General features: G+C 43.1%; 48 protein-coding genes and 1 other RNA gene (1 of these 49 cut by a window edge). 40 read left to right on the forward strand and 9 right to left on the reverse strand.

All coding sequences use genetic code 11. From position 1 onward, the window contains the following. The 5 genes from HQQ94_RS09405 to HQQ94_RS09425 all read right to left on the reverse strand — a co-directional run. Nucleotides 1-356, reverse strand: partial view of an ABC transporter substrate-binding protein gene (locus tag HQQ94_RS09405; protein WP_173294169.1) — the start only. 1,282 nt of this gene lie to the left of the window's left edge; 356 of the gene's 1,638 nt are visible here — the first part of the coding sequence; its start codon is at nucleotides 354-356; its stop codon lies off the left edge, out of view. A 305-nt stretch (nucleotides 357-661) separates the two neighbouring features. Beyond that, nucleotides 662-838 (reverse strand): hypothetical protein, encoded by a 177-nt coding sequence (locus HQQ94_RS09410; protein ID WP_173294170.1) that lies wholly within the window; start codon nucleotides 836-838, stop codon nucleotides 662-664. Nucleotides 839-1,047: 209 nt separating this feature from the next. After that, complete coding sequence (locus tag HQQ94_RS09415) at nucleotides 1,048-2,070, reverse strand: transposase (protein ID WP_173294171.1); 1,023 nt, start codon at nucleotides 2,068-2,070, stop codon at nucleotides 1,048-1,050. A gap of 358 nt (nucleotides 2,071-2,428) precedes the next feature. Then, nucleotides 2,429-2,863, reverse strand: coding sequence for a nitronate monooxygenase (locus HQQ94_RS09420; protein ID WP_309247281.1), 435 nt, complete (start codon nucleotides 2,861-2,863; stop codon nucleotides 2,429-2,431). Nucleotides 2,864-3,150: 287 nt separating this feature from the next. Then, nucleotides 3,151-4,047 carry an EamA family transporter gene (locus HQQ94_RS09425; protein ID WP_173294172.1) on the reverse strand — a complete coding sequence of 299 codons (897 nt, stop codon included), beginning with the start codon at nucleotides 4,045-4,047 and terminating at the stop codon, nucleotides 3,151-3,153. A 140-nt stretch (nucleotides 4,048-4,187) separates the two neighbouring features. Between HQQ94_RS09425 and HQQ94_RS09430 the strand changes: the two genes are divergently transcribed. Next, nucleotides 4,188-5,600 (forward strand): PLP-dependent aminotransferase family protein, encoded by a 1,413-nt coding sequence (locus HQQ94_RS09430; protein ID WP_173294173.1) that lies wholly within the window; start codon nucleotides 4,188-4,190, stop codon nucleotides 5,598-5,600. A gap of 62 nt (nucleotides 5,601-5,662) precedes the next feature. Here HQQ94_RS09430 and HQQ94_RS09435 read toward each other — a convergent pair whose 3' ends face one another. Further along, on the reverse strand, nucleotides 5,663-6,229 hold the full coding sequence (locus HQQ94_RS09435) for a GNAT family N-acetyltransferase (protein ID WP_173294174.1): 567 nt from the start codon (nucleotides 6,227-6,229) through the stop codon (nucleotides 5,663-5,665). 328 nt (nucleotides 6,230-6,557) lie between these two features. Beyond that, nucleotides 6,558-7,628 (reverse strand): phage shock protein operon transcriptional activator, encoded by a 1,071-nt coding sequence (pspF, locus tag HQQ94_RS09440; RefSeq protein ID WP_173294175.1) that lies wholly within the window; start codon nucleotides 7,626-7,628, stop codon nucleotides 6,558-6,560. A gap of 177 nt (nucleotides 7,629-7,805) precedes the next feature. Between pspF and pspA the strand changes: the two genes are divergently transcribed. The 21 genes from pspA to HQQ94_RS09545 all read left to right on the forward strand — a co-directional run bounded on the left by pspA (nucleotide 7,806) and on the right by HQQ94_RS09545 (nucleotide 31,078). Continuing rightward, nucleotides 7,806-8,489, forward strand: a complete 684-nt coding sequence (gene pspA, locus HQQ94_RS09445; protein ID WP_173294176.1) for a phage shock protein PspA — start codon at nucleotides 7,806-7,808, stop codon at nucleotides 8,487-8,489. Between the two features lie 20 nt (nucleotides 8,490-8,509). Next, entirely contained in the window at nucleotides 8,510-8,743 is a 234-nt protein-coding gene (gene pspB, locus HQQ94_RS09450) for an envelope stress response membrane protein PspB (protein WP_173294177.1), read from the forward strand. Between the two features lie 68 nt (nucleotides 8,744-8,811). Next, the gene (pspC, locus tag HQQ94_RS09455; RefSeq protein ID WP_173294178.1) at nucleotides 8,812-9,210 is read left to right on the forward strand and encodes an envelope stress response membrane protein PspC; all 399 of its coding nucleotides are present in this window, start codon (nucleotides 8,812-8,814) and stop codon (nucleotides 9,208-9,210) included. A gap of 49 nt (nucleotides 9,211-9,259) precedes the next feature. Continuing rightward, the gene (locus HQQ94_RS09460) at nucleotides 9,260-10,714 is read left to right on the forward strand and encodes a YcjX family protein (protein WP_173294179.1); all 1,455 of its coding nucleotides are present in this window, start codon (nucleotides 9,260-9,262) and stop codon (nucleotides 10,712-10,714) included. 25 nt (nucleotides 10,715-10,739) lie between these two features. Next, complete coding sequence (locus tag HQQ94_RS09465) at nucleotides 10,740-11,837, forward strand: TIGR01620 family protein (RefSeq protein ID WP_173294180.1); 1,098 nt, start codon at nucleotides 10,740-10,742, stop codon at nucleotides 11,835-11,837. Nucleotides 11,838-11,949: 112 nt separating this feature from the next. After that, nucleotides 11,950-13,128: a PLP-dependent aspartate aminotransferase family protein gene (locus HQQ94_RS09470; protein ID WP_173294181.1), complete on the forward strand. Its 1,179-nt coding sequence runs from the start codon at nucleotides 11,950-11,952 to the stop codon at nucleotides 13,126-13,128. 686 nt (nucleotides 13,129-13,814) lie between these two features. Further along, nucleotides 13,815-14,366 (forward strand): RNA polymerase sigma factor, encoded by a 552-nt coding sequence (locus tag HQQ94_RS09475; protein ID WP_173294182.1) that lies wholly within the window; start codon nucleotides 13,815-13,817, stop codon nucleotides 14,364-14,366. A gap of 122 nt (nucleotides 14,367-14,488) precedes the next feature. After that, nucleotides 14,489-14,956 carry a hypothetical protein gene (locus HQQ94_RS09480; RefSeq protein ID WP_173294183.1) on the forward strand — a complete coding sequence of 156 codons (468 nt, stop codon included), beginning with the start codon at nucleotides 14,489-14,491 and terminating at the stop codon, nucleotides 14,954-14,956. A 165-nt stretch (nucleotides 14,957-15,121) separates the two neighbouring features. Further along, nucleotides 15,122-15,688: a UpxY family transcription antiterminator gene (locus tag HQQ94_RS09485; RefSeq protein WP_173294184.1), complete on the forward strand. Its 567-nt coding sequence runs from the start codon at nucleotides 15,122-15,124 to the stop codon at nucleotides 15,686-15,688. Next, nucleotides 15,681-17,810: an ATP-binding protein gene (locus HQQ94_RS09490; RefSeq protein WP_254304034.1), complete on the forward strand. Its 2,130-nt coding sequence runs from the start codon at nucleotides 15,681-15,683 to the stop codon at nucleotides 17,808-17,810. Before HQQ94_RS09485 ends, HQQ94_RS09490 begins: the two co-directional genes overlap by 8 nt. 31 nt (nucleotides 17,811-17,841) lie before the next feature. Next, entirely contained in the window at nucleotides 17,842-18,456 is a 615-nt protein-coding gene (locus tag HQQ94_RS09495; protein WP_173294185.1) for a Pvc16 family protein, read from the forward strand. Between the two features lie 91 nt (nucleotides 18,457-18,547). Next, nucleotides 18,548-21,679, forward strand: a complete 3,132-nt coding sequence (locus HQQ94_RS09500) for a hypothetical protein (RefSeq protein WP_173294186.1) — start codon at nucleotides 18,548-18,550, stop codon at nucleotides 21,677-21,679. Nucleotides 21,680-22,033: 354 nt separating this feature from the next. Continuing rightward, nucleotides 22,034-22,435, forward strand: coding sequence for a hypothetical protein (locus HQQ94_RS09505; protein WP_173294187.1), 402 nt, complete (start codon nucleotides 22,034-22,036; stop codon nucleotides 22,433-22,435). Nucleotides 22,436-22,547: 112 nt separating this feature from the next. Beyond that, the gene (locus tag HQQ94_RS09510; RefSeq protein ID WP_173294188.1) at nucleotides 22,548-22,946 is read left to right on the forward strand and encodes a hypothetical protein; all 399 of its coding nucleotides are present in this window, start codon (nucleotides 22,548-22,550) and stop codon (nucleotides 22,944-22,946) included. Nucleotides 22,947-23,102: 156 nt separating this feature from the next. After that, complete coding sequence (locus tag HQQ94_RS09515) at nucleotides 23,103-23,432, forward strand: hypothetical protein (RefSeq protein ID WP_173294189.1); 330 nt, start codon at nucleotides 23,103-23,105, stop codon at nucleotides 23,430-23,432. A gap of 383 nt (nucleotides 23,433-23,815) precedes the next feature. Further along, the gene (locus HQQ94_RS09520; protein ID WP_173294191.1) at nucleotides 23,816-24,454 is read left to right on the forward strand and encodes a hypothetical protein; all 639 of its coding nucleotides are present in this window, start codon (nucleotides 23,816-23,818) and stop codon (nucleotides 24,452-24,454) included. Between the two features lie 88 nt (nucleotides 24,455-24,542). Next, a complete protein-coding gene (locus HQQ94_RS09525; protein WP_173294192.1) occupies nucleotides 24,543-27,095 on the forward strand; it encodes a GNAT family N-acetyltransferase in 2,553 nt (850 codons plus the stop codon). A 148-nt stretch (nucleotides 27,096-27,243) separates the two neighbouring features. Then, complete coding sequence (locus tag HQQ94_RS09530; RefSeq protein ID WP_173294194.1) at nucleotides 27,244-27,534, forward strand: hypothetical protein; 291 nt, start codon at nucleotides 27,244-27,246, stop codon at nucleotides 27,532-27,534. Between the two features lie 753 nt (nucleotides 27,535-28,287). Beyond that, nucleotides 28,288-28,479 carry a hypothetical protein gene (locus HQQ94_RS09535; RefSeq protein ID WP_173294196.1) on the forward strand — a complete coding sequence of 64 codons (192 nt, stop codon included), beginning with the start codon at nucleotides 28,288-28,290 and terminating at the stop codon, nucleotides 28,477-28,479. Nucleotides 28,480-28,547: 68 nt separating this feature from the next. Beyond that, a complete protein-coding gene (locus HQQ94_RS09540; protein ID WP_173294198.1) occupies nucleotides 28,548-29,642 on the forward strand; it encodes a hypothetical protein in 1,095 nt (364 codons plus the stop codon). A gap of 368 nt (nucleotides 29,643-30,010) precedes the next feature. After that, nucleotides 30,011-31,078, forward strand: a complete 1,068-nt coding sequence (locus tag HQQ94_RS09545) for a transposase (protein ID WP_173294200.1) — start codon at nucleotides 30,011-30,013, stop codon at nucleotides 31,076-31,078. Nucleotides 31,079-31,657: 579 nt separating this feature from the next. On the opposite strand, the gene HQQ94_RS09550 is transcribed toward HQQ94_RS09545, so the two are convergent. Then, on the reverse strand, nucleotides 31,658-32,020 hold the full coding sequence (locus tag HQQ94_RS09550) for a hypothetical protein (protein WP_173294202.1): 363 nt from the start codon (nucleotides 32,018-32,020) through the stop codon (nucleotides 31,658-31,660). A gap of 83 nt (nucleotides 32,021-32,103) precedes the next feature. Here HQQ94_RS09550 and HQQ94_RS09555 point away from each other — a divergent pair, with 83 nt between their 5' ends. From HQQ94_RS09555 to ffs, 18 genes are all read left to right on the forward strand, one after another. Then, nucleotides 32,104-32,544 (forward strand): hypothetical protein, encoded by a 441-nt coding sequence (locus tag HQQ94_RS09555; RefSeq protein WP_173294203.1) that lies wholly within the window; start codon nucleotides 32,104-32,106, stop codon nucleotides 32,542-32,544. A gap of 261 nt (nucleotides 32,545-32,805) precedes the next feature. Next, a complete protein-coding gene (locus tag HQQ94_RS09560) occupies nucleotides 32,806-34,593 on the forward strand; it encodes a phage tail sheath C-terminal domain-containing protein (RefSeq protein WP_173294204.1) in 1,788 nt (595 codons plus the stop codon). A gap of 119 nt (nucleotides 34,594-34,712) precedes the next feature. Further along, nucleotides 34,713-35,165: a phage tail protein gene (locus HQQ94_RS09565; RefSeq protein ID WP_173294205.1), complete on the forward strand. Its 453-nt coding sequence runs from the start codon at nucleotides 34,713-34,715 to the stop codon at nucleotides 35,163-35,165. An 88-nt stretch (nucleotides 35,166-35,253) separates the two neighbouring features. Then, a complete protein-coding gene (locus HQQ94_RS09570) occupies nucleotides 35,254-35,718 on the forward strand; it encodes a phage tail protein (protein ID WP_173294206.1) in 465 nt (154 codons plus the stop codon). Between the two features lie 11 nt (nucleotides 35,719-35,729). Continuing rightward, nucleotides 35,730-35,978, forward strand: coding sequence for a hypothetical protein (locus HQQ94_RS09575; RefSeq protein ID WP_173294207.1), 249 nt, complete (start codon nucleotides 35,730-35,732; stop codon nucleotides 35,976-35,978). Between the two features lie 3 nt (nucleotides 35,979-35,981). Next, complete coding sequence (locus HQQ94_RS09580) at nucleotides 35,982-36,737, forward strand: hypothetical protein (RefSeq protein WP_173294208.1); 756 nt, start codon at nucleotides 35,982-35,984, stop codon at nucleotides 36,735-36,737. 31 nt (nucleotides 36,738-36,768) lie between these two features. Then, entirely contained in the window at nucleotides 36,769-38,481 is a 1,713-nt protein-coding gene (locus tag HQQ94_RS22980; RefSeq protein WP_173294209.1) for a phage baseplate assembly protein V, read from the forward strand. Then, nucleotides 38,478-38,876: a GPW/gp25 family protein gene (locus HQQ94_RS09590; RefSeq protein WP_173294210.1), complete on the forward strand. Its 399-nt coding sequence runs from the start codon at nucleotides 38,478-38,480 to the stop codon at nucleotides 38,874-38,876. Before HQQ94_RS22980 ends, HQQ94_RS09590 begins: the two co-directional genes overlap by 4 nt. A gap of 236 nt (nucleotides 38,877-39,112) precedes the next feature. Further along, nucleotides 39,113-42,313, forward strand: coding sequence for a hypothetical protein (locus HQQ94_RS09595; protein ID WP_173294211.1), 3,201 nt, complete (start codon nucleotides 39,113-39,115; stop codon nucleotides 42,311-42,313). A 191-nt stretch (nucleotides 42,314-42,504) separates the two neighbouring features. Then, nucleotides 42,505-45,651 (forward strand): hypothetical protein, encoded by a 3,147-nt coding sequence (locus HQQ94_RS09600; RefSeq protein ID WP_173294212.1) that lies wholly within the window; start codon nucleotides 42,505-42,507, stop codon nucleotides 45,649-45,651. Between the two features lie 9 nt (nucleotides 45,652-45,660). Then, nucleotides 45,661-50,328 carry a hypothetical protein gene (locus HQQ94_RS09605; RefSeq protein ID WP_173294213.1) on the forward strand — a complete coding sequence of 1,556 codons (4,668 nt, stop codon included), beginning with the start codon at nucleotides 45,661-45,663 and terminating at the stop codon, nucleotides 50,326-50,328. 72 nt (nucleotides 50,329-50,400) lie between these two features. Further along, nucleotides 50,401-53,820, forward strand: coding sequence for a contractile injection system tape measure protein (locus tag HQQ94_RS09610; protein ID WP_173294214.1), 3,420 nt, complete (start codon nucleotides 50,401-50,403; stop codon nucleotides 53,818-53,820). Between the two features lie 50 nt (nucleotides 53,821-53,870). After that, the gene (locus HQQ94_RS09615; protein WP_173294215.1) at nucleotides 53,871-54,539 is read left to right on the forward strand and encodes a hypothetical protein; all 669 of its coding nucleotides are present in this window, start codon (nucleotides 53,871-53,873) and stop codon (nucleotides 54,537-54,539) included. A gap of 73 nt (nucleotides 54,540-54,612) precedes the next feature. Continuing rightward, nucleotides 54,613-55,014 (forward strand): 3TM-type holin, encoded by a 402-nt coding sequence (locus HQQ94_RS09620; protein ID WP_173294216.1) that lies wholly within the window; start codon nucleotides 54,613-54,615, stop codon nucleotides 55,012-55,014. Nucleotides 55,015-55,242: 228 nt separating this feature from the next. Beyond that, nucleotides 55,243-55,686 (forward strand): hypothetical protein, encoded by a 444-nt coding sequence (locus HQQ94_RS09625; protein ID WP_173294217.1) that lies wholly within the window; start codon nucleotides 55,243-55,245, stop codon nucleotides 55,684-55,686. Between the two features lie 275 nt (nucleotides 55,687-55,961). After that, complete coding sequence (locus HQQ94_RS09630; protein WP_254304035.1) at nucleotides 55,962-56,513, forward strand: pesticin C-terminus-like muramidase; 552 nt, start codon at nucleotides 55,962-55,964, stop codon at nucleotides 56,511-56,513. A gap of 195 nt (nucleotides 56,514-56,708) precedes the next feature. Then, nucleotides 56,709-57,023, forward strand: a complete 315-nt coding sequence (locus HQQ94_RS09635) for a ComEA family DNA-binding protein (protein WP_173294219.1) — start codon at nucleotides 56,709-56,711, stop codon at nucleotides 57,021-57,023. 166 nt (nucleotides 57,024-57,189) lie between these two features. Beyond that, an RNA gene (ffs, locus tag HQQ94_RS09640) (signal recognition particle sRNA small type) lies at nucleotides 57,190-57,286 on the forward strand. Between the two features lie 47 nt (nucleotides 57,287-57,333). Here the strand turns inward: ffs and HQQ94_RS09645 are convergent. Continuing rightward, nucleotides 57,334-57,618 (reverse strand): late competence development ComFB family protein, encoded by a 285-nt coding sequence (locus tag HQQ94_RS09645; protein ID WP_173294220.1) that lies wholly within the window; start codon nucleotides 57,616-57,618, stop codon nucleotides 57,334-57,336. Nucleotides 57,619-57,671: the final 53 nt, after the last annotated feature.

The raw sequence follows: 57,671 nt of genomic DNA on the forward strand, positions 1-57,671 counted from the left end.
TCATCAGCATTGAACTGCCGTGTGGGAGTAAAATCCTTGGATTGATGAAAATTAACTTCTTTACGCAAGGTGAAAGTATAAATGAGTTCATCGTCACTGATGTGCCACTGAGTGGCTAAAGAAGGTATGATCTGGCCCGATTTGGCGTCATAATTGACTAGGCGATTGTAGAGCTGCTGTGAGGTTGCATCGACCGTGGTGCCTGAAGTCACTAACTGAGGGTTAAAGGATTCAGGATTCCCTTCAGAGCAATACACTAAACCCGGAGGCACAAGCCTAGGGCCACAACCAACAAGGAGCCAACCGATACTGGTTAACATGGCGTAATTAGACAGACGCTTTAGCAGCATTCTCATCAAGTATTCATTTATTCTGGATTTTGATCATCATTTTAACAGTGCTATGAACGGATGAGCAATGCACATCGGGTATTTAATCTTAATTGGCATGATTAAGGTGCAGGTAACAAGTTGGAAATACCTTTTTAGCTTGGGTTCATTTGACTGGTTTGGTGTTTGGTCGGCTTGCTGATCACCATAGCAATATTGGTGTTAATTGCTTGCAGCAGGGCGATACCTCACTTGTCGGATAACAAGTTTCAAGTCTCTTTTTAGCTTGGGTTTATTGAGCAGGTTTGGTATTGGGTTAGCTTGCCAATGACCTAAGCAATATTGATGTCTAACGCCTGTCCGGCGAGAACTGTGCGAACACTTCTGTGACACGCCACAAGCACAATCCATGTGGGCTCTACCGTGGCATCTGATGTGAATGGATTCACAAATGCCGTGATAACAGGGATGTTATAGAACGGCCATGCCACCAACGGCCGCAGCTTCATCTACACCTGCTCTTATCAACAAGAGTAAAGCAAAGCATGGTTTCTTCGATTGAAGTTTTATGGTTGCTGACACGATTATGGACACAAATGATTTAGTGGCATTACTTTAAACCGTGTCGACTAGATTAGAAAAAGTACCTTGGTTTATTCGAAACCCCTAATTATTTCCAAGTATTTGTAGATGATTGCTCGATCTCAGTAATATACGACTAAGGCGAGGGGTGAAGTGCATCGCTACAGGCCTTACCTTTGCACCATTGACCACTGTGATGCTGCCTTTTGAAGGCACACATGGCATCCCAGCGACCACTAATACCACTGTATTGGCGGCGAAACTCTTTTGCTGAGGTGATCCAGGCATCGGATGATATACCAAGTTCATCAAGTAATTTAGGACGACTGGCGTCGATGAACCCTCTTTTGTCTGGCCTAATTGCTCTGCCAGTCCAATCGATAAGTTGTAAATAATCACAGAAATGAAATGGGATCCCTGATTGAGGTGCTAAATGAGCTGCACCATCAAATTTGGCAAGGGGGTTGAGTCGCTCACTCGGGATGAGTGTTGATTCATCATTATTTGGTTTATCAGGTGTATTTAGCGCGTTAATGCGCTCCTGAATCGACGTATAATCAGAAGCTTGCAGTGTGTCGGCTATTCCTGCTCTGATAGGGTTTAAATCAACATACATCATGCAGGCGAGTAGTGCTTGCTCATCAAGTAGAGCTTGTGACTTAAAGCGCCCTTCCCAGAAAGCCCCTTTACACTCATCTTCACGGTTGGACCTACGGGCAATCTCTTCGTTTAGGCAGCGCATAAACCAGGATATGCTAGATAAACGCTCGTGCCACTCAGTCAGTAAACCATCAAGAAGTATCCGCTCTCCTTCAATCAAAGCGTCACCATTCATGTATTTAGTGGCTACATCATGGCCCTTGGTAATCTGGCACCATCGGGTAATTATTTCACGGTGGCTCAAAGACTTGGCTTTATCCATGTCAATGTTAAGCACTAAATGGTAGTGATTGTTCATTACCGCATAAGCGCATATATCAATACAAAATATGTTCGAAAGCGCTTTGATTTTATCGACAATCCAGCCGCGACGATGCTCATAACTTTTCCCAGTGAGCTTATCTTCCCCACATAGGTAGGCCCTTCTTACACAACGATTTATTATGTGATAAAACGGCGTTGATTCTGCATCAATGAGGGTTCTTCTAGCTGACGTCATGATCGTTATCCTGAACAATACGTAGTTGAAGTAACGTAAAGGCTAGTAGAGGATATGCTAAAGCACAAAAGATTTGGCTGTCCCAACTTTATTCCCTAGATAAATCACCAATAAAGCCAAATCGAAGAGACACCTTTTCTTGAAATTAACAGGTGTAGATACGGCTGCGAGTTTCCAAAACATGGACGTTTTGGTAAAGCCTTCATGGACGAATTGACGGCGTTTCGCAGAAGTAGCTGCACATAAGCACGCTGCAAGCGATAGATAACCATGAAGTTTAGACCTTGAATCACCTACCAGATACCAATATAACCTCGACCACAACAATAAATGTAATTAGCCTTCATTCGAAGGCCAACTAACTTTGGGGCATAAATGTATTGGCATACTCTTCAATCATCTGATCAATCAGTGTGTCACAATCTGGCGTATCAAATATCCCAGCCACACCATGCCCTGCAGACCACACATCTTGCCAAGCTTTGGATGAATCACTCCCCGTTGGGGTTAACTTAGCCCCAAAATTCACACTACCAGGCTCCAACAACGCCTGCATGTCGTAACCCGCTGCTGCTAAGCTTTGTTTCATAAAATTTGAATGTACCCCTGTCACCGCTGGCGTATGAATAATATCTGTCGATATTGCATCAATGATCATCTGTTGATGACCTTGAGGAGCTCGGCTTTGCAGCGTGTTAATAAAACGGGTACCGACATAGTCCAAATCGGCCCCCATGAGTTCTGCTGCACGCACTTGCTCCCCTCGATTAATACAGCCACCAAAGAAAGAGATGGGACAGGCATAACTTTATCTTGCTTGAAATAATAGGTATAGATTCGGCTGTGAGCTTTCAAAACAGGGTGAGGTATCACGAAGTTATCCTCTCCGAACGAGAGGCTGGGATGCCGAACTGGCCGTTAAATATGGACCTTGTTTGTTTTGGCAGAGCCCACACGGAAGTGCTTGCGTCGTCTCGCAGAAGTGTCTGCACATAAGGTCATTCTTAGGCATCCAGCCTTCACGACATTGGTGCATCCTTGCACGGCACACGCAGCAAGCGATAGATTCGCTAACTCATGTCAATTTTGATCATTGGCGTGACTTTGAAATAAGAAAGGGTAAATACTTGCTTGTAATTGACTGATAAATAAACCCAGTAAGATACATACTGCGGCCAATACTTGCACTAAAGTAATGGCCTCTTGGTAGAACCAATACCCCGCTAGTATGGCAAAAACAGGTACTAGTAATGTCATAGGAGCCACGCTAGAAAGGTCATACTTCAGGATCATTTTATTCCATAACCAATAGCCGAATAAGGTGGTAGGGTAGGCTTGAAATAGTGCCGAGAACAGGGCTGATACATTTAAATCCCGTGGTAAGTTGGTCATGACTTCCATTCCATGGGTTAGTACGGCAAGTAGCAACAAAGGTAGTGGGGCAAACAACATGGCCCATAAGTTAAAGGCAAAGATAGATCGGGTATTGGCACGTTTAACAATGAGGCCATTAATACTCCAAAATAGAGAGGCAACTAATACCAATACCCCACCTTTAAGAGACACGTTACCCCCTTGTTCTTGCATGATAAGAACAAGACCAATAAGTGCTAAAGCTGCCCCTGAAAGTTTATTAAAACTGAGTTTTTCATTAAGAAAAAAGTAGCCAATAAAAAGGCTGGATACCACGCTCATATCTAACAGTAGTGATGCCATACCGGAGGAAGTACCTGAATCGATAGCCAATGTGGTGAGGCCCCAGACTCCAATGCCAAACGTTAGGCCATAACTGATGAGATAGCGCCACTTAACATCAGGTTTTTTAATAAAAAAAATAAGGGGGAAAACAGCAAAAGTGAAACGTAATGCAGTCAGTAAGATGGGGTCAATGTTATTCACGCCGAGTTTAATCACGCTAAAGTTAACTCCCCAAAGGGCCATTAGGGCGGTGAGTAGGCATAGATCGCGTTTTTTCATAGTATGTCCCTTATTCATAAGCTTGTTTCAGTTGCCAAAGTATAATGAATTAATCATTAGGGATGCAGATTCAATTTTTGACAAAAAGTAGAGTACAATTTAAGTGATAATGCGTGGCTTAACCGAATGAGGAATACCTTTTGACGCTCTATGAATCTCTTGCAAATGAATATATTGAAACCATTAAGGCGCAGCGCTTGCCCTTAGGCAGTCGCTTACCTGCGTTGAGAGTGCTTGCTAAGCAACATAATGTCAGTTTGACGACAGCGACTAGGGCCTATGATTTCTTAATGCAACATGGCTGGATTTATGCGCGGCCCCAGGCCGGTTATTTTGTGGCTAATACGTTAGAGCAAGATGGGCTTCCTCAATTAACGGCTTTACAAAGCGAATCTCGCGATCCTAAACAGTATTCTCCATCTTTGGGTTATAACGCCAGTTCCGAGTTTTTTAGTCCCCTTGGCACGTCGATGATAGCGCCGGAGTTACAGCCGACAAAAGCCCTGCAAAGATGCATTAAACGAGTCACTTCACGTCATCATAAAAGTTTATTTTGTTACCCAGATCCCCAAGGGGAAGCCTCGTTAAGACAGGCAATCGCAGAGCACTTTCGAACCGACCATTTTGCTTTTTCAGCCAAGAACTTGGTGATCACCAATGGTTGTATTGACGCGGTACGCATTGCGATAGAAACCCTCACTCAGGTTGGCGATACCATCGCAATAAGCTCTCCTTGTTTTAGTGGGTTATTAGACTTGCTGGTGGTCTTATCACGTAAAATCATCGAAATCCCCTGTTCTGAGGATGGTGTAGACTTGGTTTTTTATGAGCGCTGTTTACAGGAATCACGTATTCACGCGAGTTTGTTTAGCACTTCTCATATGAATCCTAGTGGTTGTTCACTACCTATTGAGCAAAAGCAGCAACTGGCTAGCTTGGCGAATCAATATCAGGTGCCTATGATAGAGGATGATGTCTATATCGAATTGTCTCATCAGGGAAAACCGCCATTACCCGCTAAATATTGGGATAAAGAGGGTTATATTGTCTGGTGTGGCTCTTTTTCCAAAACGCTCGCTGCGGGTTTACGTTTAGGCTGGTGCTTACCTGGACGCTATCTTGCTGATTATATAAAGCAACATGCCGTTACTTGTTTTGGAGTCAATGGGCTGATGCAATTAAGCTTGGCTGAGTTTATTCACTCAGGGGAATATCGTTGTCATGTGAATAGAATAAGGCAGCAGCTTAATTTGCAAATTTATGCCTATAGGGCTTTTTTAATGGCAAATCTACCAGCTGATACCAGGATTAGCTTGCCAGAGGGAGGCATGGTGCTTTGGTTACAAATACCGGGTATCGATGCCTTTAAGTTAGAAACTGAAGCCAATAAACAAGAAGTGGATATTCGCAGTGGTATCAGCTTTAGCACCCATGATGCTTACCTAGATTGCATTCGAATAAATTGTGGCTGGCCCTTGACTTATAGTGATGATAAAACCAGTGCTTATCAACAATTAATACGATTATGTTGGCTAATTAAAACAACAGGCTAATATTTATCAGTTGATCGATGCTTTTGATGGGATAAAAGCATCATCAGCTAGCAATATAAAGTTTAGTGTTTCGAAAAATGTGGATTTATTAATCCGTAAGCATAACTATCGTACCAAATGTCATTCAGAAAATGATCAGATTTAAATTCACCTTCACGATGTAAGCCTATTTTACCCATTACTTTCCAACTACCAATATTATCAGTTGCGCAATGGGCGACAATCTTCTTTACACCCACGTTATTGAGTAGGAAATTAACGATGGCGTGGCCAGCTTCGGTGACATAACCTCTTCTACCAAATTGCTTTAAAATTAAATAGCCAATTTCAAAGCGTTGGTCGGTTATACTATCGAGCTTAAAGCCGATAGTGCCCATAAAGTTGTTTGAGTTGTTTTCATGAATATTTAATGCTATCCAATGACCTTCTTTACCATCAAAAGGTTTAATGCGGTCAAGGAATTTATTATTGATTTCTTCGTCCGATAAAATAGGGCCAATATATTTCATTAGTTCAACATCGGTCTGTAATAAACTAAAGTGATTAAGATCAGTGACGGTCATCAGTGAGAGTGTTAAGCGCTTAGTGATTATCGTGAGGTTTTCTGGCGTGATCGCGGATAAATTCATGGGTACTAGCTCGTTAAAATGATGAATAAAAATATAAATTATTTAAAAGGTTTTGACATCAAACGTCAAACTATAGTTAGGTTTAAATCTATAAAAAAAATAATTTAACCACCGCTACGAATGACGCTAAGGCTCAATATATCATCGATGGAAGTGCAGTGGCCATAAAAAGATAAAGTGGCATTATAAAGAACGTATAACCAAGGTTTCACAACCAATATTAAAAAGAGGATTGTAGATACCATTAACCAATAAATATGTGTCAAGCTATAACCGCTGTTGCTAACCAATATACCAATAAGATTTTCATTTGAAGGCGATGCAGGCGCTATGTTTTATCTAACAAATTATATTTCTTTAATATTCCCCTTAATTGATGGTAGCTCAGGCCTAATAGTTCGGCGGTTTTCTTTTGGTTGTATAAACCAGCCTCTAACGCTTGCTGCAATAAGGTGATTTCAAGCCCTTCACAATGGGTTTTAAAGTCGAGCGGGAAATGAGGGAGCTTGGTGGGTGAGAGAGACGGCGTTGTGCTGGTGGCATCCTCGACGGTGCACGGTGCTGAGTTAGTGTATGGCAGCTGTCGTGTTAAGGTTTTGACACGATTTGTCGGGCGGTAAGGCGAAGCAAAAGGATCGATAACAATGTGCTTAATCGCTGTGGAAGACTCAGCATTACGATAAACACTGCGTTCTACCACATTTTTCAATTCACGAATGTTACCCGGCCAAGGGTAGTCCATTAACTGTTGCATTGCTGCAGGACTGAAGCCCTCAAATAATTTGAGCTTAAGTTGTCTGGCCATGCCGACGGCAAAATATTCAGCAAGTGGCATAATATCTTCACTGCGATGGCGCAGCGGGGGTAAAGTAATGACATCGAAGGCTAAACGGTCGAGTAGATCAGCTCGAAACTCACCAGCGTCTGCTAAAGAGGGCAAATCTTCATTGGCAGCACAGATAAGTCTCACATCGGTCTGGACGGTTTTACTGCCACCGACACGCTCAAATTCGCCGTATTCAATAACACGTAATAGCTTTTCTTGGATCAGACCTGTGGTGTTGGCAAGTTCATCAATAAACAGTGTGCCGCCGTCAGCACGTTCAAAGCGTCCCTGATGTTTTTTATTTGCGCCAGTAAATGCGCCAGCATCGTGGCCAAAGAGCTCACTTTCGAGTAAATTCTCACTTAACGATGAACAATTGAGTTTAATAAAGCTTTGCTCCCAACGCTGCGATAAGAAGTGCAGACGTTCGGCAATTAACTCTTTACCTGTTCCTCGTTCACCTATGATAAGTACAGGTTTAGACAGAGGCGCGACTTGAGACACATGCTCTAGCACTTCTAATAGTGCATTGGATTGACCAATAAGGTTGTCTTGCTGAAATTGATTTTCCACAGTAAATGTTAGTCTTTTACGCTAATAGTTGGTGAAAATAATAATAAGTCGCCCTGTTAATAAAAGAAAGAAAAAGTTACTATTATAACTAACGTATTGTATTTTATAAGTTGTTAAAGGTTGGCATAGAAAGTGAATACTCTTTAGTAAACCAACATTCATTTTGAGGACAGTATAATGGGAATTTTCTCTCGTTTCGCAGATATCATTAATTCAAATATCAGTTCATTGCTCGATAAAGCTGAAGATCCAGAAAAGATGGTACGTTTGATCATCCAGGAAATGGAAGACACGTTAGTTGAGGTTCGTTCAACGTCGGCTAAAGTGCTCGCTGAGAAAAAAGAGTTACTGCGTCGTGTTGCCAATGTGCAAGAACAGGTTGAAGATTGGCAGAGCAAAGCTGAGCTGGCGTTATCAAAAGATCGCGAAGATTTAGCGAAAGCGGCGTTAATCGAAAAACAGAAAGCCTGCGAGCTTGCGGCAACCTTAACGCAAGAGCTTGTGATGGTTGAAGAGCAGATCACCCGTCTTAAAGAGGAAGTTAATCTGTTACAGGAGAAATTACTCGATGCTAAAGCCCGTCAAAAAACCATTATTATGCGCAAGCGCACCGCGAGTTCACGCTTAGAAGTGAAAAAACAGCTCGATTCAAGTAAAATTGATAATGCAATGAGTAAGTTTGAGCAATATGAGCGTCGGGTTGAAGGGTTAGAATCTCAGGTTGATGCTTATGATTTAGGCAACTCAAAAAGCCTCAATGATGAGTTTGCCGCTTTAGAAGCTGAAGATTCAGTGTCAGTAGAATTGGCTGCATTGAAAGCGAAAATGAACGCGAAAAAAGCCAAAGTAAAAACGAAATAGTAACCATTTAGAGGTGAGTTATGGACATGGATATTTTATTAGCCCCCATTATTATTTTTCTGATAATCGTGGCTCCCATATGGCTGATCCTTCACTACCGCAGTAAGCGCCAAGTGAGTCAGGGGCTTACTGAAGAAGAATATACCCGACTCAATGATTTGATCACCAGAGCCGATAAAATGGCGCAGCGTATCGACACATTGGAAGCGATTTTAGATACTCAAGCTCCCGAGTGGAGGGCGAATGATGAATAATCAGAGTGTTGCGCTAACGCCATGGCAACGTCCGTTCATTATCATGCAAGACTGACAGGGGAATTAACATGAGTAAAGCAAGTGGTCGTACTTTATATCGTATTCCTCAGTCAGGCAAAATTGCGGGTGTGTGCGCAGGCATAGCCGATTATTTTAATTTTGAAACTTGGCTGGTGCGTGTTGCTGCCGCGTCTATCTTTCTTCTAGGCGGTGGTGGGCCAGTATTATTTATCTATATTTTATTGTGGGTCATATTAGATGCCAAACCAGGCACCGAAAAATCAGACTGTAAAGCCCACAAAGATATCGAAATTAAGCAGAAAGTATGGCAAGCAGGAGAGCCTGCCAAAATGGCCTTGCGTGATGTGAGCGACAAATTTAAAGCGCTAGAGGTAAGATTGCAAAAATTAGAACGTCATGTCACCTCAGGTACCTTTGATCTAAAACAAGAAATCAATAATCTTTAACCACTCCAATGGGCGGAACTTTCGCCCAACTAACTGTTAAGAACCGCCTATGAGTCGTATCAACCGCTCTTTTTCTAAGTTAACCCAAAAAGTCACCCGTACTAGTAAAGCCATTGCTCACCGCACCTCTGACAGGCACGTTCGGCTCGCCGTCACAGGTCTCAGTGGCGCGGGGAAAACCGCGTTTATTACCGGGCTTGTTGATCAACTATTAAATTCAGGTTTGATAGGGGAAAACAATACATTACCCTTGTGGCAAGTGAGCCGTGAAGGACGCTTATACGGTGTTAAGCGTGCACTACAGCCAGATCTGACCTTAGCAAGTTTTGATCACGAACGTGCCATGAGTGCGTTAAGGCTTTCTCCGCCTCAATGGCCTGCTTCAACTCGCAACATAAGCGAACTTAGGTTAGCTATCCGCTACCAGAGCGAAAAGGGTATACTGGCTAAATTAACCGATAGCGCGACCCTGTATCTCGATATCGTTGATTATCCTGGCGAATGGTTACTCGATTTACCTATGTTAAAACAGTCATATCGGCAATGGTCGATGTCACAAAGCCAACGTGAACACATTTTACAGCACTCATCATGTTACCCCGCGTTTAGTCAAGCGCTGGCAGGGATTGATTTGAGCAGTCATGCTGTTGAAACAGAATTAAAACACATTGCAGACTTGTATCAGCAGCTGTTGCTCGACAGTGTTAATCAGCATGGATTTTATTATGCCCAGCCAGGACGAATGTTGCTGCCAGGTGAGCTTGTCGATGCACCAGTACTGGCATTTTTTCCTCTATTTGGGATGACTGATGAGGCATTAGCCGCGCGTGAGCAAGATGATGAACATTCAGTGTATCGGGTATTGGCAAGACGCTTTGATGAGTATAAAACCAAGGTTATCACGCCTTTTTATAAAGAGTATTTTTCGAGTTTTGATCGGCAAATCTTATTGGTTGATTGCTTTACGCCATTAAATCGAGGTAAAGCGCAGTTTGATGACATGACGCAAGCGTTAAACGGCATTATGGAGAGTTTCAAATTTGGTCAATCAAATCTGCTACAACGGCTGTTTTCGCCCAAAATTGATAAACTGCTATTTGCCGCCAGTAAAGTAGATCACATCACTCGCGACCAACAAGGTAACGCACTTTCTCTGTTAACTCAGTTGGTTAAACAGAGTCAGAAATTGGCCAAGTTTGAGGGTTGTGACGTCGAGGTGATGGCCATAAGTGCCATCAAAGCGGCCGAGCATGGCATGGTTAAATCAGGCTCATCAGAGGTTGAAGTTGTGCAGGGTCGCGAACTCAAGACGGGTAAACCAGTCACGCTGTACCCTGGCGAAGTGCCCAAAAGTCTGCCTAATGCTGAATTTTGGGATGCACAAGGGTTTCATTTCACTCAGTTTGCCCCACCATTAATCGCGCCTGCAACTGAGGGGGCCGATTTTAGTCATATTCGCTTAGATCACCTGCTGCAATACATTTTGGGTGATAAACTTGAATAAGGGGGATATCCCCTTAGGAGTATCAATGGAAAATAACATCAATTTGAAAAAATCACAGCATTTTGACACAGATCCCAAAGAGGCTGTCCCAACATTACGTGGTGCTCAGCATTTTGATGACCAAGAACTGCACTTTATTCCACAAGCCAGTGCGCTCAATGCAAACAGTGATGATGAGATTGACCATGCTATTAATGCTCAAATCAACTCGGCGCAATCTCAAGTTAAGCGTAAAAAAAACGTGTCCTTGTTGGCTAAGCTTATGCTGATTGGGTTAGGCCTGCTGTTAGTGACCGAGACTCTACTTGGGCTTAATCGTGCTTGGATAACCAGCCCTTGGTTATTTGGTTTGTATGCCAGTGTGCTGTCAGTGTTTGTTTTATGGGCGGTTGGGATCAGTATTAGTGAATGGCGTAAATTAACGACATTCAAGTCTGTGATTGAGAGTCAGCAAACGGGTGACCGATTATCACAAAGTTTACAATCAGGTGAAGCGGATAAATTTATCAATAACATCATCGCTAAATTACCCAATGATCTGCCACTTGAAGACTACCTATCTTCTATAAAAGATGAACACAATGATGCCGAAAAACTCATCTTATTTGATGAGTTAGTCTTGTCAGCAAGTGATGCAAAAGCCAAGAAACTAGTATGGCGCTTTGCCCAAGAGTCGGCGCTACTTTTGGCGGCCAGTCCACTTGCCGCCTTAGACATGGCGATTATTCTGTGGCGTAATCAAGGCATGATTTATGGCATTGCACAGTGTTATGGTATCGAGCTCGGTTACTTGAGTCGGCTTAAGCTTATTCGTGGCATCATCACCAATATTATCTATGCCGGTGCCAGTGAAATCGCCGCTGATTTAGGCACCCAACTATTGACTGTTGAAGTGACGGGTAAGTTATCAGCCAGACTGGGTCAAGGCCTAGGGGGCGGCTTGTTAACCGCAAGATTGGGCTATCAAGCCATGGCGCTTTGTCGGCCGATTTCATGTAAAGAGGCCAGTCGACCTAAGCTATCAGGGATCCATAAAGAGCTACTAGTAGCACTGCAAGGGTTTTCATCCAAGATGATGACAAAAACGGGTGTGCGTAAAAAAGATTTTACAACTAATGACTGACTTATTTCTCCGTTAGCTTTACGCTATGGGTAAATAGGGTTCAAGGTTAACTGATGATCCATTCGTCAATAGTGGCAGCGCTCACTGAGAATGATTAGCCTTGGAGACATGTATGCAAAATAAATGGCGTTTAGCGACTCAAGTTATCCATGCTGGGCACATTAACAATAGCAGTGGGGCACTGGTCTCACCGCTGTGCCAAAGTGCGACGTTTGTGTTTGATAATGCAGAGCAAGGACAAGATCGGTTTTCTGGGGAGCAAGCGGGGTATATTTATACCCGTTTAGGTAACCCCACCACGGCTGAACTTGAACGCAAAATGGCCGTGTTAGAAGGAGCTGAAGCGGCAGCGGCGACAGGGTCGGGTATGGCTGCGGTGTCATCGGCCTTGTTGGCAAATTTACAGCAAGGCGATCATCTTGTGGCTTCCAAGGCCGTTTACGGCTGTACTTTTTCTTTAATGACTTCGCAATTACTTCGCTTTGGCATCGCGGTCACCTTGGTTGATTTTAATGATTTGACGGCGATATCCAACGCCATCAAGCCGACCACCAAAGTGCTGTTTTGTGAAACGCCAGTCAATCCTCACCTTGATGTGTTCGATCTCGATGCTATTGCTGCAATAGCCAAACTACATCATTTGCTCAGCATTGTCGATAATACTTTTATGACCCCATTGTTGCAGCAACCATTAAGTCATGGCATCGATTTGGTGGTGCACAGCGCGACTAAATATCTTAATGGTCATGGCGATGTGATAGCGGGGATTGTGTGTGGCAGTCATGAGCAAATAGAAAAAATAAAATGTGAAATACTGAAGGATTTAGGCGGCGTGTTGTCGCCCCATGATGCGTGGCTGATATTACGCGGTTTAAAAACCTTAGATGTCAGAATAACGCGTCATTGCGATAATGCCGAGCAGGTGGCTAATTATCTTGCCAAGCATGACAAAGTCACTCAGGTTTATTATCCCGGCTTAAAAGGGGGCAGCGGTTACGGGCTTATTGGCAGCCAGATGAAAAGAGCGGGTGGAGTGATTGCATTTGAGCTTAAAGGCGGGCGGGAAACGTCGTTCACTTTTATGAATCGTTTACGCTTATTTGCGATTGCCGTCAGTTTAGGTGATGCGGAGTCGCTTATCCAACATCCTGCCTCAATGACACATTCAGCTTATTCAGCCCAAGAAAGGACGAGTGCAGGCATTGGTGAAAACTTACTGCGGATCTCGGTAGGACTAGAGTCAGTCGATGACTTGATTGCCGACTTAGCGACGGCATTAGCCTTAATTTAATTCAACCCAACCCAACCCAACTGAAGCGCTTCATTGTTAATGTCGCGCCCTCTCTCGGCTCATTTTGTCTGCACGACCTACTATGGATGAGTGTTGGGCATATACAAAAGAGTGTGTAGAATCCCGCCTTTAAGCCAACTAACTAACCTGAGCTCGGGTTAAGCAGCGCCGCTTAATATCGCTATTTTGGCCCCTATCTTTGTTGTGCTTTCTAGTAATAGCCAGCTATTACGTACGAAATCCCGCCTTGATATCGACAAAAATGTCGGCATTAAGCAAGTGGGTGGGTGAATAATAATTAGATGGAATTTAACTTGTTGATTTTAAGTAAAAAAACAAACATATCGGACACTCGTTATCCCGAGTTCAGGTTAACTAAACTGCTTTATCCTGCGTATTCAATAACGTGATGTTTCATTATTTATCGATGTAAAAGAGTGTGTAAAATCCCGCGGTTAATTAACCCCCAATTCACGATCTTGTGCTGGCTGGTAAAGATGTCTGGTTACCGTTGAATCATGGATACCCTCACTAGGCTAGGTGTGGCAAATGCGGCTTATTTTAGCTTAAGCATTTGATTCTATTTTTAGTTCAATTCTTTAAGACTTACGTTATTTAGTAAATAAATCTTCACAAGTCATTAACTTCAGCGTCTTTCCTTCAATGATCGTTTTTAAGGAAGAAAGATGCTTTGTATCGGCAGTTCTGTAAGCCCAAAAACCTCACAAGATGATTTTAACCAAGTATGGAGAGCTAACCGTCATCGGATTTACCGTTGTTGTCTCAAATGGCTTAATGGCGATCAAGATAAAGCCGATGATGCAATGTCACTGGCAAGCGAAAAAGCCCTGAGATATTTTCAATCTGAGCAAGAGCAAGTGGTTAATATGTATCCTTGGCTGTGTAAATTAGCCTATAACATCTGTATTGACATGCACAGATTTCAAGCCCGTCAACATGACATCATTCAACAGGTGACCTCACTACCTGATGAGTTCTATTTCTCCGAAAACAGCAGTGAACTGCTGGAAGATAAAATTGCCAGAGAGCGTATATTAGCCAACTTAATGCAGCAGCTTGCTATCTTACCCGATGAGTTAAAACTGGTGATTAAATACCGCTTTCTTGATGAGATGGATTATTGCGATATTGCTCGCCAGCTCAATATTTCTCCCGATAATGTGCGTAAACGAGTGCAATTAGCCCGGAAAAAATTACGTCCTTTAATAGAACATTGAGAGCTGCAGGATTCAATTTTATTGGTACTAATGACAATAATATTCACAAACACAATTCTGCAGCGTTTTATGACTATGTTGGCAGTGCTTGTGGAGTACCCAAATGGTGATAAGGAGGGAATATGGCAAGTTATTTTCAAGCGGTTGAACGAATATTTGGTGATAAATCATTAGAGGTTGATAAGGAAGGAGGCCCGACATCCTTGTTGGCTAAACAGGTATTACAGGATTCAGCTTGCTGGCAAAGTATGTCGGCGTTATTTAGCCCAACTGAATTAGAAACCTTGTTTAGAAACATCTATTGCTTAGAGATCTGGCAGCAATTATCGGCAGATAAGATCAGCAACCAAGCGTTAGCTCAATGTTTGTTTAATCATGCGTTAATTAACGATCCCCAAGAGGTGATTGACGTCTTGCAAGCCAGCTTTGGCATGGTTGCCAGCGGCATTATGGATCAGCACACGTTAACCTGCTTACAAGATATTTCAGTGCCTCAAATCAAGAAACTGCTTGAACAAGTCTTACTTTACGATGAGCACTTGTTTTTATTGCAGCAGTTTGATGGTTTTTCTTCAAGTTGGATAAATTAGTTTCAATAAAAAATAACAAAACTGTTCACACTTTAGCGTCCGCAACGTCTTTAACAATATAAGTAGATGATACCTGCATTAATCGCTTTTTATGATTCAGCCCTCTGGGACTGATGTGGCGAAGCTTGTCTAGGATCTGAAAAGTGACATCAATGGGAGCCACGCGTGACAAATGAAACCGATAAACACTGGTATGTGGTGTATACCCAGCCTAACGCCGAAAAAAAATTATTGCTTGCGGTCAGCAAGCTTCATTTAACCGCTTATTTACCACTGAGAGAAGAACTCAAACAATGGAGCGATCGGCGTAAAAAAATAACCGTCCCGGTGTTTAAATCTTACTTATTTGTTTATCTCGATTATGCGGGTATTCACCGCGTAAAAGCTTTGCCCGCTTGTGTCGATTTTATTCATTTTGGTGGCTATCCCAGCATATTTCCCGATGCTGAAATGCAGTTATTAAAGGCCATTATGGCAGTCAGTAATAATGTACAAACGAAGCCCTCTCATCTGGTGAAAGGCGATCGGATCAAATTGTTTACTGGGGCATTAAGTGGCTACGAAGGGGTATTGTGCGCCGATCCTCAGGGCAAAAAGGTGGCGATTGCGATCAGTAAATTAAATATGTCACTCATGCTGGATGTGCCGCTGGCCCACATGGTTAAAATCGATACCCCGAGTGCAAGGTTTAATCAGAGTCAGCCTGATATAACAAGGAGATGTTATGAATGACCGTGATAAGGTTGCTGTCAATGTGAATCAACTGAGCGGTCATTTATATGCCTTAGGGCTGGCCATTAAAGCGGGTGATCCCAACACCGACGTCCTCTTCAGCGCTGTACAAGTCAGCTTAGATGAATGTGTTCAGACATCGGCTATGCTTGAGCTAAAACAATGTTTTGCGCTTAATTCATTAGAGCTTAAGTTGATTGCACTGACTTTTGTTAATACCTTAGAGCCAGAAACATTGACGCCATTTCTCGGCCTGAGTTGGTTTGATCATGGGGCTAACTTGTCTTTAGAGCGGGCATTACTATTGTGCCAAGCTGACAGCGATCAGCCAGATGCCACAGCAGACAATCCAGCCAGTAAAGCTGCGGATCTGCATCGGTTATTGAACAGCATGAAGGTATTTCGCTGGCAGATCTTATCGATTAGCGATCACGCTTTGCCGCTGATCCAGCCGTTAATGCTAGCGGCAGACATCTTCGCGCATTTATTAGCCAGCCAGCACACACTTGCGCGAACACCTGAGATAATACCCACCTTAGTACCACAGCATGATGCCGTTATTGCAGCGTGTTTTGATGCACAGCTTAAGCAGCCACTGAGGCAAGTGAATATGCTAACGGGTTTAGATGCCGATGATCGCAGCGCACTGGTGGCGCAGTTTGCCAGTGATCTCGAGAGACCCTGGCATTACGTCGCCCCCAAGCTTAGGCACAATGCCAGTTCCTGTGAGGTTATTCGGGCATTTCGGCAGATGTTACTCAGGGCAAATCTGCAAACCTGTTATATTTACTGGCCTGATCTGCTCAGTGATATCCTTGAGCAAGGCAGCAGTGACGGATTACTAGCACTTTTGTTCTGCGCTAATCACACGCCTGCTGATAATCAAACCTCAGCCATCGCGCCTCCGATTATCTTGTTTTGTGATCAAGCCCTTAATGATAGTGATGGCTCAGCGCTGCATTGGTTGGATAGCACCTTGCTTGACAACCTCTGGTCTAGCGTATGCTTCGCTCAGCCCATTGAACCATTAACTTTGCATTTAACTCAGCCCAAGCTTGAGCAAATTAGTCGTGGCTGGCTGGCATTATCGGCACGTTTATTGGCCAATACTGTGGCAAATTCACCCTGCTTTATCCGGGGATTAAGCGCCGCCAATGCCGTTTATCTGGCTAATCTCTACCCCTTATCTGCCACCACTATGAGTCGGGTAGGCGTTAAGATTGCCAAGGTATTAGCCAGATCCCAAGGCCATGTGTCGCTATTTGAATTATTGCAACAGGCGTGCTTACAGGCCAACAGCGAAATAAGTGGCCAACTGGCGAGCTTGAGCCAGCCTAGATATCAACTGAGCGACATGATTTTAGATGAGCATACCCAAGAGCAATTACAAGAGTTAATTGACCGCTTAGTCTATCGCGCCCAATTGACTCAGGCCATGCCCCATTTTGTGGCGGGGATCCAAGCGCTGTTTTGGGGCAAACCCGGCACGGGTAAATCTATGGCGGCAGAGGCCATCGCCGGTCAGTTGAAATTACCTCTATATAAGGTCAATTTGGCCAATGTTGCCAGTAAATGGATAGGCGAGTCGGAAAAGCATTTAGCGCAATTGTTTGATAACGCCCAAAAGCAAAATGCCGTGTTGTTATTTGATGAGGCCGATGCCATTTTTGCCAAACGCAGTGAGGTTGAGTCCAGCCATGATAAAAATGCCAACATGGGGGTGAGTTTTTTACTGCAGCGCATGGAAAGCTACACAGGCCTGTTACTGCTCAGCACCAACTTTAAAAGCAACCTAGATGATGCATTTTTACGCCGCTTTCATGGGGTGGTGGAGTTTATGATCCCCGATGCACACTTACGTTTGCAGTTGTGGCAAAAAGCCTGGAGTGACAGTACCTTGCTGGCTGCTGACATTGATTTGCAAAGCTTAGCCCAGCAATTTGAATTCACCCCCTCACAGATCAACAACATTGCCGAAAGAGCCCTGTTATTTACCATTAAGGCTCAGCAAAAAACCATCAGTAAAGCCTTGCTTGGTAAGGCCGTTACTCGTGAATTTGAAAAACAAAATGCTGGCTTTTTATCTGAGCAAAAATTAACCCGTTGGTTGGCGTTAAATTAATGCTTGTTTCTTCATTTATCAGGATAATATTATGGATCCCCTCATTCTTCAGAAAACCCAAAAGGCGCTGGATGCGCTGATCCGAGAAAAGGTCTTAAGTTTAAACAGCACTTCAGCAGAGGGGCTTGAGTTAAGTTTTGTGGCCCCTAACAGTGATTTTGTTGCCGAGTTAGGCAATAAACCTGTGATTAATTGTTACCTCATAGGGCTTAATGAAGATAAGGCTCGGCGGAAAAGTGAGCCTATGCGTTCAAGCTTAGATGAAAGTAAAACTCGGCGTATATCACACAAGGAGCCCAAATACATTGATATCAGTTATATGCTCACCGTGTGGTGTAAAGACAAACACGGTAGCGCCGAGATTGAACACTTACTGATGGGCTACTTGATTTGTGGCTTAGGCATGTTTGACTTTTTGCCACAGGAGATGATGACTCGCCATGAGTTTGCTCCCAGTCCGTATGGGATCCGCTTTACCCTGTTTGGCAGTGAATACAGCGATAAAATTAGTGGCCAAGTGTGGCAGGCCATGGGCACGACCCCTAAACCTAGTTTAATGTTATCTCTGTCGGTGCCCATTGCTGTGCACGAACCCACCCATTTGCCGGTGATCCGTGAAATTAACCGCACCTTGGATAAATTGTAAATGTTTTTCCAACAGGCTTTCAACAAGCATAGTGACCGACGTTCACGCTGATTTAGCCTTCCTCTTTTATCTCTTGAATTTAGGTTGATACATGAAAAATAACCCCATCAGAAGCACGCTTAAACAATATTTTGAACCCGGTGATGTGCCGACCGCAGTCGAGTTTGCTGAGTTTATTGATGCCGCTTTAGATCTTAGCGTTGCCAATAGTATGCTCGCTACCCAAGTGGTCCGCACGGTAGATGCAGCAGTAGAAGATCATATTGACAACTTGGAAGCGCTAAGCGATGCCATGATAGCGCAATATGCCTTGCTCAGTGGGCAAACCATTTTACTGACAGCCCAGCAAAATGGGGCTGAAAATGGTCTGTACCTATTTGATGGCAGCGCCTGTCAGCCCTTGTACAGTAACACGGTCAATGAAAATATCGCCAATTTAGACAAGGTGCCTGCGGCTCAAGTCAGCCGCCTGCAGTTAGTCAGCGGCGAAGTGGTGTGCCTGATGGCCCAAACCCAACAGGCAGACAATGGTATTTACCGTTATGTCGCTGCCCTGAGCGATAAAACAGCCTTGATTGAGATCAATGAAAAGCTGGTCTCATTAACCGATATCTCAGAGAGCGAACGTGTGCGCTTAGGCCTAACTGAGCATGATTATGTGCATTTACTGGCGCAAACAGATAATAATATCACTAACGGTATTTATCAATTGATCGGCAGTAACTTGATAAAGGTGACCTATAGTGCAATTGATGACAATATCGCCGATATTACTCGGCTCACCGCAGCCGAGGTGAGTCAGTTTGCACTGACTAACGAGAGCTGGGTGCTCTTGCAAGCTCAAGGCTCACCGCAGCAAAATGGATTATATCTGTGTCACGGTAGCTTAGTAGATAGGCAAACGCCGTTTTTTCTTGGCTATGGGGTGACAGTCGTTAAGGCCAATACTAGGGCGCAGCCGCTGTGGTTTATTTATCAACTGGACACTAGCACGCAAGTCAGCCATTGGAAACAGCGGCTTGATCTGAGCGCTAACAACATCACCGCGGGGACGTTAGATAATGCTCGTTTGCCAGCAGATATTGCCGTTACCAGTTTAACGGCTAATGTCAGTGGCAATATTAGCGGCAATGGCGCTGGCTTAACAGACTTAGATGCCAGCAATATCACCACTGGCACGTTAGATAATGCCCGCTTGCCAGCAGATATTGCTGTCAATAGTCTCAGCGGCAATGGTGCCGGCTTAACAGACTTAGATGCCAGCAAACTTACCACTGGCACGTTAGATAACGCCCGCTTGCCAGCGGATATTTTAGTTACCAGTTTAACGGCTGATGTCAGTGGCAATATCAGTGGCAATATTAGCGGCAATGGCGCCGGCTTAACAGATTTAGATGCCAGCAAACTTACCACTGGCACGTTAGATAACGCCCGCTTGCCAGCAGATATTTTAGTCAGCAGTTTAACGGCTGATGTCAGTGGCAATATTAGTGGTAATATCAGCGGCAATGGCGCCGGCTTAACAGACTTAGATGCCAGTAAACTTACCACTGGCACGTTAGATAACGCCCGCTTGCCAGCGGATATTGCCGTCAGCAGTTTAACGGCTGATGTCAGTGGCAATATTAGTGGTAATATCAGCGGCAATGGCACTGGCTTAACGGATTTAGATGCCAGCAAAATTACCACTGGCACGTTAGATAAAGCCCGTTTACCGGACGATATATTTACAGGTAATGGCGCTGATTTAACCGATTTAAATGCCAGCAATATCAGCACTGGCAGCTTAGATAATGCCCGTTTGCCCGCAACGATCGATTTAACCAGAGGTGATACAGTAATAGGGACACAAGTTAAAGCCGAAAAAATTATTGGTGATGGCTCACTTATTACTCATTTAAAAAACGCAACAAAGGTGCAAAAAGGGATAGTACGTTTTGCTAATCAATCTGAATTAGAAAACGGGACAGATAATGTCGTCGTTACTGCCAAAGCGTTAAATGCTGCAGTTGTGAGCACAAAACTCTATACGGATGAGCAAATCGTCAGTTCAGAAAAAAATTATACGGCGAGTAACGGGGTGACTTTGCAAGAAAATAATTTCTCTGCAGATCCTAGTTGGCTAACCAATCATATAAGAAAAACATTAACCGCACTAAATGTAAACTTTACCGATAAAGTGCATTTTTCTTCAATGGAACCTATTTCTTCAGATAGTCAGTATGGAATGTTTGAATTAGATGATTTTATCTATTTTACGATTAATGTAGGGAATGTGAGAAAGTTAATCCGAATTAAAAATGGAGAACAAGATTTAACCTTTGCTCAAGATGGTTATTTTACATTGAGTAGTTTCTTAAATGGTATTAAATTTGTGGTTTCGCAAAATAAAATATTTGGTTTCTTATTTAACCGACAATCAAGTCGTTATGAAGTGTATCGATTTGATCCGGCAGGTATGGCAAGTGTCACCAAGGTGGCGACCAATGAATCGCTTACGAGTACTGGTAATGGCGTTCATGAAATTTATGTTTATGGCTCGGATATTTATATTTCATTAATAGATAACAGTAATGCTGCGACAGGTACAGGCGTAATGAGTTTTAATGCTAGTACTGAAGTGATTGATATAGAAATCAAAGTTTTTGATGGAAAACAAGTTTACGGTATTTTAAAAAATGTGCAAAACGACATCTGGTTGGTTGCTTCGGGATTATTAATTAACGTTGACAGTTCATTGAATGTTATTTCTCAACATATATTGACTGATCGCTTCACTGGGGTGTACCAGATAGAGGATGAGCAGCTCGTGTACATAGATAGAAAGTCAGCCACTCAAATAAGGGTGTTCAAAGGTAGTATAAATGACTTTATTTCTGATTTAAGTACTAATGGGGAACTAACCCAAGAACACAATTTACCAGTGCAAAATGATTTGTTAAATATTTCTGTTTATGGTGCAGCAGCACTTGGGAATACGATTACCGTTGCCTATTATATAAGCGATAATAGTCAATATATTCATTACTTTGCCGTTTATGATTTAATGAGTAATAACCTTAAGCCTGATTTCAATCAAGGACGAGCGATGATGTTAGATCGAGATATATACTCAAACTATTATCATAGAGGATATACCCATCTTTTAGCTGCCAAATCTAAATTTTATTTTAGCTATAAAGTATCATCTTCAGATATGGAACTCATCACACTCAATCAATAGTTTAGGTTGATTATTATACACATATGGTTTCCATGAAACCCTATTGTTTTTATTTACCGCCGCTGCTTTATATTGCAGCGCGTTATCCTAATTCTCTTTTTTCATTCGGAGCTTGGCTGTGACTTTAGCCAATGTTTATCAAGCCAGGCTTATTAAATCATCGATGCCGACAGCATTTAGCTGCATCTTGAGCTATCCCCTGAGTGATTAAACGAGGTCAATCTTCGCATAGCCCCAATTGATCACCGATTCTCTCTACCTATCTATCTAAACATAACAATTTAACATTTCACCCGCTTACTCGGTTATATGACGTTATTTTTCCGAGTATTTTTTATTCAACAGGAGGCCATAATGGCAAATACACTTTCCGGTAAAATAGCGCGACTTGATGGCGTAAGCAACGAGTCTATTCAGTCAAATGCCACGTCGGCAGATACACTGTTTCGGTATGTGGGGATCATCGATAGGGTGGTAATGATTGAAGTCAGCCATGTCACCTTGACAGGTTACACCACGATTAACGAAGGTGAGCGTGTCTTGCTTAGTGCGCAAACAAACCCGGTGAACCGAGGCGTGTACCAACGTATTGGCGCTGATTTACAAAAGGTGGCTCATACCATCGAGGACGGTAACTTGGTGGTAGATTCGGTTGGCAGCACGGACATGACAACGGTTTTTTGGGCATTTAAAGCAGAGGATAACAGTTGGACTCGGCTTTCAATCAGTGACGGTACTGTTCCTGTTCCAACGTAGCGGTGTTCAAATTCAGGAGGGCTGATGCCCTCTTTAACTTGGCGTAAGCTTACATAAAAAGTATCTGAAACCACATAAAAATCAAACAAATAGTACATAAAGAGCGCATAAAATGTCCGCTGACTACATTAACGTTAATAACATGTTATCGCGTCTGCAGCATGATCAAATAAGCCTAGAGCGTTATGTCGGGATCACGTGCCATGTCGATAATGTCTCTACTGCGCCACAAGATATTACCCAGATAGCCCCCAGTCACGAATGGGACACCTTGATGTTACTGGTAGGCCAGCACAATGCTCAAGAAAACGGCATCTATCGTATTGACAGCTTAGGTCAGTTTCATTCATTACAGGGTAGCCTGGAGATTGGTAATCTGGTTGTGATCAGCAGCCCATCTCAGAGTCACCGCAGTGACTACTACCAGTTAGTGAGCAATATCGCTGGCGTACAGACGTGGCAGCCTTTACAGATAGCCGCATTGAATGAACAAGTTAGCACTTGCCCTTAGGTGAGTGTTTGGATGAGGGCAGCATCAATGACGAACCGAATTCGGCGCTTGTTAAAGTCTTATTTCACCCAAGGCGCGATCCCCACTGAGGCGCAGTTTGCCGAATTCATCGATGCCTGCTTGATGTTTGGCGACGATGGTGTCGGGCGCTCCGATTTGGGGGAGCTGGAGATAGCGTCTTCTTTAAGGGTCAAGGGCGATTTACTGCTAGACGGTACGCTCTGGCTGGCCAATACCCAAGGTATTGCTCTCCGAGGTATTGCTTCCCGAGGTATTGCTCCCATAGCATCAGAATCAGGATCAGCATCAGCCGCATCGGCGACCAGTCAGGCAAGATCAGCGCTGCCTAGCGGTGCGATATTGCTCTGGTCGGGGGAGCAGCTCCCCAGCGGGTATGTAAAATGTAATGGCAATCTCAATACCCCCAATATTCGTGCGCCGCACAATCCCAATGGGCCGGAACTGATGTACATCATTAAGGTATAAGTGTCGTAAAATGTCAGCGTGAGCATTTATCTTCAGCTCTTCTGGTATCCATGCATATTAATAGCAAGCAACAAGAACTAATCTATGAATCCATTATTTAGTGCATTAAGGCAGGTGCAGACAAGCAAGGTAACTGTCGACCAATCGACTCCGCCGCTAAGTTGTAGTGATGCGCCTCAATCAATCACATTGCAGCAGGCCCAGCTTGAACCTATGGCGCTTGACCATCAAGCACTGATAGCTGAACAAGCGCCATCAAGCGAAATCTGGCGGTGGCGGTGGTTCCTGCTTTCATTCCTCTATCACTAATAAAAGCAGCACCATCAGTTCACGTCAGGGCAACGGCCAAATCATCATCACCTGGTAATCAATAAGGAAAAATCATGTACCTAGTCAGAGATAAAAACAGCTTTCAAATTTTACATACCCTGAGCGCCGACTTGTCGCTTAACCTAAGCGGTCAGCAGGTTTACAGTGCGTTTAATTCCGAGACCATGGAATTATTAAAATCAAAACTGGGTGATGTACCCGATGCCTTTAATGTGGATGAAGACGGTTTTATCTACGCGAAAACCCTGCAAGAAAAATTATTAAGTGGCGAGGTGGATTTTGCACAGGTATTTAATGCTCAGTCTTTAGACTCCCATTTAGATTCGGCTTTAGATCCCTCTTTAAATTGCACTGGCGGGTTAGATAGCCATGAAGAGCGACCTGATCTGGTGGCGTTTGTGTTAGAGCACAACTTAATAGACACCCTACAAAAATCTAAAATTGTGTTTGGTTATTTAGTTAGTCAGTTCGAACAAGCCCTGCAGGCGAAATACAGTCAGGGCATGGAATTGAAAATCTTAAAGTCGTATATGGATTGGCAGGATGATGGAAAACCTGAAGAGGATGCTCGCCAGGCTAAGTATTTAAAAATGAAGGATGGGGTGGCGGGGATTAAGGCGCTGCATAAACCTTTGATGAATCGGATTAAGGAGGTGATGGGGGGCGTTGGAGGAGGGGGTTGGCGGGGGTAGGGTTGTTTATTAAATAAATGAGCGGTCCATTATCGGGTTAGTGAAAGCCCATATTTAAAATAACAATAGTCAGCGCCAAGGATACTCAATGCAAGCTAACGGATTACAGGTGCAGGATGCAGCACTATCACTAGGCACGCCTGCTATCAACCTTCATGAACATAAACATGAAGGTACAGATGCACCGCAGCCCCCTCAATTTGAGGTGGCTTCTCTTTGGGCAACGCCGCAAGATGCGGTGATTGAAGATACAAACTTGTCGGCGGCGGAATGGGCAGCACTGGAATTTATGCCTTTTTCAAAGTCGTCTTTATGGCAATCACACGCTGAAAGCACCAGTAACAAGAAGTTTTCGTACACCACAGCCATGGTTACTAGCTATTGCCACTTACTTGTAAACTATCTAATAGACGGCTTACAAAATGGTTCAATCGATAAAAGCAAAACCCAATATGTATTAGAACTCAATGCAGGCAATGGCTGTTTCTCCATTTTAGTATTACAGAGCTTACTTAAACTATTAAACGAATATGGCCTAAACGACATTAACCTGTGTTATGTGTTAAGTGATGCCAATAATCAAAATTGTAAGCGAATGGCGGCACACCCTTATTTACAGGCCCATTTGAAAGAGAGTCGTGCAAGGGTTGTAAATTTCGATGCCACTGCACATTCACCCCTCTCCAGTGTACTGGGTGAAGAAATAGATAACCCGCTAATGGTCATTGCCAATGGTGTATTTAACACGCAGCCGCAAGAATTACTGTATGTACATTATGGGCATGTATACGCAGGGGAGGTGGCCTTACAGGGTGATGGGCAATCAACTGAGGCGTTAGATAAAAGCAAAAGAAATCAACAAATACTAGCCAACTTATCCCCCATGCAACGAATACAACTAGGGATGAAGAACACGCAGAGTCGTGATGGGATAATTGAAGGGCAGGGAAGTGACTTACTTTTAAAAAATGTGCCTTCCAAAAATATTCTGTACCGTTGGGAAAAAATTACAAACCTAGATCATTGGTTAATACAACAGCCTCAAGATCTTCAAGAATTCCTAAAGCTGCAAATAAACCAGTATGTAAAGTTAATACCGCATCATCCCGTTTTCTTGCCAGTTGCAGCTCTAAATTGTTTGAGCGCTTTAAATAAAAACTGCCCAAAAGGCATGTTGTTATTGGCGGCCGATACCGGCCCAATAGATTTACCCGCCATTAAGCACACAGGTTTGCCGGCAAAAATAAATAACCCGGATTTTTCAATGCCGGTAAACCTGCATTGCATTAATGAATGGTTAGCACACCGTGGTAGCCTAAGCACAAGGGTGCAGCAAGCAATAAATGGCACTGCTTTTACGGTAGCAGTTCTTGATCCGCAGAAGCATTCTTTTGGCATGACGCTACAAGCCACACAGCAATACTTGGTTAATCAAAACCCGGCAGACAGTTTACAGTTAATACACAGTCTCACAGGGGCGGTCAATGCATTAAACGAAGAGCAAATATTATGTTACTTAAGAGTAAGTCAATTTGACCCTGAAGCACTTCAACTGTTTTTACCGCGCTTATTAAAACAAGGGGTGAAAATATCGGCGCGCTTAAAATGGTGTGAGGTATTAAGCCTGGTATGGCGTAATTATGTGCCCGCCATCGGTGATGCGGATGGAACTGATGAAGGCGCGAAGTTTGCCTTTAACCTAGGTCAGTTGGCCATCGACCTTAGTCACTGGCGACTGGCAAAACAGTGTTTTGTTAGCGAACTGCAATTGCATAATTCCGTAGCGGCGCTATGGCATAACCTAGCATTAGCGGCCCTTGCCACGGCTGATAATACTATGGCACAAGAGTGTATTAATAACGCGATAGACATGTCGGAAGAAAAGCCACAGCCAGCCCAAGAAAAATCTGCAGTAACCGTTGAGAATAACCAGAGTTTAAAATTGCAACAGTCTATCAATGCTTACCAAGCGTATTGTGATGCCCATGAATATTTTGATGGTGACGGTGCGAGTGACTTAGAAAGCGGTTTAACACTGCAGCCCCTTGCGCAACATCATGCCGCAGAATTCTATTTGCAATACCGAGATGCCGATATTGCTGCCATGGTACGGGGGTATGATTTAAATACACCAGAAGAGGTGGCTGCCGCCATTACCCAATGGCAGGCCGAATTCGAGCAGGTTAATTATGCATTAATACATCCGGATTTGGGTTTGGTGGGGGCTTGCATGCTGGCCTTTAATGATGAGCCTAAAGAAAGTCAATTCAAAGACGCTGGTTTTTCTGGGCAGTTGAATGAAGCGCTAGATAAAAAGCTGAATGAAATGCCAATGGGAGAAATAAAAATGGGTGATAGCAAGATCGCCCATTTCTCTTTTTGGGTGGGTTGCGATTATCAGGGGCTGGGTTTGGGTCCTATGGTTGTTAAATTGGCCATTCAACAGGCTTGTGGCATGGCTTCAAAGCAGCAAGTTGATTATTTAGTGACTTCTGTTTGGCGGCACAATCAACGCTCTAGCAATATACTAATTAATGAAGGGTTTGTTTCATTGGACTTGGTTAAAGGGGAGGGGGAGGCGTGTGAAATGTTTTATTATTTGGGGTTGTTTGGTGGAGTGGATGATATTTCTGAGACTTAAAAAATACGAGTTAGGTTGTGGTTTGTTAGTTTTTAATGTAGAGAGTGCAGTGTAAATGTTTTAATAAGAAAAAGAACCTGACCCAGAATTTGTAACGATATAAGAATATTTTAAAGTTAAAAATAGGACATTACCGAGGAATGTTAAAGTGCTACAGAGTATTAAAGAAACTGGAAAAACAATTGCTAAGCATGTATTTGATAATAAAGCTCAGTATAATTTAAACTATTTTAAATTTAGGCATATCAGCTATGTAGCCTTAACAGAGTGGAATAACCCGACCGCTTGGTTTAGGGAGTACCAGGCAATTGAAAACGAAAAAGACATAAAGAATTTAATAGAAAATACTGCTGGGATGGTGAAAGCAGCAGTAATACAGGACGTGTCAGACACCGCCCTAGAAGAATTTACAACCCTCCAAAATAACGATAAGCGGTGATAAGAACTCAGTAAAGAACCTGATGTGAGTATTTAGTTAATGGGCTGAAATATTTGGGTGGCCAGGGAGGTTGAATGCGAGTGTGAAGATTACCGGATGTCAGGTCTGAATGGGACTCATTAAGCTCATAGCACCACAACATATAGGCTTGTGTGAATTATAAATAAAAAGAAAGTCAGCAAAAACAGCGGTGATCAGGTCTTTCCTCATGACACCCCAATCCTTCCTACGCCTAGATAATGTGAATGGCGAGCTTTAGCGCGGTGATTGGCATTAGTCAAGGTAACCCTTTGTACTCCAGGCATCCTGCATCCTGCATCCTGCATCCTGCATCCTGCCTTCTGCCCTTCGGGCCAGCTAAAGCTGTTCAAAATTGTTCCAGACAATTTTCTCGCCTTTATTAGGGGCTGTATATCTAAATGTGATGGATCAACAGTTAGGTGCCTATTGCCGCCAACGTGGTTTGCAGTATTACTGAACGCCTGTGGCGGTTTGATAAAGAGTGGATGACTGGCTGATTTTATGTGAGACAAAAAATCAACTGCGCACTGTGGTTAAGTTAATGAACCAAATTTTAGAAGAAGTAAAACAAACCTAACACCCCTATAAAACGTTTATTGGACGCATTAAAGAAACCGGCTTTGATTTTTTAGGTTACCGCATTGCTAACAAGGCCATTAATGGTCTGGCAATCGCCTGGAAAATCTGGCCAACCATCAAGCCAACTTCCTCTAAATAAATAGCAGCAGCTTTATGAGCAAAATGCCTCGGATGAGAGCATTACTTTATCTTGAGGTTGAAGGGGTCAAACGGTGGTTGGTGTGGGTTCGAAGTGGGGTGGAGATTGATGTGGCTAGGGCGATTGAGGGGATGAAATGTTTGCATGGGGCTGAGGGGCTTTATGGGGATGTGGCGGATAATGTTGTGGGTTCAGGGCAAAAGTAAAGAGCTGAGCCTAGTTTTGGTGACTGTGGGGGAAAGAGTAAAAACCTGACCCGAATGGCACTGATTTATTGAAGAAACGAGAAACGGAAGAACCTATGAATCTCTACTATACAAATGGTGTTACGAAAGATACAAAAATAATGCGAGCCGTAGCTAAACAACGGGCCGGAGATTATATCCCATCAGATGAAAAGATAAAGGCGCATCAAGGCTTGTGGAAAACGATCGGTCAAAATAAAGTCAGTAACCACTACAGACCATATTCGAAAACGGTTGAGATATACGCAACTCAAATCACTGCGAAAAAACAAACAGTATGGGAAATAATAACTGCATTCCACCAAAGCAAAGATCGAAGTGAGGATGCTAAAGCTGCGTATAGTGCACAACAAACGGGTCATATAGAAAAAACTATCCAAAAATTATGGCAGTCTCAAACAGTTAGTGAAGACGATGTCGAAGAGGTAATTAAAAAATACATGTATTGCCTCACCGGAAATCTATCTAATATTTTCCATGCACCGAAAAAATGGTCATCAACGGACCACGGTGGAACTACTTATGACACCTTGAATCAAAACGGCTCGATGATAGATCTGGCCGCTAATAGCGACGCAGCGGATACCGGTTGGGAATTACTACCTAAGGCTATGCGGCATGACGTAAAAATAGAATCATCGGATGGCGACCTTAAGGACACGTACGAAACTGCGCAGAAAATAGGCGGAACAGATACACGACATGATCTAAAAGGGCTGTACGAAGACGGGAAGAATAACAGATGGATACGGAAAATAATAGACGGTCCCAACATAGGTAGGACATGGTCCAACCCGTCAGACCTGTACCCGTACAAAGATACGACAACCTTAGGCCAGTTGTCTTCACCAGCGAAAGATAACATAGGCGACACATACCTAGACAAAAAATATAGAGACGCAACCGTAAACAACAACAACATAACGCTGAGACAAACAAACGTCGAAATGAAGGGCTTATCACCTGATGAAGTAAAACAACTTAAAGCGTCGATGGAAACGGATAAGAACGGGGTGGCAATTACGTACAACGACACGCTTCTAAACGAAAAGGCAAACATACACACCGTAAAACGGCAAATACAGCGACAGGAAACAGGGGACGAGAACGCAGAGCTAAAATAAAATCATGTAGTAACAATACCTTCGCCAAATCCGAGGTTAGTTAGGGAAAATGGTACTGTGTTAATATGTGGGATTTGAGCAGGTCATATAAAAAAAAAATAAGAAAGGACAGGCATAACTTTTGCTTTATGATCGACCCTCTACTAATCTTTATCTATGGTTTGAGAAAACTTGTTAGAGTGAAGATATGACTACTGCTCGACGTGCATTGATTGCACCGGAATAAACCGCTTTCTACCATGTGATAAATCGCTGTGTTCGCCGCGCCTTTCTATGTCAAAAAGAAAGGACAGGCATAACTTTTGCTTTATGATCGACCCTCTACTAGTCTTTATCTATGGTTTGAGAAACCTTGTTAGAGTGAAGATATGACTACTGCTCGACGTGCATTGATTGCACCGGAATCAACCCCTTTCTACCATGTGATAAATCGCTGTGTTCGCCGCGCCTTTCTATGTGGTGAAGATGGGTTAACGGGACAAAGTTATGAGCATCGACGAGGTTGGATTGTCGATAGAGTAAAGGATTTGTCCACTATTTTTTGCATTGATGTGTGTGCTTATGCGGTAATGAACAATCACTATCATTTGGTGCTTAAAATCGATGTTGATGGGGCGCAGAGGTTGAACCCTAAAGACGTGATTAGCCGCTGGTTACAGTTGTTTCATGGGCATGAAGTGGCGGCTAAATATCTTAAAGGTGACAGTTTGAGTGACGGTGAGCGCATGTTACTTGATGGATTGATTACTAAGTGGCATGAACGTTTATCCAGTATTAGTTGGTTTATGCGCTGCCTTAATGAAGGGATAGCGCGCAAAGCAAATAGAGAGGATGGCTGTAAAGGGGCCTTCTGGGAGGGGCGCTTTAAAAGTCAGGCTTTGTTGGATGAGCAGGCGTTGTTAGCTTGCATGATGTATGTTGACCTGAACCCAATTCGTGCTGGCATTGCTGATTCCTTGCAAGATGCTGATTTTACTTCAATTCAGGAACGAATACGCGAACTATCTAACGCTGAACGCTTATTTAAGATCCATGATGGTGATCATCGAACTGCCATAGACCAAGCTCCATCAGATGTTGATTTATCTTCGACAGAGCCGATGTTAGCTAAACCTTTACTAAGCTTTGATGGTGCGATCTCCCCAGAGAAACAACAGGGTATTCCTTTTCATTTCAGTGATTACCTTGAGCTCATTGATTGGACGGGCAGAGCCATTAGGCCTGATAAAAGAGGATCGATTGATGAACATCGGCCTAAATTATTAACTGAACTGGGAATAGCGTCTGACGCTTGGATGTTATCCGCAAAAGCTTTTCGTCGGCAATACGGCGGAGTGAGTGGGCGCTGGGATGCCATGTGTGCCTTTAAAGTTAAGCACAGCAGTGGAAAATGGTGCAAGGGAAAACTGCAAAGTGAGGCGCTACATCCCCATTGAGATCCATTTATCACCTTTGAAATTTACGTTAATAAATAGTCAGGACATCCTATTTTTTGCTGTTAATTTGACTCTCAACACCGCTTTCGATCTATGCCAATAACCAAGACACCTGTGCGGGTTTGTGTGTGCCCTTGGCGCGGGAGCCAAATAAAATCACTTGTTCGATTTGTGGATAGGCCATAAGACTTGTGCTTATGAGTGCTAGCGTTTTTGGGGGTAAACCTGTGTCATGGTTTTCGGTGCGAGTTGAGGATGGTACGAATTTTTTCATGGTTTACTTAAAGTTTATCGTTAACATCGTTGTGCAAGCTTTGAAGGAGGGGGAAGTAGCTGGTTTTTATTTTATGTATGACTGTGGGCTGTTCAAGTATGATGGTCGATTGTAAAAGGTTAAATGCCTTACTAAAGTTTTGAAACCTTTGTTGCCAGCGCAGTGGATAATCTTGAGTCATCGTATTGATTTTTTAATCGCATGAATAGGTTCATTATCTACCGATCCCCTTGATAGCTCAAGTAGTTTAGAGACCGTGTGAGTCAAATACCCTGCTTTTTTAACCTTATCCCAACCAAGAACATTTACATCCATCCGGTAAAATGTGAATAGGAATGATAGCCATGACGACGAAAAATTTTGGCAAAATCACGTTTAAAGCATCCCACGGTGATGCCGCCGAGGGTAGGCAATCGGATTTTTTTAATTTTCATATTTATAACCGAGATAGCGCCATCTGGACCAAAACCATTTTGACGTTTTCGCAAGCGAATTTCATTACCAGAGCCTATATCGCCAATAGTCGCGATAACTGGCGCGATTGCATTCGGGCGGGGGTGACGGCCATTGCCACGGATAAAGTGAGTAATCACAGTTGGGCCATGGTGTCCAATACTGGCCCTTACATTACTCGCGAGTCTTAAGTGAGCAGCTAAGATAGGTGACATTCACGCCATCTTGTTGAGATATGGGGGGGATACAGGGTAAATGATTTGTCTAAGCCAGATAAGCATATAAATGAGGAGGTGTTATGCCAACCAGTGTAATTAAAACGGGTGACTACGCTCTATTTGATATTGGCAGTTTTAGTGGAATAATGTTTTTAGGCCCCTTGCCTCCGGCTACCATGACGGGCACAAGTAGAAGCGCCACAGAGGGCAAGCAGCATTGCGTAGAGGGGGATGAAGCGCAAACGGTCGCCCAGGCTTGCCCATATATCAAGCAAGGGCATAATGTACCCGGCCTTGGCGAAATTAAAATCGTGCAGCTGGATGCTTCTCAACTCAGCACTAAAACAGTAGTAGACCAAAAAGCCTATATCATTAAAGGCAAGCGTTATCAGGCACAATTAACCGTTACCCAGCCTTCGCAACTTGTTGCTCCGCCAAAAGCGCCTGAGCCCGATCCCACCGCGACGTATGATGGCGAAGGCACTTTCAAGCCGATTGCCCCTAAGTGTCATTTTGTTTAGCGGGGGGCCCAAGTCACGCTGAGCATTACCCTTTTTTAGAATAATGTGTGTCACAAATCGTGTCTAGCGACGTCTTATCTTTACAAGGGATAGTTAAGCTAAACAGCCATCCTAATATCAGCCTATTTTCAGATGAAACCCAGCACATTCAGAACACCTTATATGGGACTGATGTGGCGTAGCTTACTTGTTTTATCCCCTATATATATTTTTATTTATTCAACTTATTTAATTCCAACCCAACCTTAATAAGGAACATCCATGGCTCAATATAAAACGCCAGACGTTTATGTAAAAGAAAGGTCACTGCTTTCGCCTTCGGTGGCAGAAGTGCCCACCGCGATACCGGCTTTTATCGGTTACACCCAGCTTACAAAAGACAGTAAAGGCGACACTCTGCTTAATCTGCCCCAACGTATCACCAATATGATGGAGTTTATGGCGATTTTTGGTGGGCAGTTTAACGAGGCGGTCACGGTTAGTCACAATACTGCAACGGGTGAGTTTGTTATCCCTAAACAGCATACTGTGGGCACAGGTACTGGTGAGACAATTGTCAATCCCAATCTATCACCGTTTTTTTTGTATCAAGCGGTGGCTCATTTTTTTGCCAATGGTGGCGGCACGTGTTATGTGGTGAGTATTGCTGGATATGTAAAAGCAACTACGGATAAAGATAGTTTTATCAGCGCGATATCCGCGTTAAAGAAGATTGATGAAGTCACGTTAATCTCTTGCCCTGAAAGTATCTGCTTGGGTGCACAGGCGCACTACGATGTACACAATGCGTCGTTGCAGCATTGCGAAAGTATGCAAGACCGTTTTGCGCTGGTGGATGTGCAGCAAAGCGGCCACATTCGCGACGACGCTAGCCTAATGCGCGACAAGATCACTCAGGGGCTTAAGTATGGTGCGGCGTATTATCCTTATTTACGCACTTCAGTGGCGCGCAGTTATGATGAAGATAGGGTGAGCGTTAATATGCCATGGAGTGGTTATGCTTTATACACAAGCACGCCAGACTTATTTGCATTAACCCTTGATGCTACTGTGCCTGCTACTCCTACGATTATGGAAGTGAGTGTTAATGCATTCGGTTATGACATTGGGGGGGGATTTCATGCAGCATTTTTTGTGAAGCTGTTTGCTGAGATTTATGTCGATTTTGCCGGTTATGCGGTGGACATAACGAATATTGCTACTATGGGCCAGCGCATTGCAAATATACCGCAATATGGTCTCTATCAGGCAGAAGGAACCGCTGATGGATCGTTGACCTTGAACCTGCAGGGGCAGGCTATCGATAATGCCCAAGCCGATGCTACACGTGTCGCCGTTGGACAACATACTTTGGTCAAAGAAAATGGTACACAGGTGGTGCCACTTTCGGCCTTGAATAACCCAGCTTATCGCTTTGGCTCCACTGCAGCTTATAACCAAATTAAGGCCTTACTCAGTAAGCATTATTTACAGCTCCCCCCTAGCGCGGCGATTGCTGGGGTGATGGCAAAAACCGATGGTCAACATGGGGTGTGGAAAGCGCCGGCCAATGTGGCGCTGGCACAAGTTATTGCGCCCAGTATCAGTATCGACAGTGGTGAGCAGGAAGATTTAAATGTCGATGTGAATGCCGGTAAATCCATTAATGCCATTCGCAGCTTTGTGGGCAAAGGCACCTTAGTGTGGGGGGCCCGTACCTTAGATGGCAACAGTAACGAATGGCGTTATGTGCCGGTGCGCCGCTTGTTTAACATGGTGGAAGAGTCGGTCAAAAAGGCCAGTTATTTCGCCGTGTTTGAACCAAACGCGCCGTTTACTTGGCTAAAAATTAAAACCACCATTGAGGGGTATCTGGATAATTTGTGGAAGCAGGGAGCATTTTTCGGTGCCACTCCAGAGCAAGCATTTTTTGTGAATGTTGGCCTTGGCCAAACCATGACCGAAGACGATATCAACAACGGCATCATGAACATTGAAATAGGCTTAGCGGCAGTGCGCCCAGCCGAGTTTATTGTGTTGACGTTTTCACATAAAAGCCTCGAAGGCTAACATTCGTTAGTGTGATTTACCTTCTGTTTACTTAACTCACCATGGGCTGGGCTTTATAGCTTTGCTGAAGGCAGCGAGCGAGTCCAGTATCCATCTTAACCTATTTTGGAGTGTATTTTATGGCAACGACAGTAGCCGATATTGAAAAAGATTACCCGATCCCCGTTTATCGTTTCCGCGTCAGTATTACTGGGGATGATACCAATAGCGTCGCTTTTTCTGAGGTCTCAGGCTTAGATATTGGCGTCGATACCATTACATATAAGGATGGCTTTGGTAAAAAACACATGCCCGGGCAATCTACTGATGTCAATATTACCATGAAACGTGGCCTGGTTCGGACCAAGAGTATGTTTTATGACTGGTTGAGTTCCATTCGTCTTAACAAGGTCGAAAAGCAGGATATCACCGTGGTGCTTGTGGATGACAATGATGCTGATTTAGTGATCTGGACGGTGAAAAATGCTTTTCCTAAGAAGCTGACTGCACCGAGTTTTAATGGTGGCTCCAATGAAGCCAGTGTTGAGTCATTAGAGTTAATGGCTGATGAAATCAGCATTGAGTTTAAGTAATATCCATCACTTTTTTATATTGATTGGTATTAAGATGCCATAAAGCGCTTCGTGAGGGGCGCTTATATTTTATCTAACGGGGAGTGTTATGTTAATAGATCGCGGTTTACCCTTGGTCGGTTACCGATTTGCCGTGGTGATCATGACCGCAGGTGTTCCAAACCCAGTTGATATTGAATTTAAAGACGTCTCAGGACTGAAAATGAGTCGTGGCATCACCCGCAGCGGTGGCATGACAAGTTTAGATAATCAAATACCTGCTCAAAGTTTAGTACTCAAGCGCGGGGTATTTACCGCCCCGAGCCCTTTATTATCGGCGAATATTGCCGAATCCCTGTTTTGGGAGACGCGGCTGTTACGTAAAGATATTCTCGTCTCGATATTAGATGAAGATAATATTCCAATGAATGCCTGGCTGGTGAGCAATGCTTATCTTGAATCCTGGGATTGGGATGGCTTGAATGCAGGCAGTAATGATTTATTGATTGAGTCGATGAGTTTTACTTATTCGGGCATCAAATACCTGCCGCTTAAACTGACGAAAAACGTATAGGTATATCGCAAATGGAACAAAATAAACAAGCGAGTACAAGTGTTAATAACGTCACCTTGAGCAGTGAAGTCGTGGGAGGGAACGCGAAAAAACTCACCGAGGATCAGACTAAAAACGAAGTGAAAGCATTAACAGAACAATTGGGAGAAATGTCAAAAAAAGTCGAGTCTATGGCATGTTGCCAAGCCCCTTTTGATGAAGCCTTAAGTCACTATTTAGCGACCGAGTATAAAAAGAATCATCAACGAAAAAGGCCATAATCTATGTCAAATTTTATTGATGCGAGTCGTATGTCGTTGCCCGTATTAAAAATTACTGGGTATGCAGATAAGAAACAAAGCGATAAAAAGGGCAGTGTGACCTTGCCTTTTTCTCAAGAAAGCTTAGATGTCAGTTATGATGCCTGTTTGAGCAGTGCCAAGGTCATTAATAGCGAGGGTAATAGCAGTTTTTCCGGTTCTAAGCCTTCATCGTTGAAAGTGACGTTTATATTAGATGATACGACCTTTGGTACGCCGTTTATTGCCCCTGTGCTCTTCTTAAATCCTAAAAGTGGTTCATTGCCTTATAGTGTTGAAAAACAGATTAAAAAACTCACTCAGTTATGCAAAAGTCCGGATAGCACAACCAACAAACCGTTATTTCTGTCTATTCAGTCTAAGAATATGCCATTCATGGATACCGCAAGCGGGACCTTTCATGGCTTATTAACCAACATGAGGGTGAAAAATGAATTGGTGGATGCGTTTGGCGATCGCATTAAAGCACGGGTAGAGTGTGAGTTTACATATGCTGGCTCAGGCGAGGCAGCAGCAAAAAGCATGGGGATAAGCCCGATGTTAATGACGCAGAATGTGTTATTGCTTGCTGGGGCATCATTGGCAGCCGTTGCTGTGACGAAATATGGCAGTGCTGGTAAAACCGCCAAGTTGGCAAAAAAAAATGATATGGATAGTGTCCGCAAACCAACACCGGGCACCCAGGTAAAAATGCCACCAGCCAGTGAACTGGATAGCTGATGAAAGCCTCGAAGCATAAGGAGTTAAGACCGTGGCTGATTACAACATTTTAATCGGTGATAAAGACATCACGTCTCAGGTGATATCTCTGAGCTGTTTTTACGGAGTCAATCAGATCCCTGAGTTGACAATACGCATGACTGGCCTTGCTCAGGATGAGGCTGATGAAGATCTGGCGCTTGCTACCTATAATCTTGCAAAGGCAGATTTTTTGAGCACAGGCCAAGAGATTAACATCAATGCGCAACTAACCACCGAGGATAATCCGCTTAAAAAGTTAATTTTTAGTGGCTTAATCACTGGGCAAACGATTGGTATTGACGGGCAAAGTTATGTCGACATTATCGCTCACGGTGAGGTGATTAAATTAACCGAAGGTCCGATAAATCAGTTGTTTGATAAGAAAAAACAACAAGATGATAGCGCCATTATTAAGGCTATATTGAGTGAAGCTAATATTAGCAAAATTGATCTTGATGAGGCGACAAAATCCATTGCTAACCAGCAATATGTTATCTATCAGCAAACCCCTTGGCGGGGCATGATGGCGCGCATACTGGCGAATGGTTTTTTCTTTGTGCCGACGCCAGCGATGAACAAGGTAATGGCGTGGAAGAAGGCGAAGGAGGTACATAAAATTCGCAGGGAAAGCAGTGGGATTGAAAGTTTTAGTTTACATCAAGATAGTCGCTCTCAAATTAAGTCTGCATCTGCTATGGCCTGGGCTATTGATAAGCAAGAGATGATAGCGGGCAAACCGGGGGAAAGCAGTGTGCCGACCGACTTAATCAAGCCATTGACAGAGGATGTAAAAGCTAGCTTAATCGGCCATTTTACCGAGCCTAAATCCGCAGAGGAACTGAACTCTTGGGCAAATGCACAGCTGATTTATCGACAACTTGACCGTTTTCAGGGGCAGCTCAGTATTAATGTGGGGGTGTTCTCAGCCGCGATTAAGATTCAATTGATGGAGGCGTTAGATTTATCTGAATTTGGGGAGGTGTTTTCAGGTCAATATGTGGTGACCGCCATAGAGCACAACATTACCCCCCAAGGCTGGCGATTATATATCACGCTGGGACTGCATCTGCATCACAGTTTGTTTTCAGATTGGTTAACACCGCCACCAGTGCCGCACCTTATGGGGAAAGTGGGTAACATTAAGGAGGGGCCTGATGACATGCACCAAGTGCCAGTTTGGTTGCCGGGTATTAGTAGTGGTAAGAAACAAGTGGTGATGGCCCGATTGTTGTCACCTCACGCGAGTAAAGAGTCAGGCCTATATTTTCTTCCTAATGAAGACGATGAAGTGGTGGTCGCGTTTGTGGGTGGTGACAGTCGCTATCCGGTGATTGTGGGTGCCACGCATAATCCAATCAATAAACCTTCAGAGAGCTGGCAGTTAACCCCTGGGATTTATCTGCAAGGCTTGAATGATAAAGGAGAGAAAATTTCTTCGGCTTCTTTGATTTTTGATGCTTATAAGTCTGTTGTTTTAAGTGCCAAAGAAAAAGATAAACCTCAGTCTGTCATACAGATGGGAACGGGGGAGAAAGGACTGAGTATTGCAACGCAAGATAAAAAAGGTAAGAAATTAATGTCACTAACACTTAGCGATAAAAATATTGCTTTAACTAAAGGTAAAGATGACAAAAATAGTATTGCCTTGGGCGACAATATCGATTTTAACACTGGAGGTAATGTCAATATCAAGGTGGCTGACAAAGTGGAGATAACATCATGAGTGCTAATGCTCTTATTGGAACGGGGTGGGCCTTCCCGCCGCAATTTCGTGCTCCAAGTGTTGGGCCAGAAATGCTAGCGGATGAACAACTTATTCAGCAAAGTATCTATATTTTACTTAATAGCCAGATTGGCGAACGTTTATTTAAACCCGGCTTCGGTTGCGGGTTGCAGCAGTTTTTATTTCATGCTCCAACTGGCGAGACCTTGGCCGATATAAAGGAAGAGATCACCAAGGCGATAGCGCAAAATGAAGCTAGGATCCGCTTACAAACCATCAGTTTTGATAGCAGTGATTTGTATGAGGGCTTATTGAATATAGAGCTGGAATATCTGATTAAACAAACAAATAGTATTGGTAATATGGTGTTTCCGTTTTATTTGAGTGAAGGATAGCCTGCTGTAAATTGAAAAACCTAAGGGGCTCTGAATTGGTGAATTATTTAAGGTAATTAGCCATGCCCTGCGGGACTTCCCAGAGAATACCTGCACTGCGTTAGTGCTATCAACAAGGGAACAACCATTCTCTCAATCACTGCCTTATTCAGCCATCCTATTGGGACTCTGAAACGAGCACCTTGAAGTGGCTTGGGTATACATGCAGCTTTGCATTCAGTTTTTAGGATCGTGTAATGACCTCAATAATCAATCCCAATCTCGCAACAGTGGTGACGGATACCCTTGTCAGCGTTAATCAAGCCCTAGGGCACAACCAAAATTCAAGAGACTTAGCCCAGCTTGCGGCAAACTATTTTAGCATGCAAGAGCGCAGCTTGACTGGGTGGCTGGCTTATATGCGTGCGTTTGCCAATGAACTGGGTTTTGTCGATGGTGCAACCCAAAATATCACCGACAGCTGGTTATCGGCACTGCCAGATACTGCTCAGGGGCTAGGATTGCAAGCTTTATTGGCGGGAGAGCCTGTTAATGCTGAGATAAAAGCACTGGCGATGCGTCCAGATATTGCCGGGTTATTGGCGTTTTTTACCATGATGCAGTACCCCTTTGAACAATTTAACCGCTTTACTGGTTTGCATCAGCAACATTATTATCGCGATGTACTGGGTTTTAAGCTTAGGCCGCCCAAGGCGGATAAAAGTCATCTGGTGCTGGCCCTTAGTGACGATGTCGCTTCGATGACCTTGTTAAAAGGGACACAATTTAATGGCGGTGAAGATCAGGCTGGTGGCGCCTTAGTGTATCAAAGCAAGCGTAATTGTGTATTGAATCATGTTCAGGTGGACAAGGTGTTGTCGTTATCACGGCATAAACAGCATGGGAGTATGTTGCTCACGTTTGCTCGAGATCGCGAGCAAGGCATAACGATACCAGATGATGGCATATTGACGTTTGGTGAAACCGCCTTGGTGAACCCAGAAAGGCAGCGCACGCCGGAACTCGGTTTTACTCTATCATCGCCGGCACTCATGTTAAGCGGTGGACTGCGGACATTAAAGATCGATTTTGCTGAAAAGGAAGGGGTCGTGTTCCCTTTTCTTGATATGACGCAATATTTTGATCTGGCCATTTCTGGTGCTGAAGGCATGCTTTCCTTGAATGCTGATGTGCCTTTTTGCAGCGTTGATGCAACAGATAAGCAGGTTGTTATTGTGTTACAAAGCTTATTTCCACCAGTGAGTACGTATTTTGACGACAGTTTATCGGCAGAAGAGCAGGCAATATTGTCTCAAGAGCCCTTTATTACTTTTGTCCTGAAACCACACATGTATGCTGGCAGCTATGGTGAAGTTGAAAGTCCAATGCTTAGCTTGCTCAGAAGCGGCAGTTTTAGTCGTATTAGTCTGCATGTGACCGTCAATGACGTGGGGGGGGTGATTGCCAATAATAGCAGTACTAACTTAGATACCAGTAGTCCTTTTACCCCTTTTACCTTAGAGCCTAGAATTGCGTCAGTGTTTGAGTTTACTCATCCTGAGCTCTTGGTTAAGCAGGTTGAGCAGGCCAGTGTCACCTTTAATTGGCTCGATCGGCCGCAAGATTGGCAGCAATATTACTTAGCGTATATTCAATATCGGCAGTATTTAACGGGTAATACCGAGCTTAACTGGCAAGAAAACTTAGTGGATATCACCCACTCAGATGTATTGGCTCAAGTTAGTTTGGGGCAGAGCTTATTTAGCAGTAATGCACCGGTAAATAATATTGACCAACATCAACTGAAATTTATTCATCAACCGCAAACGAATGGGTATTCATATCATGATTTGCCCTTAGAGGAAAAGCGCGCCCGAGCTTGGCCTAAATGGTTCAGCTTGACGCTGAGTAATAATGATTTTGGCCACAGTGAGTATTCTCAGGTAGTGCAATATACCGCTTATAAGAATATGCCATTGTATAATCAGGGAGTTAACCAGACTAAAGATGAGGTAGAACCCACTCCTATTGAAGTGTATCAACCTTATACTCCTGCGTTGGATTCTTTGTTGCTGAATTATCAAACCCAAGCTGAATTTACGTTGGATGAGTCCCATAATCGACATAAATTGCACTATATTCATCCGCTGGGAAGTCCTGTGATCCAAAGGCGGGATACTGACGGCATTGCCTTATTACCCCCGTTGGATGCACTGGGGAGTTTGTACATAGGGTTATCTAGGGTGGTGACACCGGGACAATTCCGTTTATATTTTCAGCTTGATCCTGTCGATGGCAGCAACATTAGCGATAACCCTAACATTGACTGGCATTATTTGACTGAGTCAGGCTGGGTATTCTTTGATAGCAGTCATCCTAATAGTGCTCGTATTATCGAAGATTCGACTTATAAATTGCTCGATAGTGGTGTGATCACCTTTGAGTTACCTGAGCTGACTATCGGGGCTAACTTTATGGGTGACAGCCGTTTTTGGATCCGTTTGTCTATTAGCCCACAAGGAATTAACAATGGGGATTTTGCCCTCTATTCACGCATTAAGCAGATATATGCTCAGGGAGTTGAGGTTGAGCTGGTGGGCTTAGACAATGATCCCAGTCATTTTATCCAACCTTTAGCGGCGCAAAGTATTACCGATTTAGTGGTGCCCGATCCTAACATTGTTGAAGTGTTACAGCCTTATCCTTCTTTTGGCGGTAAAAGTGCTGAGCCGGGATCTGAGCTGGCTATCCGTGCCAGTGAACGACTAAGACATAAAAATAGGGCGATAACCGCCTGGGATTATGAACATTTGGTGCTGGCACAGTTTCCCGAGTTATATTTGGTGCGCTGTTTTCCTGAGAGGCAGATTGATAGTAGTGAGGTGGTGAGTGGCGCAGTGAAGGTGGCCATGATTGTTGTGCCAGTAAACCATAACCCCGCAATTTTACAACCTAAAGTGCCACTCTATTTAAAACGAAAAATACAGCGCTATGTGGAACAAGTTGCCCCGCTTGGGGTGATAAGTCAAGTATATGATCCCGTGTATGAAGAGGTTGAGCTGGAGTTATTTGCTAAAATATCCTCTGATTTTGATATTGAAAGCGTAGCAGGTGAGCTTAATCAAATTATTGTTGATTATATGACGCCCTGGAACGGGGTTCATTCCAGCCATACCGGCTTAGCAACAGACATCTATCTGACTGAGCTGTCGATGGTGCTAGAGCGGCACTTGGCGCTAGAAAAAATATATGTGATGCGCGCTAGGCAAGCGTTATCCAAGGGAGGGGTTAAACGCTATAGTGCGAAAAACCTCGCTGATAATCGGATTGAACCCAGTGAACTTGAGGCGATGTTGGTATCTAAAGTTAATCATAAAATTAATTTATTTAATACCCATGTGGAGTTATTTGAAGGGATAGGTAAATACCGCTTAGAGCTCGACTTTACTGTGGGTTAGTCAAGACGATTATAACACCCAGTTCCTTGTGTTTGATGATCGCGCCATGTTGGTGAAATTCAATTAAACCTTTCACTAAATTCAATTAAACCTTTCACAAAATACATTAAGCAACGTCGTTTAGTCACTGGGCTTCTTTGCACCTGTTTGGCTGATAGACCGCCGACGTATGTCTTTTATATGGGATGATTATGATACAAGAAAACCTCGTTGAACTTTCAGATCTTACTTTGGCTGAAAATGGCCAAAATAGCGTGTTGTTAAGAGAGCGGGCGTTATCGCTGCTCCAAACGGTTTGCGGTGACACGTGGAGCGATCATAACACGGCCGATCCTGGCATTACTTTATTGGAAGTTCTGGCTTTTGTTATCTCAGATTTAAGTTATCGACTGGACTTTCCTATTGCTGATTTACTCGCGGTTAATCCCGCAGATGATGACGATGATAATCAGCAGGCATTTTATTTAGCGCCACAAATATTACCCTCAAACTCGGTGACTCTGGCGGATCATCGTCGGGCTATTATCGATATTCCCGGTATAAAAAATGCGAGTTTTTCTACGGTAAACAATCTTGATAGTACTCAGCACTCAACGAGTGGCAGCCTGAATATTCGAGTGGATTTAGACGATCACTGGCAAGACAAAAGCCCGCAAGAAAAACATGCTCTATATGACATTGTGCGACAAAAATTTTTATCTGAACGAAATGTTAATCAAGATCTTAATGCCATTATACCGATTGAAAAACATAAGGTGGTTATTGGTTTTTCATTGGATTTTACACGTATCGATGATCCCCTTAATACCGTTGTTGAGGTATTTAAGCGTACTCAAAACCTGCTTTCTGCAGCGGTTAAACGTTACTCTGGTGATGTGTTAAAGCAGGCGGGGTATAGCGGAGATGAGATTTATCAAGGGCCCTTGCTTGAACATGGTTTTATTCTCGAACAGGATGTGGCAGATCTGGTGATGCCTAGCACCATTTATGCGTCGGACATCTTTGAAGCGCTTGACAGTATGAGCGCCTTAAAAAAAATCATGGCGTTCAGCTTTATTCCTGTTGCTGGCGACAGTCTTAATCAAGGAAAAAATTACCTTAACTGGCGTTTGAAAATGTCAGCCGATCATGTGCCTATGTTTGATATTGCAGCAAGTCTGGCCCAGCTTGAGTTATCGATAGAGGGGCAGGGGTATGTGCTCAGCGTTGCAGAGAAGCAAACAATACTGGACAGTTTTACACCCAATGCTAATCAAGATATTGATGCTGTTGGTCATAATGATTTTTTGACTGAGTATATAAGTGGGCGCTATCGGAATCTAAATCAATATATCTCATTGCAACATGAATTTCCGGCGGTGTATAGGTTAGCAGAATCTCGCTTTGACGGGACGATAGGCACGACAGAGCAGGCTGGCATTTTGCAGTTGAAGGGGTATTTAACCTTGTTTGATCAGATTCTGACTGATCAATGTGCTCAGCTGGATAATTTGAGAAAACTCTTAGCCTTACCTCAACAAGCCGTTTACACAAGGTTGGCGCAGGTGTTTGCGTGTATGTTGGCTAGCGAGCCACTGTCGTCGGTACAAATTGCTCATTTCTGGCAAGATGTGCGCCAATTACCGATAACGCAGTTGAGTCAGCCGATCACTAATATCAGTGGGGTGGAACATTTATTAGGGGATTATTTTAGTACTTATCAGCAACAGGGCTTTCAACCGTTGGCTGAGCCTGTGTTAAGTGAGAGTCAGCTTGATCGATTACAGCGCAGTATGGCGCATTTACTTGCTCGGTTCGCAGAAACGACATTAGATGCAAACCTGCTTAAGTACCGAGCGGTGTTTGGCCATTATTTACAGGACTTTGAACCTATTCCCTCAGATATCAGTACCGATAATGCCTTTATCGAGAAATTGACAGGATTAAAACAAATTATCGATTTGGTCAAGATTATTGATCATTACCCTCAGTTAAGTAAGCATCGTGCTGGGGGAGGAAACTATTTGCACAGTCATATCAGTGAATATTATGTCAGTGGATTAGCGCAACGGATCATGACGTTTATGGGGTTTTCTCATATTGGACAAATTCCACTGGCGACGAATAATCGGGAAAGTTTTTATTTGTTAGAAGCCGAGCTATTGAGGCACGGTGGTACCGAAGAGCATTTTGCACGTAATGAACTTTATTTCGTGGTGCCAAACTGGCCGACGCGCTTAGCAGAAATGCATTTTAATCATCTACTCAATACACAAATTCAGCAGTCTTGTCCGGTACATATTATCCCTCAAGTTATTCGGGTCAATCGTCAGGAGATGAGTTTATTTGAGCGAGTTTATTATGCTTGGCTAAATTGTTTAAGTAAGCAGTCGCTGGTGGTGTTACCTGTCCGTGAACCGATTCAAGCCAGTTTGGATACGGTACAAATATCGTTAGAACAGCAAGAGCTAGTGACGCTTTTATCATTATATCTAAGACATTTCACCTATGAACCCACCCAATTTATGTTGTTTCTACTGGAAGAAGTCGGCGGTGAGGTTGGGGAAATGTCTCAGGAAGACTTAATGGTCTGGTTGCTTGAATACAGTAATGAAAGCCTGGTCGATGCCCAACTGAACATGTACCTGCTTAATCAGGGAATGCCAGAGGTGATTAAGGCGTTAAAAGCAAAATTAACCCCTGAGCATGCCATCTTACTAGACGATTATGCCAACTCGTTAGAGGCTGATGATCTTGCCAGCATTAAGCAGTATTTTTGTCAGCTAATTGATACGAACCCTGAGGCTTATCCTAATCAAAGCGGGCAAGGCAGCTTGTTAAATCTTGCGCTGAGTATTGAAATTAACCTTTCGCTTACCGATCAAGATTCATTGATATTACATCATGCCAGTCTGCGGGGGGTTATCGATGAATTAAGGGTTAAACTCATTGATAATCCTAGTCATTACCCTGGTGTTAGTGTTAATTCTTATCTTTTTAGCTGCCTGATACGTTTGAGTTTGAAGATCTGGTTAGCAGTGGAACATCGAGCTGAGGTGGACGGACTGAGCTTAGCGATAATAGTGGCGCAAATAACAAATTTACTTGAAGTGGAGGAGCCACTTTATTCTAACCTGACAAGCGCTGAGTTGTTTACGGCACTGTGTCATCAACATCTGGAAAGGCTCATTACCCCGAAAAGCATCAGTAAAGGTGAAATAGGGCAAACATTTCGTATTGGCTACCCAGTACTGGAGCAATTGAAAACCAATTATCCGATAAATATCGCCAAAATCAACCCGTATTCAAAGCATAAGCCTGAACTGACTCTGGCCATTAACGAACCATTTAGCATATAAGGAATTCACATGAGTGATGAGCAAACTAAGCCTGTTGAAGAAGCATTAGAAACTGGCAGTCGTGATGATTTAAAAAGTAAATTTGCGAATAACGAAACTCCAACGGGTAATGATTTTGCTGACTTAATCGATGCAGCGATCAATCAACTGGATGATGGTATTGCGGTGAATGAGAGCCGGATCAGTTTTGCTAAAGGCATCGCATTAACCGATCCTGCTGCGTTAGCTGGAGCGAGTTATATCGAACATGACAAGCTTAATATTGCCGATAAATTGGTATTAGGGGGAACTGAATTCAGTGAAACTCTTAAGGTTTATAATACCTTTAGTGTGCATGACAATGAGGCTGACTGTGATGTGGCGATTGGCAAAACGAATGCTGCTGGTCAAGTTCATGCGCTGGCCGTCACGGGTAGCAGTGTATTCAATGGCCAGTTTGACGTTGACGGTCAGTTAAATGCTCACGGTGATGCTCAGCTTAATGGCGCGCTGGATGTCACGGGGGATATCAATGTCACCGGGAGTGTAGATGCGACACAAACGTTAACCGTTGGAGCGCTCGGAGAGTTTAAAGATCAAGTGAATATAGGTGAACTTGGTTCGAGTGCAAATGCTTTATTGAACATTAGAAATATAGCCAGTGAAACTCGCGATTTGTTGCGCCTCGAAGACAGTAGCGAAGACACCACCCCTATGGTTGTTAAGGGTAACGGGCGTGTAGGTATTCATAATGATGATCCGCAAAATTTATTGGATATTAGCGGCAATGTCAGAATAGGCAGCAGCGCCTTGATGGACGGAGTAGACAATAGTTTGTCGGTGGAAACAAGGCTTGGTATTGGCATCGCCACTCCTCGCGCTAAGCTTGATGTTTACAGTACGGGTGAAAGTGAACTGGTTAGGATAGGTAAAAATGATAAAACCGTAGTGAAAGTGACAGACAATGGCGCAGACGCAGATATTCAGTTAATGGCTCGTACTCTGGTGGGTGATACATTAACGGTTAATGAGGCTATCACGGCGAAGTCGATCGATATTTTGGGCGAATTAACGGCAGGCTCTGCAACGATTAATGGCTTAAGTCAAACTGGAACGTTAGTGGTGGGGCCGGAAACCACCACCGAGACGGGGCCTGTTTCTGCAGCTGCTGCGACCTTTAATTTAGATGTTAATGTTAAGGGGCTAACATCATTACAGCACACCCACGTTTATGGCAAATTGGATGCAAAAACCCAGTTATCAGCACACAAGGCCAATGTCAGGGATAAACTTGCTGTCGGTGTCACCGATGAGGTGATTGCCGATGCCGTTTTGCAAGTCAAAGCGGCAGGTGCAGACAGTTCGGCATTATTGGTTAAGGATCATGAAAATAAAGATGTGATCCGAGTTAAACAAGGTTTAGTGGATTTAGGCAATGATAATACCCCGGTCAATTTGCACGTTAGCGGCAATAGCCAGGTTAACAATTTAACCGTCAGCCTTGTATCTGAGTTAGCCGATGCCAGTATTAGTAAGCATCTTTCGATTGGTGAATTGGGTCATGATATAACCAGTGATTCGGCTGAACATGCACGTTTTTGCCTGACCTCTGATACCAGCATACCTAAAGCTATCCGAATTAAGCATCAAGATGGCACAACCGTGACGAACTTGATGGCCAGCAAAGCTGATAAGCTAGGCTTTCATGTTAGTGAGCCACTGGTGGCATTTCATGTGGGGGCGGCCAGTCAATTTGATGAGCAGGCCAGCTTTTTATCTGGCTTGAATGTGCTTAACGATCAATCTGGAAATACCATGTTTAGCGTGGCAGAGGCGGGAGCCTCTTTCGGTCATGCATCAGCACCTGTGCCTGTGACTGTTTATGGCGAGACAGATATCTTCGGCCATTTTAATATTAATGCCTTACTCAACGCAACTGAAGAGACGCTGAACTTAAATCAGCAAGTGGCGGGGATACCTTTAAAAATAGTACAAACAGACAGCCTTGATTATATTCACGCCAGTGCTGGTCAGTTGGCCATTAATACCCCACTTGGGGATAAAAGTCTTGATGTGTTAGGTGATGCACAGATTTCAGGTCAGGTTAGAATTGAACATATGGCTGAAGGGGACAATGCCTTAGAGGTATTAGGCAAGGCTCAAGTCTCACATATATTTACGGTGAACGGTGTAACATTTTTAAATGATGCGGTTAATGTGACAGGCCCCTTGACCGTGAGTCATAGTGGTGATGAGGGGATAAACGCACTGAATGTTACTGGGCATGGGGCGTTTAGTCAGTCATTAGCGGTTGCAGATGGGGTTGATATCACTGGTGAACTGACGGTGACGGGCTTGGGTACATTTAATAACGCGCTGGTGGTTTCAGGCACTGCAGAGTTTAGCCAGACCGTGAATGTCACTGGAAAAATGACTGTAGATGATGAATTACATATTCAGGGTGATGATGTTTCAGGCTTGGCAATGACGGTGGATAAAAGGGCTAATTTTAGGGATAACTTATTGGTTTCTGGTGACATAGGCTTATCCACTATTGAACCTACTGCTCGATTGCATATTCAACAAATTGACCCTACTAAAGCGGCGTTTAAAATTGATACTGTCGGCGATGAAGACAGTGGATTAATTTTTAAACAGGGGAAGCTAGGCGTTGGGGTTGCTGATCCCGATGCTGAATTGGTCGTGGCTGGCACCGCAAAGATAAATCAAGACTTGCATGTTAAACGTCAGGCGTATTTAGATAACTGTTTATACGTTGATCAACTGGCGACATTTAGCAGTAACATTAAGGTGCACGGCCTTACAGAGCTGAACGGCCAAACGGTGATAGGTGATATAAACTATCCGGATAATGATGCTGCAAGAACGGCGCAGTTGTGCTTATTTCAAAATAGTTATGCGAGTGCTTTTAAAATTATCAGCGAAAATGAGGCCCCGGTTGTGTTTGCCCGAGGAAAGCTGGGAATTGGCACGGATAATCCTCAAGTCGAATTGGATGTGAGTGGTCAGGTTGATATAAAAGGAACGTTATTTGTTAGAGATACCGTTGAAATTAGAGGTAGGGTGACTCAATTTCAGGGGGCTGATGTCTGGGGGGATGTGATTTTACATTCAGATCTTACCGTTGGTGATAATACCGTGTTGCAAGACAGTTTAGAGGTTGTGGGTAAAACCACGTTGAAGAACACCTTAGATGTTAACAGAGCCTGCCACTTTTTAAGCACCTTAGATGTTGTGGAAAATGTGACGTTTAGTGCTAATTTGGATGTGGGGAATCATACAACGTTAAAGGGAAATTTAACCGTTGCCAATATGGGGGCTTGTGTGACGCTTTGCCCGCCTACGACACTTGAAAGCAGCTTAACGGTCAATAGCAGTAGTGTATTCCAAGGTAAGGCTCAGTTTGATCAAAGTTTAGCGCTTGGGCTGGATAAGCAGCAGACTCAGGCCAAAATGCATATTTGTGCTGATACTGAACAGCCTGCATTGATTGTTGATGTCAGTAATCCTCCATTATCAGAGTTAAGCAATACCACGACCACTGATAAGCAAAGGGCGCTTATTGTGACTGCTGACGGTAAACTAGGCCTCCATTGTCCAACCCCAACAGCCACTTTAGATGTCAACGGCAATGTGCATGTAGCGCAGGAGTTAACGGCTAAAAAGGTGATTCTTGAAGAGGGGCTAGCTTTCCAAAGTTCGCTTGAAATTACCGATTTTTCTAATGATGTTAGCTTAGGAGGAGAGGCTGCTTCGGAGACTGTTTTGCCGACTCAAGCGGCAGTTAAGGCTTATATTGATGACGTATCCAGGAGGTTCGGTTATGGTGGCAAGGTTTGCGCCATTTATTGTCAAACTGAATTTAATGCCCTGTTTAATTGTGGTCATGATACTCAAATAGCAGAAAATACCACCATATTGCTGTTTCCCCTTGTGAGTGAGAGTGCCATCAGTGGTAAGTACATGTTGAAAAATACTGTGGTGTTAGGCTCAGGTGTGAGCATTATCGGCTTTAACGAGAAAACCACGTGTATTATCAAAGATACTCGCATTAATGATATGCCTGTCGGTCGTTTTATTATTAAAGGGACTCATCAAAATGCCGTAGTTGAAGATATCAAATTGGAAGGTTTTACCTTTGATGGCGACAATTATGTTCATCCCACATCTGGTGGAGCCTTTGAGCTTAAATATGCCAAAAACTGTCAATTAAATTGCCATATCGTTAACCATAAGTCAGCTGGAAATGGCGGTGCTATTTATGGTGAGATGCAAAATGGTCAGCAGACTGTCAGCCACATAGAGGCATTAAATATTCGTTATTGTAGCGCGGAAAACAATGCCGGCGGTGGGGCTTACGGTTTGGCTCTTTCTCATATTAAGGCTAAACATTGCCTTGCTAAATTTGGTGGTGCTGTGGCGTGTTGTGATGAAAGTAAAGTTGAGGCAATGGATAATACTGCTCTGGTTTATGGCGGTGGTGCTTACTTTTGCAATAACCTATTTTGTGATGGTTTTTGGCAAGGGAACCATGCACCAGAGGGGAAAAATATTTATGCCAACGATTGTCAATCTGCAACCGAAACCCATGTGCATTATGAATATTATTGGCATGCTTTGTATTTAGATGCTCCGATTATTAGCCACAGTGACTTTTGGCGCAGCGATAACCTCTAGTGCTAATACTCTCCGGGATTTTTATCCCGGTTTGATTAACCTCTCCAGTAAAGACTTATGAGTTGAGTAAATATGTCGTTAATGATTGATAATTTACATCTTGATATTAAATATCATCATAATAGGCCGAGGAAGGCCGCTGAATTTGAGCAACAATTACAAAGTATGGTACTGGCATCGCTCGATAAATTAATGTTTGCTAATGTTGGTGACTCACTGTCGTTGCCGGATATTCATGTTAATTTCCCTCAGATAAATGCTGATCAGTTCATGCTCGATCCTCAATATTATTTTAACCAGTATGTGTTTCCGAAAATCACGCAAGTGTTTAACATGGCGATGGACAGAGCTTATCGGGAACAGAGCGGTGATGTAACTAAAAATGTGGTCACCAAAACAGGTTCACTTAGCACATGGTCAGAGATTAAGTCTGGGTTAGTTTATTCACGAGGAGCTCTTTTTGATTGTCATGCCTCACAGCCGAAACAGCAGCTATTCACTCTGTTATTGCAGTGTTTGCAGCTTGAACCTGGTTACCGGTGCTTGATTCAATCTTGGTTGCTATTACCTGTTGCTAGGCTTAATTTGATAAAATTGCTGATGCATCAAGAGGGAGTCATTCAAGTGGGGACTTTACTCCAACTATTATTTCCTAAAATAAATTCAGAGCAATATTTACCTTATATTCAATCTCCTAATTTGGCTGTGGCAACCCAGAAGAGTATGTGGCAAAACTATCTATTTGGCTTGCTTAATATTGCTCAAGGGGCAGATGAAAATAAACCCAAGCAGTTATTACTGATGCTACAGAGTTATCACTTAGTATTTATCACAGCAGGAAGTTTAGAGCTCAATAGCGGCAAGCAATCACAACAGAGTAGACATCATTTTAGTCAACTTATGATGCAATTACGCGATAGGTTAACCAAGGTGGTAGAAAAACCTTGGCTAAATGCCCTGACGACTTGGGTGAGTCTTGTGCAATACCAGGGAGTGAAAGATATTGATATTCATGGGCTTGAGCGCTTGTTAAATACCGGTCTTAGTGTATACATACCGAGTGTCAAACCTAAGATGGGTAACTTTGCGTGCTTGATTAATGCATTAACGGCCTTACATCATAAGCTCAATCAGCTAGTAGCTTTTACAGGGACTGAGCAGCAGTTACAAGTCAAGTTGAGAGCTTTAGTTTTATGGCTGCAGCAGGTTCAAGGCTTGCCTATAGAAATTGTTGATAAAACCCATAAACAACTCAATTTATTGGCCACGTATCATTCATCCAATCGTAGTCGCATTGATGTGGCTCAACTCAGTGAAAAGTTTGATGCTGTGTTGAGCAAGAGTTTTGCTGCAAACAAAATCGAACTTTGTCAGATTATTGAGCAAATATTACAGGTTGCCAGTTTACCCTTATCTCTGTATCAGCGACTCGATCAAAGCTTAAATGAAATACTTGATGGGAAAGTGAAAAAGTTGGCTGTTTTATGTCGGCATCCACTGGGGGTTGTGTTATGTGCTGATATTAATAAGTGGTGTTCATTAGTCAATCAATTAACGAACAACCGTGGCCATGTAGGCATGTTAGACGGTACCGTTTCAGGTGGTTTATCTAGAGAAACTCTGGGACATTGGCAAGCGATTATTTCGGAGTTAATGCTGGCGGATTTTACCGGCCCAGATATATGCTTGTCAGTCACCGAGAGAGCACAGCTACAGCCAATGTTAGCGGCATTGATGATGTTTAACGTTCAGCTGCCAGCAGATAGCCAGCAGTTAGTGAAGGACTTTTTACAGCAATATGATCGTGTTTCATTGAACAAATTACACACCCAGTTGTTTTTGTTAGTGCCGGAGTCGGCATTGATAAATGAGGTGAAAAGGACCGGAGATGCGCAAAATGCAGTATTGCTCAAATCGAGTGAACAAAGCTCATTTGACTCCTTATATCGGATTGAACGGGACGTGTTGACTAAGGTAAAAGGTGCGCTGAGCAGGCTTCTCCATTCTCTTGATGATGAGCATTATTTTTACCCGCTGCTGTCGTTATTTTTGATTCATCTTGAGCAAGGTAATACAAAAAAAATAAAGAATCTTATGCTTGGTCATCATTTATATCAGGAGTTAGCTAAATTATGGATGTTAATTGATGATAATCGATGGGGGAAAGCCGCTGATATTTTATTTTGGCATGAATTTAAGGCTTGTATAGAAGAGCAATTGAGTATGCTAACCAGAATTGACGATGGGCTTCATGTCGATATTATGAGTTGGTGGGGTCCCTTAGTCATGGCTGTTCCAGAGCCTGTAATAAGCGGTAACAAAATCGTTGCTAAACATAGTGTGACACAGTCAATATCTAGCTTAATCGAGGCTGGAGATAGTCAGGATATAGGGTCTTATTCTTTCGATAAATCGGTATTTATTACCCTGCAAGCGAATTTATTAGCGACAATCTTAGCGTTACCAATAGCGAAGGTACAAGACAATCCAGCCGATATTCTTGCGATGACTGCATGGTGTGAGCAGTGCATTAGCGTGTTAGCTGATATCAAGGGGAAACCTAATGATAGTGAAAATATTGAGCCAGATGTCATGATACGCCAACAAGTGTTACTCGGCTTATTAGAGCAAACAAAAAATGGGCTTCAACGAGTCAATCGTCTTGCAGATAATCACATAACGGCCGAGATCGCTTTAGTGGGTCACTTAGTTGCTGATGTCAGCGAGCTGAATGAGTTGAGACAATTGGATCTGGTTGAAGTGTTGCTTAATGAGGATAATGAACAATACATTGAACAGCAATTAAGGCCAATGGCACCTTATCACCAAGCGATCGCCCTGAGCTTAGATAAATTGGCCAGTAGCAAACTCAATACAGCAAAAGTACTGCATATCGCGAAGATAGATACTTTGGTTACAGAGGTTGTGGATAAAATAAGCGCCATTAAGCAATGGCAATCTGAGCAATATCAACAGCTGCTTAGTCTCGATGCCGGTTTACTTTTACTTTGGCCCTACCTGAATACATTTTTTAATCAATTTAGTTTATTACAGACAAGCGAAGCGGGAATCACCGAGTTTGTTGATCAAAGGGCACAAGCTAAAGCACATGCGCTATTAGTGTGCCTGTTGTCAAAGCCGGTAACTGAAAACGTGTATGTAGTGGCAAATTTACTTGTCGGATTTGAACCTGAAACGTTAGCTGAAACAGAAATAAAGTTAAATCAAGATGATAACCTTATTTGTGAGCATTTTTTGACTGTAATCATTAATCACTGGCAAGCCCTGAAAGGGATGCCTGTGGCCAGTTTTAGGGAAATGTTTTTATTAAGAACGGTGAATTGTGCAATCTCGGAGCTTGGCTACAACCTAAGTGTAGAAAATAAAGCTCAAGATGTACTCATGACTAAATTACCTTGGGGGTTGGGCATCATTAGCTTACCTTGGTTAGGTAAGCAGTTACTGCAAGTGGAATGGCAACATGGCTGCTAATCCATAGCGATATAATGCAATTTTATCTGTAGCACTAAAGAGGCGCTGATATGACAATACATGATAGTGAACACTTATGTTCGGACTGCCAAAAACCGTTAACAGGTTTTGACTATGCCAATGAGACACATCATCAAGCTTGCCAACCTGATTGGCATTGTGATGATGATCATGACGGTGATAATGAAACACTAGAAGATATTATTCATCTTCAAAAAAACAATCTTGATTATTATCAACTTCTTAGTGTTAATTCTGAACAAAATCAAGTTGCAGAAGAATTAGCCGAGTTACAAGCGGTTGATTTTAATTTACAAATGAAAATACGGCTTTTGATGGAGACGGCTCGTGATGAGTTATGTCAGCATGGTTTTCATACTGGTATCTCTGAGGATACCTTAACGTTTGGCGATAGCGAGGTTAGGTATGTAGTGGGGTTAACCTTGCATATGGCAGATATACCAGCCAGTGATGGCAGTTTAGTCAGCCAAAGTATGCAATCGAGTAATGTTATTCGTTTTTACCGAGTGGCGCAGCGAGGGGATATTGAATGTCAGTTCAGCAATAGCAAGATACAAAGTAGGATTTTTCCTATTAACTTTAATCATGATAATGAGGAATGTGAACATGAATATTCACAAGGTGTATCGGCAATTATTCAAGATTTTATTCGTTATATTTTACTGAGTAGACGCGTAGAAATTATGAGTCTTATTTGAGCTCTTTTTGGGGTGTAGGTGATTTGTTAGGGCAACCTACTGTAACTGGTATAAATCATTTAGGATTGATGTCATGAGCGGATTTTTATCACGAATATTTTCTATGGGGACAGCAGAGCCGATCGCAGCCATTGGCACAGTATTAGATGATTTATTTACCAGTGACGAAGAGACACTGAGTTTACATATTGTCAAACAACGGCTGTCACAGAAACCGGCCTTAGCACAAGCCGAAATTAATAAAGTGCAGGCGGGACATCGCTGTTTATGGGTTGCTGGCGCCCGTCCTTTTTTAATGTGGGTGTGCGGTTTAGGTTTTTTATTTGCCTTTGTGATCAACCCTATGCTGCAGTGGTTATTACCTGAGTTTGGTACGCCAGAATTACCTTTAGATGTTATGACAGAATTAACCTTGGCCATGCTAGGCTTGTCTGGATTAAGGACGGTGGAAAAACTCAAGGGGATCAGCAAATAAAGTGGAGTAACACGACAATAAATTAATTCTGCACTACATAAGCCAAAAGCGTAATCATCGTGTTTCAGTGGTACTTATTTTATATTTTATTGACTCACATCCTGATCTATTTTCACTTTTTTTATTAAAGGCACTTTTATGTTTGCAATAAACGTTCACTTTAAAAGTAATTTAATCAGTCGGTCACTATGTTTAATCTCTATTATTTTTCTCAGTTCATTGGAGGTTATGGCACCTGAGAAAATAATAGTAGAACCAAGATCATCAGCGATAAATCAAACTATGTACTTTGATGAGGACATTAGCGATGGATCCGATGATTGTTTCAGCAGTAACATGGGACGTCCTTGTTACCTAGAAACTTATAGTAATACTTTTGATAATCAGGAGGATAAGTACGCTACATTACACTCTAGAACACCAAATTTAAGCTTACGATCCAAAGAACTGCTGGTCGATCATAAAAACAGCATGTTGACGCTAGTGACTGGTGGCCATATTTTTTATCATCGTTCAATGAATCTGAATATGGTGTATAGCCCGCTTATCTTGACCGATGATGAAAGGACATTTTTAGCGCTGGATATTTCACAGCCGCTCCCCGTTAACATACAAAAGCAGACTTATACTCAAACCACGTCAAAATGCAGCATCCAGGATGTCGAGAAGTGACAGAGTTCGAGGGGGTAATTGCCCCTGCATAATCTCCCTTTTTCTATCTGATCCATACCATTACGGTGATGTGTTAGTGCTATCAACAAGGGAGTAACCATGCTCTTTATTATAGCTTTATTCAGCCATCTTATGGGGACTCAGAAGCGATCACCTTGAAGTGGCGTGGGTATATTCAGTTTTATTTACTACCCTGACTTTAATCTCAGCAGGTCTCACTCCTTGGGGTGAGGTGGCTCATTCAATATCTATTCACCATGGTTAAGGAGCACTCAATGATAGATTTTGTTTTTATAGAAGCTTTAGAAGGAAATACGGGCACAGCTTATGTACCCGATCCAGATAATAGCCATTCAGGAGTGACTATAGGCTGTGGATTTGATCTCGGCGCTCGCTCTTGCAGTGAACTGGAAGTCGCATTTTCTCCCGCGCTTACGGGCAAACTCACTCCCTATGTGGGCCTTAAAAAACATCAAGCGGTTAAAGCATTGCAGAGGCTACCGTTAATTTTGAATGACGCAGAAGTCTACAGTGTGAATGCTTATGCTAAATGCGAGGCTGTCACGAGATTAAATTTACAGTGGCAAAGATCAGCGGCGTGCATTGCTTTTGACAAATTACCCATACCTTGTCAGACGGTGATAGCATCTGTGGCATTTCAATATGGCGATTTGGCAAGGAGAACACCCCATTTTTGGCAGCAAGTCACAAGGGGAAGTTGGTCTGCTGCTTTAGATAACTTACAGAATTTTGGTGATAACTATCCCAGTCGTAGGAAAAAAGAAGCAGCGTTATTAAAAGCTTGGTTAGATAACAGCGTAGTATGATCCTAGTTTGACGCCTTAATGTGATAATCCATGTTAAAACCCTTAACGCTTATTGCTGCCAATAATAATTAGAAATTTTTAATATTAATTATTGGCAAGAATTGAGGGCTTGCTCTACATTTGTTTAGTGGCTAAGGGACAATGGACTGATAGCCATTTTTAGTAATGGATTAACTCAATTAAGGATAAATCTCCATGAAAAATCGTATTATGTTCGGTGTTATGTTTGCGGCTGTATTGTCATTGAGTGCTAATGCTGCGCAACTAGTTGAAGATAACTCAAATGTTAATCAAGCCACACTGATGGCCAATCAATCCCACAGTATTAATATTAATACTGCTGGTGTGGAGGAATTAGTGCAATTAAATGGAATAGGGGAGGTTAAAGCTCAAGCGATTGTTGAATTCCGTCAGCAACACGGGCAGTTTTCGGCCATTGAAGAACTTGAAAAAGTTAACGGTATTAGTGCTAAATTGGTTGAGAAAAATAAAGCCATGATTATGTTGTAGTCTGATTAAGCCCTTAAATAACGAAAATAGGGTTATTTTGATTATAGAATCAGCAGTTGAATGGTATCTTAGCCTATATGGTGTTTAAGGGCTTGATTGAGAGCCGAGCTTGGTAGATAATGCTCAGCGTTCGAAGGGATAAATCCTAACGAAAGCAATGGTGACCTTAGGGTCCCCCCGCAATGATAACTTGTGAACTCGGCCAGGCCCGGAAGGGAGCAACCGCAACAGGCGACTCATGTGCCGGGGTGTGGCTCTAGGGAAACCTCCAATTATCCTAGTACATCAATAATGTAAGTCATTAACCCTTTCATACTACATCATTTTTTTCCATTTCTTTATGTAAATTAGCCTTGAGAAAAGCACGTGATTTTTCCAATGCTACTTGAATTTCTGTTTTCATTTGTTCTATTTCGTTATATTCTTCAAAAAAATAGGCGTCTACTAAGTGACGTATATACCTGACAGGAAGTTGATTGAGTGTCACGCAACACAGATCTGCGAGGAACTCCTCAGGTAGTTCATCAAGTAATCCTTCATCTGATATGAGTTCCATTAATAAAATTTCGTAGTAATTGCGGATCTCTAGCTGCATATGCATGCTCCCTGATTGTTGTTATTTACGGCAATCTTGTATGTGGTGATATT

It is taken from the genome of Shewanella sp. VB17 (assembly GCF_013248905.1).
Taxonomy (GTDB): Bacteria; Pseudomonadota; Gammaproteobacteria; order Enterobacterales; family Shewanellaceae; genus Shewanella.

What these genes read in the sequence shown, in the direction of transcription:
- HQQ94_RS09410 (WP_173294170.1), bottom strand. Translation starts at nt 838, where the DNA reads ATGAAGCTGCGGCCGTTGGTGGCATGGCCGTTCTATAACATCCCTGTT.
- HQQ94_RS09415 (WP_173294171.1), bottom strand. Translation starts at nt 2,070, where the DNA reads ATGACGTCAGCTAGAAGAACCCTCATTGATGCAGAATCAACGCCGTTT.
- HQQ94_RS09425 (WP_173294172.1), bottom strand. Translation starts at nt 4,047, where the DNA reads ATGAAAAAACGCGATCTATGCCTACTCACCGCCCTAATGGCCCTTTGG.
- HQQ94_RS09435 (WP_173294174.1), bottom strand. Translation starts at nt 6,229, where the DNA reads ATGAATTTATCCGCGATCACGCCAGAAAACCTCACGATAATCACTAAG.
- pspA (WP_173294176.1), top strand. Translation starts at nt 7,806, where the DNA reads ATGGGAATTTTCTCTCGTTTCGCAGATATCATTAATTCAAATATCAGT.
- pspB (WP_173294177.1), top strand. Translation starts at nt 8,510, where the DNA reads ATGGACATGGATATTTTATTAGCCCCCATTATTATTTTTCTGATAATC.
- pspC (WP_173294178.1), top strand. Translation starts at nt 8,812, where the DNA reads ATGAGTAAAGCAAGTGGTCGTACTTTATATCGTATTCCTCAGTCAGGC.
- HQQ94_RS09460 (WP_173294179.1), top strand. Translation starts at nt 9,260, where the DNA reads ATGAGTCGTATCAACCGCTCTTTTTCTAAGTTAACCCAAAAAGTCACC.
- HQQ94_RS09465 (WP_173294180.1), top strand. Translation starts at nt 10,740, where the DNA reads ATGGAAAATAACATCAATTTGAAAAAATCACAGCATTTTGACACAGAT.
- HQQ94_RS09470 (WP_173294181.1), top strand. Translation starts at nt 11,950, where the DNA reads ATGCAAAATAAATGGCGTTTAGCGACTCAAGTTATCCATGCTGGGCAC.
- HQQ94_RS09475 (WP_173294182.1), top strand. Translation starts at nt 13,815, where the DNA reads ATGCTTTGTATCGGCAGTTCTGTAAGCCCAAAAACCTCACAAGATGAT.
- HQQ94_RS09480 (WP_173294183.1), top strand. Translation starts at nt 14,489, where the DNA reads ATGGCAAGTTATTTTCAAGCGGTTGAACGAATATTTGGTGATAAATCA.
- HQQ94_RS09490 (WP_254304034.1), top strand. Translation starts at nt 15,681, where the DNA reads ATGAATGACCGTGATAAGGTTGCTGTCAATGTGAATCAACTGAGCGGT.
- HQQ94_RS09495 (WP_173294185.1), top strand. Translation starts at nt 17,842, where the DNA reads ATGGATCCCCTCATTCTTCAGAAAACCCAAAAGGCGCTGGATGCGCTG.
- HQQ94_RS09500 (WP_173294186.1), top strand. Translation starts at nt 18,548, where the DNA reads ATGAAAAATAACCCCATCAGAAGCACGCTTAAACAATATTTTGAACCC.
- HQQ94_RS09505 (WP_173294187.1), top strand. Translation starts at nt 22,034, where the DNA reads ATGGCAAATACACTTTCCGGTAAAATAGCGCGACTTGATGGCGTAAGC.
- HQQ94_RS09510 (WP_173294188.1), top strand. Translation starts at nt 22,548, where the DNA reads ATGTCCGCTGACTACATTAACGTTAATAACATGTTATCGCGTCTGCAG.
- HQQ94_RS09520 (WP_173294191.1), top strand. Translation starts at nt 23,816, where the DNA reads ATGTACCTAGTCAGAGATAAAAACAGCTTTCAAATTTTACATACCCTG.
- HQQ94_RS09525 (WP_173294192.1), top strand. Translation starts at nt 24,543, where the DNA reads ATGCAAGCTAACGGATTACAGGTGCAGGATGCAGCACTATCACTAGGC.
- HQQ94_RS09535 (WP_173294196.1), top strand. Translation starts at nt 28,288, where the DNA reads ATGAGCAAAATGCCTCGGATGAGAGCATTACTTTATCTTGAGGTTGAA.
- HQQ94_RS09545 (WP_173294200.1), top strand. Translation starts at nt 30,011, where the DNA reads ATGACTACTGCTCGACGTGCATTGATTGCACCGGAATCAACCCCTTTC.
- HQQ94_RS09550 (WP_173294202.1), bottom strand. Translation starts at nt 32,020, where the DNA reads ATGTCACCTATCTTAGCTGCTCACTTAAGACTCGCGAGTAATGTAAGG.
- HQQ94_RS09555 (WP_173294203.1), top strand. Translation starts at nt 32,104, where the DNA reads ATGCCAACCAGTGTAATTAAAACGGGTGACTACGCTCTATTTGATATT.
- HQQ94_RS09560 (WP_173294204.1), top strand. Translation starts at nt 32,806, where the DNA reads ATGGCTCAATATAAAACGCCAGACGTTTATGTAAAAGAAAGGTCACTG.
- HQQ94_RS09565 (WP_173294205.1), top strand. Translation starts at nt 34,713, where the DNA reads ATGGCAACGACAGTAGCCGATATTGAAAAAGATTACCCGATCCCCGTT.
- HQQ94_RS09570 (WP_173294206.1), top strand. Translation starts at nt 35,254, where the DNA reads ATGTTAATAGATCGCGGTTTACCCTTGGTCGGTTACCGATTTGCCGTG.
- HQQ94_RS09575 (WP_173294207.1), top strand. Translation starts at nt 35,730, where the DNA reads ATGGAACAAAATAAACAAGCGAGTACAAGTGTTAATAACGTCACCTTG.
- HQQ94_RS09580 (WP_173294208.1), top strand. Translation starts at nt 35,982, where the DNA reads ATGTCAAATTTTATTGATGCGAGTCGTATGTCGTTGCCCGTATTAAAA.
- HQQ94_RS09590 (WP_173294210.1), top strand. Translation starts at nt 38,478, where the DNA reads ATGAGTGCTAATGCTCTTATTGGAACGGGGTGGGCCTTCCCGCCGCAA.
- HQQ94_RS09595 (WP_173294211.1), top strand. Translation starts at nt 39,113, where the DNA reads ATGACCTCAATAATCAATCCCAATCTCGCAACAGTGGTGACGGATACC.
- HQQ94_RS09600 (WP_173294212.1), top strand. Translation starts at nt 42,505, where the DNA reads ATGATACAAGAAAACCTCGTTGAACTTTCAGATCTTACTTTGGCTGAA.
- HQQ94_RS09605 (WP_173294213.1), top strand. Translation starts at nt 45,661, where the DNA reads ATGAGTGATGAGCAAACTAAGCCTGTTGAAGAAGCATTAGAAACTGGC.
- HQQ94_RS09610 (WP_173294214.1), top strand. Translation starts at nt 50,401, where the DNA reads ATGTCGTTAATGATTGATAATTTACATCTTGATATTAAATATCATCAT.
- HQQ94_RS09615 (WP_173294215.1), top strand. Translation starts at nt 53,871, where the DNA reads ATGACAATACATGATAGTGAACACTTATGTTCGGACTGCCAAAAACCG.
- HQQ94_RS09620 (WP_173294216.1), top strand. Translation starts at nt 54,613, where the DNA reads ATGAGCGGATTTTTATCACGAATATTTTCTATGGGGACAGCAGAGCCG.
- HQQ94_RS09625 (WP_173294217.1), top strand. Translation starts at nt 55,243, where the DNA reads ATGGCACCTGAGAAAATAATAGTAGAACCAAGATCATCAGCGATAAAT.
- HQQ94_RS09630 (WP_254304035.1), top strand. Translation starts at nt 55,962, where the DNA reads ATGATAGATTTTGTTTTTATAGAAGCTTTAGAAGGAAATACGGGCACA.
- HQQ94_RS09635 (WP_173294219.1), top strand. Translation starts at nt 56,709, where the DNA reads ATGAAAAATCGTATTATGTTCGGTGTTATGTTTGCGGCTGTATTGTCA.
- HQQ94_RS09645 (WP_173294220.1), bottom strand. Translation starts at nt 57,618, where the DNA reads ATGCAGCTAGAGATCCGCAATTACTACGAAATTTTATTAATGGAACTC.